Genomic DNA, 56,387 nt, shown 5'->3' on the forward strand with positions numbered 1-56,387 from the left:
TCCTTGTAGTTGACCCCGTAAACCCGCACGCCCTGCTGGGCGAGCTTGTTCAGCACCGGGTGTTCAACCCGGCAGGAAATGCACCAGGTGGCCCAGACGTTGAGCAGCGCCGGTTTGCCCAGCAGGTCGGCGCGGGTCAGGGTCTTGCCGCCATCAACCGCAGGCAGCGAGAACTCCGGCACCGGCTTTCCGATCAGGGCCGATGGCAGCTCGGAGGGATCGAGGAACAGACCGCGGTAGAGAAACACCGCGCCCACCAGAAAGACCGCCAACGGTAACAGCAACAACGCCCGCTTCATGCCTGTGCTCCACTCAGGCCCAAGGCTTCACGCACTCGGGTTTTGACTTTGACCCGGTAGCGCCGGTCCAGCGCTGCCAGAAGACCACCGAAGCCGGTGAGCAAACCGCCGAACCAGATCCAGCGCACGAAAGGTTTGACGTGAATGCGCACGGCCCAGGCGCCGTTATCCAGCGGCTCGCCGAGGGCGATGTAGATGTCGCGGGTGAAACCGGCGTCGATGCCGGCTTCGGTCATCACCGATTGCTGCACGCTGTACAGGCGTTTTTCCGGGTGCAACACGGCCACTTCCTGGCCGTCTTCGATTACCCGTACGGTGCCGCGGTCGGAGGTGAAGTTGGGGCCCTGGAAGTGCTCGGCGCCATCGAAGATAAAGTGGTAGCCGCCGAGGTCGGTGGACTCGCCACGCTCCATGCGCATGTCGCGCTGGGCGCTGTTCTGGCTCGACAACACCACGCCCAAGGCGCACACGGCGATACCGAAGTGAGCGAGTTGCATGCCCCAGTAGCTGCGGGTCAGTTTGCCCAGGCCCTTGAGCAGGCCGGTGTTGCGGGTTTTATCCAGCAGATCGCGCACCCCGGCCAGCAGCACCCAGGCGGCCAGCAGGCAGACGGCGAGCACCGCCCAGTTGAAGTCGCCAAGCACCATCGAGGCCACGCCACCGAGCACCACGCTGGCGATCAGCACCGGACCGAGCATGCCCAGCAGCCATTTCACCGGGGTGTCTTTCCAGCGCACCAGCACACCGACCGCCATCACCACCATCAGCAGGCTCATCAGCGGCACGAACAACGCGTTGAAATAGGGAGGACCAACCGACAGCTTGGCGCCAGTCAGGGCATCCAGTACCAGCGGGTAGAGGGTGCCGAGCAAAATCATCGAGGCGGCAACCACCAGCACCAGGTTGTTACCCAGCAGAAGCATTTCCCGCGACCAGGGGGCAAAGCCCACCTGGCTTTTCACCACTGGCGCACGCAGGGCGAACAGGGTCAGCGAGCCACCGACCACCAGCAGCAGGAACGCCAGAATGAACACACCGCGCTCGGGGTCCGAGGCAAATGCGTGCACCGAGGTCAGCACCCCGGAACGAACCAGGAAGGTACCGAGCAAACTCAGGGAGAACGCCGCGATGGCCAGCAGCACGGTCCAGCTTTTGAACACGCCGCGTTTCTCCGTGACCGCCAGCGAGTGGATCAGCGCCGTGCCCACCAGCCAGGGCATGAACGAGGCGTTTTCCACCGGGTCCCAGAACCACCAGCCGCCCCAGCCGAGTTCGTAGTACGCCCACCAGGAACCGAGGGTGATGCCGATGCCGAGGAAGGCCCAGGCAACAATGGTCCAGGGCCGCGACCAGCGCGCCCAGGCGGCGTCCAGACGGCCACCGAGCAAGGCGGCGATGGCGAAGGAGAACGCCACGGAGAAACCGACATAGCCCATGTACAGCATCGGCGGGTGCACGATCAGGCCGATGTCCTGCAGCAGCGGGTTGAGGTCACGACCGTCCACCGGGCTTTGCGGCAGCAGGCGCTCGAAGGGGTTGGAGGTGATGATCAGAAACAGCAGAAAGCCGATGCTGATCATGCCCATCACGCCCAGCACACGGGCCAGCATCACCTGCGGCAACTGGCGGGAGAACACCGACACGGCGAAGGTCCAGCCACCGAGAATCAAGGCCCACAGCAGCAACGAACCTTCGTGGGCACCCCACACGGCGCTGAACTTGTAGTACCAGGGCAAAGCGCTGTTGGAGTTGTTGGCGACGTAGGCCACCGAGAAATCGTCGGTCATGAACGCCCAGGTCAGGCAACCGAAGGCCAGCAGCAGGAAGCTGAACTGGCCCCAGGCGGCGGGCTGGGCCAGCCCCATCCACTGACGATCACCGCGCCAGGCGCCAATCATTGGCAAGGTGGCCTGCACCAGCGCCATGCACAGGGCGAGGATCATCGCCAGATGGCCGATTTCCGGAACGATCAGAGCCGCCATCATGGTTGTTTCTCCGCGTTGGCCGGGGCATACGCCGCGCCATCCTGAGGCGCGGACTGGCCGCTGTCTTTGAGCGCCTTGGTGACTTCCGGCGGCATGTATTTTTCGTCGTGCTTGGCCAGCACTTCATCGGCGATCAGCACGCCGTCAGCATTCAATTTGCCAAGGGCGACGATGCCCTGCCCTTCGCGGAACAGGTCCGGGAGGATGCCGCGGTAGCGGATGGTCACGCTCTTGGCGAAATCGGTGACCACGAACTGCACGTCCAGTGAGTCGCCGCTGCGTACCAGCGAGCCCTTCTCGACCATGCCACCGGCGCGGATGCGGGTGTCGTGGGGTACTTCGCCATTGGCGATCTGGGTGGGGGTGTAGAACAGGTTGATGTTCTGCTGCAGGGCGCTGAGCGCCAGGCCGACGGCAATGCCCACCCCGGCGACGATGCCGAGGATGATCAACAGGCGCTTTTTACGCAGCGGATTCACTTCTGACTCTCCCGGCGCAAACGGCGCGCCTCTTCTTGCAGGTAACGACGGCGGGCCAGAATTGGCAGCGCGACGTTGAGGGCCAACACCGCCAGGCTGATGCCATAAGCGGTCCAGACGTACAGACCATGGTGACCCATGGCGAGGAAATCACTGAACGAGGCAAAGCTCATCGCACGCCCCCTTGCGCTATCTGCTGCGCCACTTCGTCCTTCACCCAACTGGCGCGGGCTTCGCGCTTGAGCACTTCCAGGCGCATGCGCATCAGCAGCACGGCGCCGAAGAAGCAGTAGAAACCCAGCACCATGAGCAGCAGCGGCAACCACATTTCCGCCGGCATGGCCGGGCGTTCGGTGATTTTGAAGGTGGCGCCCTGGTGCAGGGTGTTCCACCACTCCACCGAGTATTTGATGATCGGGATGTTCACCACGCCCACCAGCGCCAGCACTGCACAGGCTTTGGCCGCGCTGTCACGGTTGCTGATAGCGTTGCCCAGCGCAATAACACCGAAGTACAGAAACAACAGAATCAGCATCGACGTCAGGCGGGCATCCCACACCCACCACGAGCCCCAGGTCGGCTTGCCCCAGATGGCGCCGGTGAGCAGCGCGATGGCGGTCATCCAGGCACCGATGGGCGCGGCGGACTGCAAGGCGACGTCGGCGATTTTCATCTTCCACACCAGGCCCACCAGGCCGGCGATCGCCAACAGCACATAGCAGGACTGCGCCAGCATGGCCGCCGGCACGTGGATATAGATGATGCGAAAGCTATTGCCCTGCTGGTAATCCGGAGGCGCGAACGCCAGCCCCCAGACCAGGCCGGTGGCGATCAGCAGCACGGCCGCCACGCTCAACCAGGGCAGCCAGCGGCCGCTGATCTGGTAGAACCATTTGGGCGAGCCCCATTTGTGAAACCAAGTCCAATTCATCAGGGTAACCACGTATTTATTATTCGCCGACGCTAATGGCCAGGCCTGCGGCGGTCGCAAAAGGTGTCAGGGTAATGGCCAGGGCCGTAAGGCTGGCCATCCACAGCAAGTAACCGACCACTGGTAGCCCCTGCAACGAGGCTTGCAGCGCCCCGCTGCCGAGGATCAGCACGGGGATGTACAGCGGCAGAATCAGCAGCGCCAGCAACAGGCCACCGCGTTTCAGGCCGACGGTCAGTGCCGCCCCCACAGCGCCCAACAGGCTGAGCACCGGGGTTCCCAAAAGCAACGTCATCAACAAAACCGGAATGCACTGGCTCGGCAAACCGAGCATCAGCGCCAGCAAGGGCGCTAGCAAGACCAGGGCCAGGCCGGAAAACAGCCAGTGTGCCAGCACCTTGGCCAATACCAGAAGAGCCAGGGGGTGCGACGAAAGGACCCACTGCTCCAACGAACCGTCTTCGAAATCACTGCGAAACAGGCCGTCTAGCGAGAGCAATACAGCCAACAGTGCAGCGACCCAGATCAGCCCCGGCGACAAGGTTTGCAACAGTTGGCTTTCCGGCCCCACCGCTAGCGGGAACAAGGCGATGACGATGGCGAAGAACACCAGCGGATTGGCCAACTCGGCCGGGCGGCGGAACAACAGACGGGCTTCGCGGGCCACCAACAGGGTAAATACGTTACTCATGCGTGGCGTTGCCCCAGGTCCAGTTCGCGGTAGCCTGCGGGCATCTGCGCCAAGCTGTGGTGGGTGGTCAACACCACCATGCCGCCCTGTTCGCAATGCTGCGCCAGGTGCGCCTCTAATTGTGCGACACCTGTTTTATCCAACGCGGTAAACGGCTCATCCAGAATCCACAGCGGCGGCGGGGCCAGATACAAACGCGCCAACGCCACGCGGCGCTGCTGGCCTGCCGACAAGGTGTGGCAGGGAACATCTTCAAAACCGCGCAGGCCGACCTGCTCCAGCGCCTGCCAGATGGCGTCGCGGCTGGCGGGTTGGTGCAAGGCGCAGAGCCAGGTGAGGTTTTCTTCAGCGGTGAGCAGGCCCTTGATGCCCGCCGCGTGGCCGAGCCACAGCAGGTTGCGCGCCAGCTCATGGCGTTGCTTGGCCAGCGGCTGGCCATTGAGCAACACTTCACCAGCGGTGGGTTGCATCAGCCCGGCGAGCAAGCGCAGCAGGCTGGTCTTGCCGCTGCCGTTGGGGCCGCTGATCTGCAGCATTTCCCCGGCGGCCAGACGCAGCTCCAGGCGCTCGAAGAGCATGCGCCAGTCCCGCTCGCAGGCGAGCGCCACAGCTTCGAGTAAGGGGCTATTCAAGGATAGGCTGACCTTCGGGCTAGGGGCCGGAGATAAAATCCGGGTAGGCAGGTTTTGCCCTGCATTTCGCTATCAAGTCCAGGCAAGCTTGGCCGCTATACTCAGGCAAGCCAACAGCACGGCCGACCCGGACGGGGCGGCATTATACATGTCATGCCCGCCCCTCGAAGCTGGCTTTTTCGACAGGTTGTAAACCGCCGATGAGCGAAATCAGTAGCACTCGCCCACTCCCCCCGGTCACCCCGACCACGCGACCGAACACTTCGGTGGCCGACGCCGCAGTGAAACTGCTGCAACCGCTGGGCGACCTGCTGGCGGTAGGCGACAGCACCACGGCCGAAGTGGTCAGCGTCAAAGACCTCGCACAGAATTTCCAGCAGGTGCTGCTCAAGCTCAACCTGGCCACCGGCCAGCCTGCCACCGTACAAGCCACCACCAACCAGCCGCTGGTGCCGGGCAGCACTGTAGGCGTCACCGCCGTCACCGATACTCGCTTGTCGGTGGTGCTGCAAATTGCTGCCGGCGGCAACCCACTGACCAGCCTGGATGGCGACGCCATGCCGCCGGGCACGGTAATCCAGGGCAAGGTCGAATCCAGCCAGGCCTTTGTGCAACAGCACACCCAGCAGGTGCTGAACAAGGTGGTGATGAGTTTGCTGAATACCTCCATGGCGGGCAGCAAGCTGGCCTTGGAAACGCCGTTGAATCTGCCGGTCGGCAGCCTGCTCACCGCCCAGGTGCAGAGCAACCAATCGCTGGCCTTTCTGCCACTGAGCGGGCGCCTCGACCAGTTGGAACTGGGCCAACAGCTGGGTAGCCAACAGGCACGCCAGGGCTCGCTGGAAAACCTGCTGAAATCCCTGCAAGGCCTGAGCGGTAAAGAAGGCTTGCCCGAGGGGGTGCGTGCCAGCATCGACAAGTTGCTCGGCTCCTTGCCCGATGGCGCCCAGCTCAGCGACTCCAAAGGCCTGGCCCAGGCCCTGGAAAAAAGCGGCATGTTCCTCGAAGCCAAGCTGCTCAGCGGCAACACCGCCGGCCTGTCGCAAGACATGAAAGCCAACCTGCTGCGTCTGATCGCGCAGATTCTGCCGGCCTTGCCCAGTGGCACCGCGATCAACCCCAACACCATCGGCGCCAACCTCGGCCAGGCATTGCCGGTATTTCTACGGAACGCCCTGGGCGCCCTGGGGCAAACCGGGGTCAAGCAACCGGGCCTGAGCTTTCCCCTGCCGACCAAGCTGCAGCAGGAGCTAGAAAAGGAAGGCGACCTGGAAAGCCTGCTCAAGCTCGCCGCTGCCGCCGTCTCGCGACTGCAGACACACCAACTGTCCAGCCTGGCGCAAAGCCAACTGACACCGGAGGGCAACCTGCTCACCACCTGGCAAATGGAAGTGCCGATGCGTAACCAGCAGGACCTGGTGCCGCTGCAGCTGAAAATGCAGCGCGAGGACGTGCAGGAAGAAAAACAGAACGGCAAAGGCGGCAAGAAAGGTCAGCAGCAAGAACCAGTGTGGCGCATCGAACTGGCCTTCGACCTCGCCCCGCTCGGCCCGCTACAAGTGCAGGCGCAGATTGCCCGTGGCAGCCTCACCAGTCAGCTGTGGGCCGAGAAGATCAGCACCGTGCAGTTGATCGACAAGGAACTGGGCACGTTGCGCGACCGCCTCACCGCGGCCGGCCTGAATGTCGGCGAACTGGAGTGTCAGCAAGGTTTCCCCCCGCAAGGCCCGCGGACCACCCTCGAACAACGCTGGATCGACGACAAAGCATGAAACGCGAAGCCCCCCGCCAGGCGATTGCCCTCACCTACGATGGCAAGAGCGCGCCAAACCTCAGCGCCAAAGGCGACGACGAACTGGCCGAAGCGATTCTGGCGATTGCCCGTGAATACGAAGTGCCGATCTACGAAAACGCCGAGCTGGTGCGTTTGCTGGCGCGTATGGAACTGGGCGATGCGATTCCCGAAGAGCTGTACAAAAGCATCGCCGAGATCATTGCGTTTGCCTGGTACTTGAAAGGCAAAAGCCCTGAAGGGTTTGTGCCGGATGACGGCGGCGAGAAAGACGTAACCCCGCATACGCCGCAGCCATTGCTGGATTAAACGGCCGTTCCCGTAGGAGCGGCTTCAGCCGCGATGCTTTTACAATCCACAGCATCGCGGCTAAAGCCGCTCCTACAGGGATTTTCGATGTAATCAGAACTCAGCGCTTGGCTTGATGCAGTTTGCTGACCAGTTCGGCTTCGGCGCGGCTGAGGCCGCACGATTGGGTCAGGTCATCGACGCTGGCGCCCAGGCCGACCAACCGCGCAGCCTGGGTGAAGGAGAGGTTGCTCGGGTCGCGCTGCTCAATCTGGCTGAGCTTGTCCGGAATCGGCGCCACGGTTCGGCGCAGTTCGTAGAGCTCTTCGCCCATGCGGATGCTACCGGTGAGGTAGGTATCCAGGCGTTTCTTCAGCTCTTTGATCGCCTGGTCGCGCAGCGCATCGCGCTGCGCCTGGTGCTCGAACTGCCGCACGAATTCGCGCTGTCGCCCGGCTAGCCAGATGCAGGTGCCGCCCAGCGTGACGCAGGCCAGGGCCAGCACCAACAGCGCGATGTCGAGCATGGGTCAGATGCTCTCCAGTTCGGACCATTCTTCTTCGGACATCATTTTGTCCAGCTCAACCAGAATCAGCAGCTCGCCGTTCTTGTTGCATACGCCCTGGATGAACTTGGCCGACTCGTCGTTGCCGACGTTAGGCGCGGTCTCTACTTCCGATTGGCGCAGGTAAACCACTTCGGCGACGCTGTCGACCATGATGCCAACCACTTGCTTGTCGGCTTCGATGATGACGATACGGGTGTTGTCGGTAACCGAACCGGAGTCCAGGCCGAAACGCTGGCGGGTGTCGATCACCGTCACCACGTTGCCGCGCAGGTTGATGATCCCCAGCACGTAGCTAGGGGCACCTGGCACCGGCGCGATCTCGGTGTAGCGCAGGACTTCCTGCACCTGCATCACATTGATGCCGTAGGTTTCGTTATCCAGGCGGAACGTCACCCACTGCAGAATGGGATCTTCGGAACCTTGTGCGGAATTTTTCTTCATATCCCTAGCCTCATCAATGCCGCTCGCGCGGCGTACGGGTGTGACCCGCCGTTTACGGTAAAGCCCCGCACTGGCAGGGCTGTTCAATCATCAATGCACGCGCCCGTCGCTGCTCAAGCGTTTGGCGGCGCCGCTGGCGATCAGCTCAGCCAGCACGGCGACATCCACCAGCGCGCACATGTGTTCAATTACGGTTCCGGCCAACCACGGCCGCTGGCTGCGTTGGCTGCGCCACTTGACCTCTTTGGGGTCCAGGCGGATCGAGCGGCTGACTTGGTGAACGGCCAGCCCCCATTCGTAGCCTTGCACGGAAATCACATACTGCAAGCCCTGGCGGAAATCATCGCGGTAGCGATCAGGCATCACCCAGCGCGCGGTGTCCAGCACCCGCAGGTTACCGGCCTGGCACGGCAGGATACCGAGGAACCAGTCCGGTTGGCCAAACAGCGGCGTCAGTTCCTGACCGACCAAGGGGTAGATCGAACCCAGGCACACCAGCGGCACGGCCAATGTCAGGCCGGCCACATCGAATAACAGGCACTCGAACGGCTCTTCGCCCCAGCTCGGCTGGCCGTCCAGTTGCAGCGGTGGCGGCGTGGGCGCCATATCCGTTTGAATCTGCTTGGCCACCACCGACTCGGCCACGGGTGGCGCGAGCACTACCGGTTTTGCCACCGGTTTTTCAGCCACCGGCGCCGGCTGCTCGACCAACAAGGTCGGCATCAACAGCGGCTTGGCCATTTCCAAAGTCGGCAGAACCAGGGTTGGGCGTTCGACGTTGACCGCCGCCGGTTTGGCGGCAACCGGTGGCGCTTGCAGACGCGCATCGCGCACCTGCTCTTCCAGCACGGCGGCTTCGAATTCATCGAGGGAAATCGCATCGGATTCAACCGGCGCCGCTACCGCAACGGCCTTGGCCACTGGCGCAGGCGCGACCGGCAACGGGCGCACCGGCGCGGTTACGGGAGCCGCTACTGTGGCTTGCACCACGGCCAGGCTGATCGGCTCAACCGGCTGAGCGTCGGCCAATTCGGCAGCCGCTTCCTGCAGCAGGCCGTCCAGGTAGGACTGCAAAGCCAGCTGCGGGCGCGTAGCGGTTGCGATAGGACGACTCATAGACAAAATCCGAATGAATGAACTGACTCATATATCGGCAGCAGGGGCGCGCGACTTGAGCCAGCCTTGATAGCAAAAATCGCCATGGTTACGCGACCTGCGCCGCCAGTTCATTGCTAAGCAAATGCTTGAGCAGCGCGCGATACGCCAACACACCGCGGCTTTTGTCATCGAACTGCGATGGCGTCTGCCCTGCCCGGCTGGCATCACGCAAGCGCGTGTCGACCGGAATGTAGGCCGGCCACAGGTGATCGGGGTAGGAGTTGCGCAAGGTCCGCAGGGTGCTTAGGGATGCCTGGGTACGGCGGTCGAACAGGGTCGGCACGATGGTGTACGGCAGCGCCTGTTTGCGTGAGCGGTTGATCATTGCCAGGGTGCTGACCATGCGCTCCAGGCCTTTTACCGCAAGGAACTCGGTCTGTACCGGAATCGCCAACTGCTGGCTGGCGGCCAGGGCGTTGACCATCAGCACGCCGAGCAATGGCGGGCTGTCGATAATGGCGTGGTCGAAATCGTCCCACAGCTGCGCCAGGCTTTTTGCGATCACCAAGCCCAGGCCACTCTGCCCCGGCGACTGACGCTCAAGGGTGGCCAGCGCGGTGCTGGACGGCATCAGGGAAATCGAGGGATGGCTGGTGGGCAGCAGCAATTGCCCCGGCAGCCCTTGCGGCACATTGCCGCCGTGCTGGAACAGGTCGAACGCGCTGTGCTCCAGGGAATCGGGGTCATGCCCGAAATAGCTCGTCATGGAGCCATGTGGATCAAGATCGACCACAACCACACGCTTGCCGGCGTCGGCCAACAGGCCCGCCAGTGCGATGCTTGTGGTGGTCTTGCCTACCCCACCTTTTTGATTGGCTACTGCCCAGACTCTCATGTTCGTTATCCTCCCGGCGCACCAAGGGCTTACCGAGAACAAGCGCCAACCTAAGGGGTCGGCGACGGGGAATTGACAGTACCGCCCGCGGGCGGCTGCACCGCTGGCGATGGTGCAGGTTGTGTGCCAGCCCGCTCTAACGCGGCGTCGGGCTGCGCATGACCACTTCCTACACCGCTTACACTGCGTCGCACATCCAAGTTGCGTGACACCACCAGCACGACCCGGCGATTGCGCGCTCTTCCCTCTGCCGTAGCGTTATCCGCAATCGGCTGAAACTCACCATAACCGACCGCTGCCAGGCGTCCGGCGTTTACACCATCCATGGCCATCATTCTTACAATGCTAGCTGCCCGCGCCGTCGACAGCTCCCAGTTAGTAGGAAACTGCGCGGTTTTGATCGGAAGATTATCTGTGAACCCTTCCACATGGATGGGATTCTCATAAGGTGCCAGAATTTTGGCAACCTTTTCGATAATGGTGAACGCCGTATCGTTGGGAATCGCATCGCCGCTGGGGAACAACAGGCTGGAATTGAGCTCGATTTCAATCCACAGCTCGTTGCCCCGCACGGTCAACTGGTCACTCTTGATCAGGTCGCCAAACGCTTCTTTCACCGCGTCGCTGATTTCCTGCAGGGCCTTGCTCGGGTCTTCACCGGCTGGTGTGTCCTGATCCAGCGGCCGCTCGGGCTCGGTGGTCAGCGGCCGCTCCTCGCCCACCGGAATCGGCTTGATGGCACGGTCCGGCTGGTTGAAGGCACCGACCAGGCTGTCGGAAAGAATCTTGTACTTGCCTTCGTTGATCGATGAGATCGAGTACATCACCACAAAAAACGCGAACAGCAAGGTAATGAAGTCCGCGTATGACACCAGCCAACGTTCGTGGTTTTCGTGTTCTTCCTGATGCCGCCGACGGGCCATATGCAGCCGAACCTTTTAGTCCATGAAGCCTTGCAGCTTGAGCTCGATCGAACGCGGATTTTCCCCTTCGGCAATGGAGAGAATTCCTTCCAGGAGCATTTCCCGGTACCGCGATTGGCGCAAGGCAATGGCTTTGAGCTTGTTGCCCATGGGCAACAGCAACAGGTTGGCGAACGCCACACCGTAAATGGTGGCGACAAAGGCAACGGCGATGCCACTGCCGAGCATGCTCGGATCGGCCAGGTTGCCCATTACATGGATCAAGCCCATCACGGCGCCGATGATGCCGATGGTGGGCGAGTAACCGCCCATGCTGTCGAACACCTTGGCCGCCTGAATATCACGGCCTTCCTGGGTATACAGGTCAACCTCCAGAATGCTGCGGATAGCCTCTGGTTCGGCGCCATCCACCAGCAGTTGCAGACCTTTGCGGGCGTAGGGGTCAGCCTCGACATCTGCGACCGCCTCCAGCCCCAGCAAACCTTCTTTACGTGCCGTCATGCTCCAGCCGACCACGCGATCGATGCCGCCAACCAGGTCGATGCGCGGCGGAAAGATGATCCAGCGCACAGTCACCAGCGAACGCTTGAACACTGTCATCGGCGTCTGCAGGAACGCTGCTCCCAGCGTGCCGCCCACCACAATCAGAAAAGCCGGGCCATTGATCAGCGCGCCGACGTGGCCGCCTTCCAGGTAGTTGCCCCCCAGAATGGCAACGAACGCCAGGATCACCCCGATAAGGCTGAGTACATCCATCAGACACAGGCCTCCACCAGGTGTCGACCGATGTCATCAAGGCTGTAAACCGCGTCCGCCAGGTTGGCTTTGACGATGGCCATGGGCATGCCGTAGATCACGCAACTGGCTTCATCCTGCGCCCACACCTGGCTGCCACCCTGCTTGAGCAGGCGCGCGCCTTCGCGGCCGTCGGCGCCCATGCCGGTAAGCACTACGGCCAACACCTTGTCGCCGTAGGCTTTGGAGGCGGAGCCGAAGGTGATGTCCACGCACGGGCGATAGTTCAAACGCTCATCGCCCGGCAGAATTTTCACTGTGCCGCGGCCGTCGACCATCATCTGCTTGCCGCCAGGGGCCAGCAGGGCCAGGCCAGGGCGCAATTGATCGCCGTCTTCAGCCTCTTTGACGCTGATTTTGCACAGCTTGTCCAAACGCTCGGCAAAGGCTTTGGTGAAGGCCGCCGGCATGTGCTGGATCAGCACGATGGGCGCCGGAAAATTAGCCGGTAGCTGGGTCAACACGCGTTGCAGAGCGACCGGGCCGCCGGTGGACGTGCCAATGGCGAGCAGCTTGTAGGCCTTACGCTTGGGCGCGGCGCTGGAAGCAGGGGCATTCCCGGCGGCTGGAGCGGGGGCGGCTGGCCGCGGTGCGGCAGGTGCCGGACGTGCCGCCGCGCTGCTGGTGCTCGGCGCATGCGCCGGTGCAGGGGTCGCAGCAGGTGCTGCCGGGGCGCTGGGCAGACTGCTGTAACGGCGGTTACTGCGGGCGATGCTATGCACCTTCTCGCACAGCAACTGCTTGACCTTCTCGGGGTTGCGCGAGATGTCTTCGAAATTCTTCGGCAGGAAATCCACCGCACCAGCGTCCAGCGCATCGAGCGTTACGCGCGCGCCTTCGTGGGTAAGCGAGGAGAACATCAGTACCGGAGTTGGGCAACGCTGCATGATATGACGCACGGCAGTGATGCCATCCATCATCGGCATTTCGTAGTCCATGGTGATCACGTCAGGCTTGAGCGCCAGGGCCTGATCGATAGCCTCCCGGCCATTGGTAGCAGTGCCGACGACCTGAATATTCGGGTCGGCGGAGAGAATCTCCGAGACACGCCGGCGGAAAAAGCCGGAATCGTCCACCACCAGAACCTTAACTGCCATAACCGCTCCTTTGAACCCGCCCGAGGCCCCTGTGGGCCACCGCGCTTGGTGCTGCGTGGGCAGGCGAAGCGCTTATTTACACCGAGTAAATGCCACGCTCCCTGCTGTCTTCACGCGTAGTCTCGAACACGCCGTAATCAGATACGGCGCGCGTAACGCTTGAGCATGCTTGGCACATCCAGAATCAGGGCAATGCGCCCGTCACCGGTGATAGTGGCCCCGGACATCCCCGGCGTACCCTGCAGCATTTTGCCCAGCGGCTTGATTACCACTTCTTCCTGGCCCACCAGTTGATCGACGACAAAGCCGATGCGCTGAGTGCCCACGGACAGAATCACCACGTGACCTTCGTGCTGTTCCTCATGCTGCGCACTGCTGATCAGCCAGCGCTTGAGGTAGAACAGCGGCAACGCCTTGTCGCGCACGATCACCACTTCCTGGCCATCGACCACGTTGGTACGCGACAGGTCGAGGTGGAAGATCTCGTTGACGTTGACCAGCGGGAAGGCGAAGGCCTGGTTGCCAAGCATCACCATCAGGGTCGGCATGATCGCCAGAGTCAGCGGCACCTTGATGACGATCTTGGTGCCCTGGCCCTTGGCCGAGTAGATGTTGATGATGCCGTTGAGCTGGGAAATCTTGGTTTTCACCACGTCCATGCCGACACCGCGGCCGGACACATCGGAGATCTCGGTTTTGGTCGAGAAGCCCGGGGCAAAAATCAGGTTGTAGCATTCGGCTTCGCTGAGGCGGTCGGCGGCGTCTTTGTCCAGCACGCCCTTCTCCACCGCTTTGGCGCGCAGCACGTCGGGGTCCATACCGTTGCCGTCGTCAGAGATCGACAGCAGGATGTGGTCACCCTCTTGCTGCGCCGACAGCACGATCTTGCCGCCACGGCTCTTGCCGGCAGCTTCGCGTTTTTCCGGCGACTCGATACCGTGGTCCACCGAGTTGCGCACCAAGTGCACCAACGGGTCGGCCAGCGCCTCCACTAGGTTCTTGTCGAGGTCGGTTTCTTCCCCCACCAGTTCCAGGTTGATCTCTTTTTTCAGGCTGCGCGCCAGGTCACGAACCAGGCGCGGGAAGCGGCCGAAGACTTTCTTGATCGGCTGCATGCGGGTTTTCATCACCGCGGTCTGCAGGTCGGCCGTCACCACATCGAGGTTGGAGACGGCCTTGGACATGTTCTCGTCGCCGCTGTTGAGCCCCAGGCGCACCAGACGGTTACGCACCAGCACCAACTCGCCGACCATGTTCATGATCTCGTCCAAGCGCGCGGTGTCGACCCGAACAGTGGTCTCAGCTTCGGTGGCTGGCGAGGCTTTATCGGCAGCTGCAGCAGCCGGTGCCGGCGCTGGAGCAGCGGCGGCCGGTTTGGCAGCAGCCGGTTTTGCAGGCTCCGCTTTCGCGGCGGGCTTGGCCGCCGGTGCAGCAGGCTTGGCTGGCGCAGCAGCAGCTGGCAACGGCGCCTGGGCAGTCGGCTCGACGAACTTGCCTTGACCATGCAACTGGTCGAGCAAGGCTTCAAACTCGTCATCCGTGATGTTGTCGCCAGCGCCACTGGCAGCCGGCGTAGCCGCCGCTACCGGTGCCGGAGCAGCGGGTGCCGCCGGCGCAGTAGGCTCAACGAACTTGCCTTTGCCGTGCAGTTGATCCAGCAGGGCTTCAAATTCGTCGTCGGTGATTTCATCGCCACTACCGGCAGCCGCCGGGGCTTCGCTGGCTGGCGCTGCGCTGACCGGCGCGGCTGGCGCGGCGGGTGCCGCTGCGGCAGCGAACTGCCCTTTGCCATGCAACTGGTCGAGCAAGGATTCAAATTCGTCGTCAGTGATTTCGTCGCCACTGGCAGCAGCGGCCGGTGCTTTGGGTTCGTCGTGCAGCGCATCGAGCAACTGCTCGAATTCGCTGTCGGTGATATCACCGGACGCCGCAGCAGGCGCTTCATCCACTTCAGCTTCGGGTTCAGCAGCCACGGGCTCGGCGGTCGCACCGGCGAGTTCGGCGGCGGTCTGTGGCTCGGCCAGACGCGACAGCGCGGCCAGCAGTTCAGGCGTCGCTGGCGTTGGCGTGGTGCGCTCACGCACTTCGGAAAACATGCCGTTCACGGCATCCAGTGCTTCGAGGACAACGTCCATCAGCTCCGAGTCAACGCGCCGTTCACCCTTACGCAGGATGTCGAACACGTTTTCGGCGATATGGCAGCACTCCACCAGCTCATTGAGCTGGAGGAACCCGGCGCCACCTTTGACGGTATGGAAACCGCGGAAAATAGCGTTGAGCAGATTGGAATCATCCGGGCGGCTTTCCAGCTCGACCAGTTGCTCCGATAACTGCTCAAGAATTTCGCCGGCCTCTACCAGGAAGTCCTGGAGGATTTCTTCATCGGCGCCGAAGCTCATTGGTGTGCTCCCTAGAACCCTAGACTGGATAGCAGATCGTCAACGTCATCCTGATTAGAGGCGACGTCTTCACGCTTATCGGCATGAATCTGCGGACCTTCACCATGAGAAGGCTCTTTTTGTTTTTCTTGCTCGGCGCGCAGCACGGCATGGTCGTGCTCGATACCCGCAAAACGGTCTACCTGACTGGCCATCAGCACCAGTTTCAGCAGGTTGCTTTCCACCTCGGTAACCAGCTGCGTAACGCGTTTGATCACCTGACCGGTAAGGTCCTGGTAGTCCTGCGCCAACAGAATGTCATTGAGGTGGGCGGACAACTTGCTGCTGTCACGCTCACTACGGGCCAGGAACAATTCGATGCGCTTGGCCAATTCACGGAACGCTTCAGCGCCTAACTCGCGACGCATGAAGCGTCCCCAGTCAGCACTCAAGTTGGTGGCTTCGTCATGCAGGTCGTTGACCAGCGGCGCACTCTGCTCCACCAGATCCATGGTGCGATTGGCCGCTTTCTCGGTCATGGTCACAACATAGTTAAGGCGTTCAGTCGCATCGGTGATTTGCGACACTTCTTTGGCGTGTGGCACGCGCGGGTCGAGCTGGAAGTTGACGATGGCGTTGTGCAGCTCACGCGTCAGTTTTCCCACTTCGTGATAAAGCCCGCGATCACGAACTTTATTGAGCTCATGGATGAGCTGCACCGCGTCGCCAAAATTACCTTTCTCAAGGCTCTCAACGAGCTCGCGGGCATTGGATTTTAAGGACGACTCAAGGTCGCCCATGGGTAGATCGTCGTGCGCCATAATGCCCCCACGGCTGGTATCAGCCGTTAACACGCTCGAAGATTTTTTCGATCTTCTCTTTCAGGACCTGGGCTGTGAACGGCTTGACTACATAGCCATTCACCCCGGCTTGCGCCGCTTCAATAATCTGGTCGCGCTTGGCTTCGGCGGTCACCATCAGCACCGGCAGGTGCTTGAGACGGTCATCGGCGCGCACTGCGCGGAGCAGGTCGATACCGGTCATACCCGGCATGTTCCAGTCAGTCACGAGAAAGTCGAAGCTGCCGCTATGCAGCATGGGTAGAGCCGTGGTCCCGTCATCTGCCTCAGCGGTGTTGGTGAATCCCAAGTCGCGCAAGAGGTTCTTGATGATCCGTCGCATCGTTGAGAAGTCGTCAACGATGAGGATTTTCATGTTTTTGTCCAAGTCGACCTCCGTACAGTCCTAAACGCACCCAGCACCTGGATGCGCGTTGAATCGAGAAACTGGCAGTACCGCTCAGCTAGCGCGCCACTCGCTCAAGCGTGCACGCAAACGAGCGGCACACTGGCTATGCAACTGGCTGACCCGCGATTCGCTGACCCCCAGCACTTCGCCAATTTCCTTGAGATTCAGTTCTTCGTCGTAATACAGCGACAACACCAACTGTTCGCGCTCCGGCAGCCCGGAAATGGCCGCTGCCAATGCCGATTGGAAACGTTCATCTTCCAGATCGCGCGAAGGCTCGAAGTGGGTAACGCCAGCGTCTTCACGCAGCCCCGTGTGTTCGCCGTCCTGAAGAAGGTCGTCGAAACTGAACAAGCGGCTGCCCAAAGTGTCGCCAAGAATGCCGTAGTAATCCTCGAGACTCAATTGGAGTTCGGCCGCAACTTCTTGATCTTTAGCGTCTCTGCCTGTTCTGGCTTCAATTTTTCGGATTGCGTCACTCACCATCCGACTGTTGCGGTGCACCGAACGGGGTGCCCAATCGCCTTTGCGTACTTCATCCAGCATAGATCCGCGTATGCGAATGCCGGCGAAAGTTTCAAAACTGGCGCCTTTGGTGGAGTCGTATTTTTTCGAGGCTTCGAGCAGGCCGATCATGCCGGCCTGGATCAGATCTTCCACCTGCACACTGGCCGGCAAGCGTGCCAGCAAGTGGTAGGCGATACGTTTGACCAGTGGGGCGTAACGCTCGATCAACTGGTGCTGGGAGTCCTGCGCCTGTGCCTTGCTATACATACGGAGCCCATTGCCTGATGTCATACGGCCGTGTCAGCAAGGGGTTGCTGGACCAGACGCTCCACGAAGAACTCCAGGTGCCCGCGTGGATTCGCTGGTAACGGCCAGGTGTCGACCTTCTGCGCAATGGCTTTGAAGGCCAGGGCGCACTTGGAGCGAGGGAAGGCCTCATAAACTGCACGTTGCTTCTGCACCGCCTTGCGTACCGATTCGTCGTAAGGCACTGCACCGACGTACTGCAAAGCGACATCGAGAAAACGGTCAGTCACTTTGGTCAGCTTAGCAAACAGGTTGCGACCCTCTTGCGGGCTGTGGGCCATGTTGGCCAGCACGCGGAAACGGCTCATGCCGTGGTCGCGGTTAAGCAGTTTGATCAGCGCGTAGGCGTCGGTGATCGAGGTCGGCTCATCGCACACCACCACAATCACTTCCTGAGCCGCCCGCACGAAGCTCACCACCGCATCGCCGATACCGGCCGCGGTGTCGATCACCAATACATCGAGGTTGTCACTGATATCGCTGAACGCCTGGATCAGGCCAGCGTGTTGCATGGGCGTGAGTTGCACCATGCTTTGCGTGCCGGAGGCTGCCGGCACGATGCGGATACCGCCCGGACCTTGCAGGAGCACATCACGCAGTTCGCATTCGCCACTGATGACATCCGCCAGCGTGCGCTTGGCCGACAGGCCGAGCAGCACGTCGACGTTGGCCAGGCCCAGGTCGGCGTCCATCAGCATCACCCGCCGACCCAGGTCAGCCAGGGCCAGCGATAGATTGACCGAGACATTGGTCTTGCCGACGCCACCTTTGCCGCCGGTCACCGCGATCACCTGTACGGGATGCATACCCATGTTATCCACACACCTTGTCTAGCTTCGACTGGGGCCACTTGGCTGATTGCGTTCAGGTTGCCCTTAGAGGGCGACCCAAACGGTTGAAAACTTTACTGCTATCTCGCCAAACCGACTGATCAGCCGGCGCGACGAGCCGGGTTCTGATACAGCCCGGTGAACATATCGGCCATCGCATCCTCGCTTGGCTCCTGAGGGGCCTGCAGGCTTACCGCACGGCTCACCAACTGGTGGCTACGGGCAACATGCAGATCATCCGGAATCCGCGGACCGTCTGCCAGATAGGCTACCGGTAGATGCTGGCTTATAGCCAGACTTAAAACTTCACCGAGGCTGGTCGCTTCATCGGCCTTGGTCAGGATACAGCCAGTCAGACCGCAACGCTTATAGCTATGGTAGGCGGCCTTGAGCACTTGGCTCTGGCTGGTAGCAGCCAAAACCAGATAATTTCTCGATTTGACCCCACGACCGGCCAAGGTTTCCAACTGCATGTGCAGCGCCGGGTCATTGCCTGGCAGGCCAGCGGTGTCGATCAACACCACACGCTTGCGTGCCAGCGGCTCCAGCGCCTGGGTCAACGATTGGCCCGGGTCCACCTGAGTCACCGATACATTGAGAATGCGGCCCAGGGTTTTCAGTTGTTCCTGTGCGCCAATGCGGTAGCTGTCCATGCTCACCAACGCCACGTGCTGGGCGCCGTATTTCAGAACATAACGCGCGGCCATTTTTGCCAGTGTAGTGGTTTTGCCCATACCAGCCGGGCCAACCAAGGCAATCACTCCGCCCTCCTCCAATGGCTCGACCTTCGGCGTTTTGATCGCGTGCGCCAGGTGAGCGAGGATCATGCGCCAGGCTTGACGCTGCTCTGGCACTTTCGACACCCGCTCCAACAGCACACGCGCCAGCTCAGCCGGCAGGCCCATGCGTTGCAGACGACGCCACAGCGCCGCTTGTTGCGGGCGCCGGCTTTGCATCTGCCCCCAGGCCATGGAGCCCAGTTGCACTTCAATCAGCTCACGCAGGCCATTCAATTCGAAACGCATGGCATCCAGGCTGCGTTGGTCGGTTGCCACCGCCATTGCAGGTGCTGGAGCCGGTGCCGGCGCAGCGGCAGGTTTTGGCCGCTCAGGGCGGACAAACGAAGCCGGCAGCTCAGGCGCAACGATCGACTCGTTGGCGAACAACTGGCCGTCTTTCATCTTCTCGCCAGACACGCGGGTGGCCAGGTCAGCATGGGCCGACACCAACATCGACTGGGTACGACGCAGCTCGACTTCCAACTCAGGGTTAGGCTGACGGGCAGGCATCATCGGTGCCTGGTAGTCCAGGGCGGCGGTCAGTTCCACGCCTCCGGCAACCCGGCGCGTGCCGATGATGGACGCATCAGCGCCCAGCTCATCGCGAACCAATTTCATGACTTGACGCATATCGGCGGCGAAAAAGCGTTTAACTTGCATGACCTAAGCCTCAGTTCAGTTCTGACCCACCGTGGCAACGATGGTGACCTGCTTGTTGTCTGGGATTTCCTGGTACGCCAACACGTGCATGGTCGGTACTGCCAACCGTGCGAACCGCGAGAGCATCGCCCGAACCGGACCGGCTACCAGCAGGATGGCTGGCTTGCCGAGCATTTCCTGGCGTTGCGCAGCGTCCACCAGAGAACGCTGCAGCTTCTCGGCCATACTCGGCTCCAGGAGAATGCCATCCTCGGAGCCTTGACCGGCCTTCTGTAGGCTATTGAGCAATATCTGTTCCAACCTTGGTTCGAGGGTGATCACAGGCAGCTCCGGCTCTAGTCCCACAATGCTTTGCACGATTGAGCGGGACAACGCGACACGTACCGCAGCGACCATAGCGGCGGGATCTTGACTCTTCACGTTGGTGATTGCTTCGGCGATGGAACGGATATCCCGCACCGGTACCTGCTCTTGCAGCAGAGACTGCAGAACCTTCAGCAGGGTCGACAGCGAGACCACACCCGGGACCAATTCTTCCGCCAGTTTTGGCGAGGCTTTGGCCAGCAATTGCAGGAGTTGCTGGACCTCTTCATGGCCCAACAGCTCATGGGCATGTTTGTGCAGCACCTGGTTAAGGTGCGTGGCAACCACGGTGCTGGCATCCACCACCGTGTAACCAAGCGACTGCGCCTGATCGCGCTGGAACTGGTCGATCCATACCGCGTCCAGCCCGAACGCCGGATCTTTGGCGGCCACCCCGTTGAGGGGGCCGAACACCTGGCCGGGGTTGATTGCCAGCTCGCGGTCCGGGTAGATCTCGGCTTCGGCCAGGCTGACACCCATCAGGGTCAGACGGTAGGCATTGGGCTGCAGATCGAGGTTGTCGCGGATGTGTACCGAGGGCATCAGAAAGCCCATCTCCTGCGACAGCTTTTTGCGCACGCCTTTGATCCGCGCCAGCAATTGCCCCCCCTGATTGCGGTCCACCAGCGGAATCAGGCGATAGCCCACTTCCAGGCCGACCATGTCCACCGGGGTCACGTCATCCCAACCCAGCTCTTTGACTTCCTGGGCGCGTTGCGCCGGCAGCAGTTCCTGCTGACGCTGCACCTCGGCCACTTCGGCGACCTTGACCTTGCGTTGTTTGTTGGCGATCCAGTAGGCGCCACCCGCGGCCACCAGGCCCAGGCTGAGGAAGGAAAAATGCGGCATGCCGGGCACCAGGCCCATGGCGATGATCAAGGCCGCTGCCACACCCAAGGCTTTGGGCGAGGCAAACATCTGCCGGGTAACCTGCTGGCCCATGTCCTCGGAGCTGGAAACACGGGTCACCATGATCGCCGCAGCGGTCGACAGCAGCAGCGACGGGATCTGCGCCACCAGACCGTCACCGATGGTCAGCAAGGTGTAGATGCGGCCCGCATCGCCAAAGCTCAGGTCGTGCTGGACGATACCGATGGCCATACCACCGATCAGGTTGATGAACAGAATCAGCAGGCCGGCGACGGCGTCACCGCGGACGAACTTGCTCGCACCGTCCATGGAGCCATAGAAGTCGGCTTCCTGCGCCACTTCGCTGCGGCGCAGCTTGGCTTGCACCTGGTCGATCAGGCCGGCGTTGAGGTCGGCGTCAATGGCCATCTGCTTACCGGGCATGGCGTCGAGGGTGAAGCGCGCGCTTACCTCGGAAATCCGCCCGGCACCCTTGGTGACCACCACGAAGTTGATGATCATCAAGATCGCGAACACCACAATACCGACCACATAGTTACCGCCGATCACCACCTCACCGAAGGCCTGGATCACCTTACCGGCAGCGTCGTGGCCTTCCTGGCCGTGGAGCAAGACCACCCGTGTGGAGGCTACGTTCAAGCCCAGGCGCAGCAAGGTGGCAGCCAGCAGAATGGTCGGGAAGACGGCGAAGTCCAGCGGTCGCAAGGCGTAGATCGCTACCAGCAGGACGACGATGGACAAGGCCAGGCTGAAGGTGAACAGCACGTCGAGAATGAACGGCGGCACCGGCAGCATGACCATGCCAAGCATGACCAGCAGCAACAGCGGAATACCGATATTGCCGTGACGCAAGCCCGCCAGGTTACTGCGTACATCACCGACCAGTTGTGCGCGATCTATTGCCACAAGCCCTTTCCTCGCCATTCAAACTTTTGACGCAAACGCGTCGATAGCGGGGCTTTTGCAAGAAGTCGTCCAACTTGCTGAATGCAGGAGCGTGTTTTTGTAGGTATGCGAAACGACGGCTATTCGTCGCGACGAAGATCTGGCGGAATGGGCAGATCTTTCAGCGGGTCAGGACGCTTGCCTTTGCCGGAGCGGAATTGGCGCAATTGGTAGACGTAAGCCAGTACCTGGGCGACCGCGAGGTACAACCCGGCCGGAATCTCCCGATCCAGATCGGTGGAGTGGAAAATAGCCCGCGCCAGGCCGGGCGATTCGAGCACCATTACCTTGTGCTCATTGGCGATCTCACGGATTTTCAGGGCGAGGAAGTCGCCGCCCTTGGCCAGCAAGATCGGTGCGCCGCCCTTGACCGGGTCGTACTTGAGCGCCACCGCGAAGTGAGTCGGGTTGGTAATCACCACGTCGGCTTGCGGCACCGCCGCCATCATCCGCCGCTCGGCCATCTCGCGCTGCATCTGGCGAATGCGCTGTTTGACCTCGGGCTTGCCCTCGCTGTCCTTGTACTCGTCGCGCACTTCCTGCTTGGTCATGAGCATTTTTTGCCGGTTGTCGTAGAGCTGGAACGGCACATCCACGGCGACGATGAAGATCAGCCCCCAGGCCATCCACATGGCGCTGCGCCCGACCACCGTAATGCTGTGCATGATCGCCGCTTCCAGCGGCTCATTGGCCAACGCCAGAAGGTCTTGGGTATCGGCCTTGAGCACCACCAGCGCCACGATCAGGACCAGGGCGAATTTGGCCAGAGCCTTGAGCAGCTCCAGCCCGGCCTTGGCCGAGAACATGCGTTTGATCCCCGGCAATGGGTTCATGCGGCCGAAGTTCGGCGCCATCGATTGCGGCGAAAACAGCCAGCCACCCAGGGCGATAGGGCCAAGAATCGAGGCCACCAGCAATACGATAAACAGCGGAACCAATGCCATCAGGGCGATGTAAATGGCGTTTTCGAACTGCAGCGCCATGCTGCCGTCATTCATCAGCAGCTCACGGCTGAGGGTGAAATTGTCTTTCATGATGCTGATCATCGCGTCGCCAATGGCGCCGCCATAGCTCATCAACCCACCAACCCCGGCAATCAGCACGGCAAAGGTATTGAGCTCGCGTGAACGCGCAATCTGGCCCTTTTCTCGCGACTCGCGAAGTCGCTTTTCCGTGGGCTCTTCACTCTTCTCCGCGCCATTCTCGTTCTCGGCCATGCGCTATTTCGCCTGTACCAGTTCACGTAGCAGCTGCAGACAGTCAGTGACCATCGCCTGATAGTGAGAGAGAAAGTCCGACAGGCTGATCCAGATGATCACAAAGCCCATCACCAGCGTCAGCGGGAAGCCGATGGAAAAGATGTTCAGCTGCGGGGCGGCACGGGTCATTACCCCGAATGCGATGTTGACCACCAGCAGCGCGGTGATCGCCGGTAGCACCAGCAGCAAACCGGCGGCCAATACCCAGCCCAGGCCGGTGGCGATATTCCAGAAGTGATTGGTACTCAGGCCGGTGCCGATCGGCAAGGTGACAAAGCTTTCAGCCATGATCTCGAACACTACAAGATGCCCGTTCATGGCCAGAAACAGCAAGGTCACCATCATGGTGTAGAACTGCCCGATCACCGCCACCGACACGCCGTTGGTAGGGTCGACCATCGAGGCAAAACCAAAGCCCATCTGCGTGGCCAGAATTTGCCCGGCAATCACGAAGGCATGGAAAAACAACTGCAGGACAAACCCGAGCATCACCCCCACCAGCACTTCCTTGGCGATCAGAAACACCGCCGCCAGGTTCAGCGCATCCAGTTGTGGTGCTGGCGGCAGACTGGGGTAAATCACCAGGGTGAATCCCAACGCCAGGTAGATCCGCACACGCATCGGCACGAGTTGGGTACCAATGATCGGCATGGTCATCAGCAAGCCAGCAATGCGGAAGAACGGCAGCATGAAGCCGCCCACCCAGCCGCCGATCTGTGCACTGCTGAGCTCGAACATGGCTTAGCCGATCACGTACGGAATGTTGGTGTAGAGGTTGGTGATGTATTCCATGAACGAGCGGATCAGCCAAGGGCCCGCCCAGATCAGGGTAACCAGCATCACCAGCAGACGGGGCAGAAAGCTCAGGGTCTGTTCGTTGATCTGCGTGGCCGCCTGGAACATGGCCACGATCAGGCCCACCACCAGGCTTGGCACCACCAGGATCGCCACCATCACGGCGGTGAGCCACAGGGCTTCGCGAAACAGGTCTACCGCTACTTCTGGGGTCATGTGCGTTCTCCCGGCCCGGCGTGGCGCTTACGTGCCGCCGAAGCTGCTGGCCAAGGTGCCAATAATGAGGGCCCAACCATCGATCAAAACAAACAGCATGATCTTGAACGGCAGGGAAATGATCAGCGGTGACAGCATCATCATGCCCATCGCCATAAGGATACTGGCGACCACCAGGTCGATGATCAGGAACGGGATGAAGATCATGAAACCGATCTGGAACGCGGTCTTCAGCTCCGAGGTCACGAACGCCGGCACCAGAATGGTCAGCGGTGCCTGGTCGGCCGAGGGAATATCGGTGCGCTTGGACAGGCGGATGAACAGTTCAAGGTCCGAAGAGCGGGTCTGCGCCAGCATGAAGTTCTTCACCGGCACTTCGGCCTTGGCGATGGCGTCCGGCGCAGTCATCTGCTCGTTCAGGTAAGGCTGCAAGGCATCGCGGTTCACCTGGTCGAACACCGGCGCCATGATGAACATGGTCAGAAACAACGCCATACCGGTGAGGATCTGGTTCGACGGTGTCTGCTGCAGGCCCAGGGCCTGACGCAGAATGGAAAACACGATGATGATGCGGGTGAAGCTGGTCATCAGCATGACGAACGCTGGAATAAAGGTCAGCGCCGTCATGATCAGCAGAATCTGCAGGCTGACCGAATACTCCTGCTGCCCTGCCGGGTTGGTGGTCATGGTAATGGCCGGCATGCTCAGCGGGTCGGCCGCCAGAACCATCGGTGCCGCCAGGCTCAAGCCAATTGCCAGCAGCAGGCGCAACGCAGTCATCACGGTTTGTCCTTCTGATCCTTGCCCAACAGCTCCATCAGGCGCTGGGCGAACTCCGGTGTGGCAGGCTCGGCATCGGCCAATTGCACCGGCTCTTTCAAGGTGTGCAACGGCGTGATGCGCCCGGCACTGATGCCCAGCAGAATCTGCTCATTACCAACCTGTACCAGCACCAGACGGTCCCGCGGCCCCAGCGCCTGGCTGGCCACCAGTTTGATCACCTGGCCACCGCGCGGGGTGATCTGCTGCACCCGGCGCAGCAGCCAGGCCAGCACGAAAATCATGCCGATCACCAGCAACAGGCCAAGTAGGACCTGCACCAGTTGGCCGCCCATGCCACCCTCGGCCATCGGTGTGGCAATGGTTTTACCGGGCTCGGCAGCCTGTGCCGCGAAGGCCCAGCCTGCCGTGACAAGCGCCGCCACGCGGCGCAAAAACGGAGTGGTCATGGTTTAGCGCAGCTTCTTGATTCGTTCGCTTGGGCTGATCACGTCAGTCAGGCGGATGCCGAACTTCTCGTTCACCACCACCACTTCGCCGTGGGCGATCAGGGTGCCGTTTACCAGCACGTCGAGCGGCTCACCGGCCAGGCGGTCGAGTTCGATCACCGAACCCTGGTTGAGCTGCAGCAGGTTGCGAATGGTGATTTCGGTGTTGCCCACTTCCATGGAAATGGACACCGGAATATCCAGAATCACATCCAGGTTCGGCCCTTCCATGCTCACCGGCAGGTTGTTTTTCGGCGAACTGCCGAACTCCTCCATCGGTGCCCGTGGCGCGCTGTTTTCACTGGCGCTCTGGTTGAGCATCGCGTCAATGTCGTCCTGGCTCGCATCGCCAGCCTCGGAGAGCGCCGCAGCCCATTCGTCCGCCAGTGCCTGCTCTTCGGGGGAGGTTTCTTCTTCGTCTGCCATGTGTTCCTCGCCTTGCGTTATCCGGTGTAGTGCATGTGTGGGTGAGCTGATGGCTGTGGGCTGATGCGCCCGCTATCAGCGTTCAATCGGTTCCAGCACCTGGAAGGCCAGGTTGCCTTTGTGCGCGCCGAGCTTGACCTTGAAGGCCGGTACGCCGCTGGCGCGCATGATCATTTCTTCGGGCATGTCCACCGGGATCACATCGCCGGGCTGCATGTGCAGGATGTCGCGCAGCTTCAGTTGGCGACGGGCAATGGTCGCGCCCAACGGTACGCTGACATCCAGAATGTCTTCGCGCAGGGCCTTGACCCAACGCTCGTCCTGGTCGTCGACATCGGACTGGAAACCGGCGTCGAGCATGTCGCGGATCGGCTCGATCATCGAATACGGCATGGTTACGTGCAGGTCGCCGCCACCGCCGTCCAACTCGATGTGGAAGGTCGACACCACGACTACTTCGCTTGGGCTGACGATGTTGGCCAGGGCCGGGTTCACTTCCGAGTTCATGTACTCGAAGTTCACATCCAGCACCGCGTGCCAGGCTTCCTTGAGGTCGACGAACGCCTGGTCCAGCACCATGCGCACGACGCGCAGTTCGGTGGGGGTGAATTCGCGGCCTTCGATCTTGGCGTGACGGCCATCGCCGCCGAAGAAGTTGTCCACCAGCTTGAACACCAGCTTGGCGTCGAGAATGAACAGACCGGTGCCGCGCAGCGGTTTCATCTTCACCAGGTTGAGGCTGGTGGGCACGTACAGCGAGTGCACGTATTCGCCGAACTTCATCACCTGCACACCGCCCACGGCCACGTCGGCGGAGCGGCGCAACAGGTTGAACATGCTGATACGGGTGTAGCGGGCAAACCGCTCGTTGATCATTTCCAGGGTGGGCATGCGCCCGCGCACGATGCGGTCCTGGCTGGACAGGTCGTAACTCTTGACGCTGCCGGGAATGGCGGCGTCTTCGGTTTCCACCGCGCCGTCGTCGACACCATGCAACAGGGCATCGATTTCATCCTGGGACAACAGGTCTTGGACGGCCATCTGCGTTACCTACTGAGAGCTGAAAACGGGGTTATTGAAGAACAATGTTGGTGAACAGCACTTGTTCGATGGTGGTATCACCCACCTCTTTCTTGGCCAGTTCCTGCACGCTGGCGGTGGCCAGCTGACGCAGCATTTCCTTGCCCACCGGGGTAGCCAGGTTGTCAAAATTCTGCCCGGAGAACAGCAACACCAGATTGTTGCGCAACACCGGCATATGCACCTTGAGGGCGTCGATCTTCGCCTGGTCGCGGCCCATCAGGGCGACGCTGACCTGCATGTAGCGCTGGCGACCGTTAACGTTGAAATTGACGATAAAGGCCGGCGCCAGCACTTCGTAAATCGCTTCTTTCTTCAGCGGTTTGCCGTCCGGGCCTTTGCCCTCTTCGGCAGCGCCGTGCTCACCTTCTTTGGCCGCTTCGGCCGCAGGGGCACTCTTGTGCAGGAAGAACCAGGTGGCGCCGACCGAGCCGCCGACCGCAATCAGCAGACCGACCACGATCAGAATGATCAGCTTCAGCTTGCCCTTGCCAGGAGCCGGAGCGGCGCCATCGGCCGGGGGTGCTGCTTTTTCTTTCTTAGCCATGCCAATAATCCGTCACTGATCGGAATTCTATCCGTGTTCAAAGGGTTAGGAGCAAGTGTTATGCCAGCTTGCCAGGCACAAGTGCTAACAAGCTGTTTGCACGGCAGTTGCTCACTAATGGATGCAGCAAACATAGCGGAGGATGCGCCGGGAATATACCAGCAAGTGCGCCCCGCGCCGGCTCCCCTGTTTTTCTGAAGCCAATCTGCGCCGTTGGTTCTAAGCCAACGGGGCGCAGCGATATACCAGCCGGGCTAAGCCCTGTCACTGAAAATTGCCCCGCAGACACAACAACGCCCGCGTACCAGAGCGGTACGCGGGCGTTGTCAGTCTAGATCACCGGCGCCTGGCGATCAGCTCGCCGTGCGCGGGCGCGGTCACATTACGCGTAGTAATCCACCAGGCCGCGGCCACCCGCTACTGAGCCGCTGCTGCGGATCTCGCTGGTACTGACGCTGATCTCTTCATCACCGCCACCAAAGCCATTGTTGCTGGAACCACCACGGTTCTGCTGACCGTCATTGCCGTTCTGCCCGGCCCACCCGCGGTTCAGCGACTGGTCGGAAACGTTGACGTCCATGCTCATGCCCTGCTGGGTGAACATCTCCCGCAGGCGATGCATCGACTCTGTCACCGCATCACGCACGCCCATGTGCGGGCTGGCGAAGGTCACCTGAGTGGCCTGATCCTGGCCCATGTTGATGCGCACTTCGAGGCGGCCCAGGTCTGGCGGATCGAGTTGGATATCGGCCGACTTGAGGTTCTGGCTGGACATCCACATCACCTTGTCCACCACCTCGTCGGTCCACACACCCTGCTGCATGGACACCGGTGCACCCGGAACCAATGGCGTGCGTTGTGCCTGAGTAACCTGCTGGTTGACCGCCTGGTTCAGCGCGCTGAGCTTGTTGGCAAAGGCGTCGCTGTGCAGGTCGGTGTTGCTGTCTTTCAGCGCCTCGATGCCGTCTTTGCCTTTGTCCAACAACGCCAGTTCGTCGGTCACCTGGCTCTCACCCCCTTCGGGCTTGGCGGTGAGCTGAGCCATGGCGGCGGCAAAGTCCTGGCCACCGGTCTGCCCGGCCTGGGCAGCGGATGGGTTAGTACCGCCCTTCTGCGTCGCCGCTTGGGCCTTGGCCGCCAGATCGAGGACCAGGTCAACGCCCGGCAATTCACTCATGGCATCCACTTGCGGATCGTGGCCGTCGTCTTCGGCTTGGGTGATCTGTGGGGTCACCAGGCCGGTCAGCGACAACGGGATCTCCAGGGTGTCGTCACCCTCACCCGTGGTCGGCAAGGCGCTGTCTTCGGTAGCCGCCGGCTGCAGATTCTGGCCGGCCAAGGCCAGCAGAATCATCGGATCGAGCACCGGCTCGGCGTCGGCGCTCTCGGCGTCGGTCGGCAACGGTTTGCCGCTATCGGCAACTTCCGGCTCGGCTGTGGTTGCCGTTGCCGGCGCGTCGGCGGCCATCTCCTTGTCGTCAGCCTTGTCATTGGCCTTGGCATGCTTGGCTTTTGCCGCCGCTTCGTTGCGGTCGACAGCCTTGTCCTGGCGCTCCTTGGCGTACACCTTGGCGAAGCTGGAAGCATCGTCGTTGCTGGGCTCGGCCTGTTTCGGCTGAGGCTTTGCAGACGCCGCTTGCGGCTTGGCCACGGGGGCGGAATTCAGGAGTGGATCTGAGGCAACGGACATTTAGCACTCTCTCCGTGCGGATGGGTCGTGCCAGGGATATAGCAAGGTGTGGGCCAAGTTTGTATCGGCAATGAAAACTACTGCGCTCGGCCATGCGGCGTTAAAAACAGACTCGCAATGCTCATTGGCTACAGCCAACTCCGCTTGCTCGCCTGTTTTTGCCTTGCCTGGCCTTCGCTCGCTACGTTTTCTAATTGGTGTAAGGAGACAAGTCAGAGCAAGGAAAACCGCTGGCGTTCGGACTTGAGCAGAATGCGCACGATGGCGAACTCACGTTCGATCTGTTCCAGCACCTCGGGGGCATCGTCGAGGACGGTGTCGCTGCGCGAGTCGTCCTCCAGTTGCTTGCACAGCTGCGCCAGCAAAGGCGCGCCCATGTTGCTGCAACTGCCTTTGAAGCTGTGGGCGGCCAGGCGCAGCTCATGGCCGTCGCCATTGCGCAAGGCTTCGTGCAGCAGGCGCAGGCGCTCTTCGGAATCAGCCACGAAGGTATCCAGCAACAACGGATACTCGGCTTCCATGATGTCCTGCAGACCAGCCAGCACGGCACTGTCGAGATGAATATCAGCCACCTAACCTCTCCCTGAGCGCAACGCCAGCGATTATGCCTGATCGGTCCACGAGAACTCCACGCTCACCCCGCGGCCGTCGTCTGCCCAGGTTGAGCGTTCGGTCAGCCGCTGAATCAGACTCAGGCCACGCCCGGACAAGCTCTGCGCTGTGCGTTGACGCTCCAGTACACCCGATACATCGAAGCCCGGGCCGCTGTCTTCGACCTTGACCACCAAGCGCCCACCCGCCACCTCAGGCAACAGCTGCAGGTGAAAGCGCACATAGCCCTGATCCAGTTCGGCGAGCAACCGACTGCGCTCGCGGTAGTACTGGGCAAAACCCGCGGCATCACACTTGAGCTGCGAGTCGAGGCCCAGCACGCCGTGCTCGAGGGCATTGGAATACAACTCCGCCAATACGCTGTACAGCGCCCCGCCCTGCAGGCGCAGGCCCTGCACTTCCAGCAGGAGCTGCAACAGGAACGGCAGTGGGTTGAAGCGTTTGAGTGTCTGCGCGCGGAATTCGAAGCTGGCAGCCCAATCCTGCGGGCTGCTCTGCCCGCTGTCGGCAAACGCCAGCGGCGGACGCGGCAGCGAGTCAGCCTCGACCAGACAGACCTCGACCATGCTTACATCGTCCTGCGCCTCGCCGCGGAAGGCGGTGAGCGCCATCTGGATTTCATCAAACAGCAGGTCGGGCTGACGGTTGGCGGCGAAAACATTGAGCAAGCGCGACTCGCCAAACAGTTGGTCGGCAGGGTTGCGGGTTTCCAACACACCGTCGGAGAGCAGGAACAGACGGTCGCCCAGTTCCATCGGGTAGATCTCGCAGGCGTCGCGAAAATCTGCCGGCTCCAGCACACCAAGCGGCAAGTGCCGCGACACCAGCGGCAAGCGCTCGCCGGTGGCGATGCGGTGCAGGTAACCGTCGGGCAACCCGCCGTTCCACACCTCGACCACCCGACGCTGGAAACTCAGGTTGAGCAGAGTGGCGCAGCAGAACACCCCGACCGGCAAAATGCGCTTGAGCTTGGCGTTCACCTCGCGAAGGATTTCCGACAGCGAATACCCCTTGGCGGTCATCCCGTAAAACACTTCGGCCAGCGGCATAGCGCCAATCGCGGCCGGCAACCCATGGCCGGTGAAATCGCCGAGCAGCACATGCATGCCACCCGAGGGCTTGAACGCGGCCAGCAGCAAGTCGCCGTTGAACACGGCAAAGGGTGATTGCAGGTAACGAATGTTTGGCGCGTCGAGGCAGCCCGAATGCGCCACCTTGTCGAACACTGCCTTGGCCACCCGCTGCTCGGTGAGCAGGTGTTCGTTGTGCCGGGCGATCAGGTCGCGCTGCTCCATTACCGTGGCCTGCAAGCGGCGCAGGCGGTCCATGGCCTTGATCTTGGCGTCGAGAATCACCCGGTTATAGGGCTTGGCAAGAAAGTCGTCACCACCCGCTTCCAGGCAGCGCACTAAGGCTTCGCCCTCGGTCAGTGAGGTGAGAAAAATGATCGGCACCAGCGCTTCGCCGGCCTTGAGCTTGATGCGCCGGGCCGCCTCGAAGCCATCCATTACCGGCATCAAGGCGTCCATCAACACCAGGTCGGGACGCTCCTGCTCGAACATCGCCACCGCCTCCAGGCCATTGGCGGCGGTAAGCACCCGGTGGCCCTGACGGCTGATGATGCTCGACAGCAGCATGCGGTCGGCGGCGTTATCTTCCGCGATGAGGATGGACAGGCGCGCGTCCATCACTGGCAACCTTAAATGATCTTGAACAGTTGTTCGAAGTTGGAAATCGCGAGGATCTTGCGCACGTCCGCGTTGCAGTTCACCAGGCTGATCTGCGCATGGTCGCCGCCGGCGTGATCACGCAATAGCAGCAGCATGCCGAGCGCAGAGCTGTCGAGGTAGGTGGTGTGGTCGAGGTCAACCACATAACGCTTGGGCGTGAAATTGACGCGCTCGTAGGAGTCGCGAAAGGCTTGGTGGGCGCCGAAATCAAAACGTCCCTGAATACGGATGGTCAGCTCTTGCCCGTCGCTCGACGGCAATGAAGTGATGGCCATGGAAAGCTCCCCTACCCCAAATAAACCTGATTATTGAAAAACTGGAAAAAAGCCTGGCAACACAAACGCTTGTAGCTTCAACCACTCTAGCAGCAGAAATCAATTGCGCTCACGTTGCAACAGCCGCTGCGACAACTCGTCGAGCAACTTCTGCTCGCGCTTGTCGGCGGCCACCCGCGCCTCATCCATGTACTTCTGCACCAGTTTGCGCAGCCCTTCCAGCCGCGCGTACTTCTGTTGCCAGAGCTCGCGGGCCTTGTCGAGGTTGTTACGGTGCCAATCCACGCTCTGGTTCTGCTGCTTGATCGCCGTTTCCAGCTGCGACAGAAAGCGCTGGTAGTTCATCATCCATTGCCCGGACACGCCGTTGCGGCCCTCGGTAATCCACTGCTGCTGGTAGTCGCCCAGGTAGCGGTGCAGATCCTTGAGTTTGCCTTCGGCCTGGTTCATCAGCGTCTGGCATTGGCCCAGGCTGCGCGCCGCTTCACGCTCTTCGCGCTCGGCCATGTCCACCACCGGGGCCAGGCGTGACGCTCGGCTTTGTACCGCCATTTACTTGGTCTTCCTTAGCGGCCCGTCAACGCGGCGGGGCCGGTGCGAACACCGCGGCGAGTGCTTCTTTGCTTTGCTGCAGGCTTTCATTGTCGTTGAGCCCCTGGCGCAAGTAGTTGACCATCGCGCCGTGGCGGGAAATGGCCAGATCGGTTTCCGGATCACCGCCTGGCACATAGGCACCGACACTGATCAGATCGCGGCTTTGTTGGTAGCGCGACCACAGCTGTTTGAAGCGTTGCGCATTGCGCATGTGGTCAGCGTCGACCACCGCCGGCATCACCCGACTGATCGAGGCTTCAATATCGATGGCCGGGTAATGGCCCTCCTCCGCCAGGCGCCGCGACAGCACAAAGTGGCCATCGAGCACGCCCCGCGCGGAGTCGGCGATCGGGTCCTGCTGGTCATCGCCTTCTGACAACACAGTGTAGAAGGCGGTGATCGAGCCACCACCAGCTTCGGCGTTACCGGCGCGCTCCACCAGTTTGGGCAACTTGGCGAACACCGATGGCGGGTAACCTTTGGTGGCTGGCGGCTCGCCGATGGCCAGGGCGATTTCCCGCTGCGCCTGAGCGAAACGGGTGAGCGAGTCCATCAGCAACAGCACGTTCTTGCCCTTGTCGCGGAAATACTCGGCGATACGGGTGCAGTACATCGCGGCGCGCAGGCGCATCAGCGGCGCATCGTCCGCCGGTGAGGCCACCACCACCGAGCGCTTGATGCCTTCTTCGCCGAGGATGTGCTCGATGAATTCCTTTACCTCGCGGCCCCGCTCACCAATCAGCCCGACCACGATGATGTCGGCGTTGGTGAAGCGGGTCATCATGCCCAACAGCACGCTCTTACCCACGCCGGTACCGGCGAACAGGCCAAGGCGCTGGCCGCGGCCGACGGTGAGCAACCCATTGATGCTGCGGATGCCGACGTCCAGCGGCGTGTCAATCGGGTGGCGGTTAAGCGGGTTGATGGTCGGGCCGTCCAGCGGCACCCAGTCTTCGGCCTTCATCCCGCCCTTGCCGTCCAAGGCGCGACCGGTGCCGTCAAGCACCCGGCCAAGCATGGTCATGCCCATCGGCAAACGGCCGCTGTCGGGCAATGGCACCACACGGGCGCCCGGGGCGATGCCAGCCAGGCTGCCAACTGGCATCAAAAAGATTTTGCCGTCGCCAAAACCCATCACCTCGGCCTCAACCTGTACCGGGTGGTAGCTGCCGTTGTTGATCACCAGGCAGCGGCTGCCCAATGCGGCGCGCAGCCCTTCGGCTTCGAGGGTAAGGCCGACCATGCGCAGCAGTCGTCCTTCAACAATCGGCTGCGCCGGCAACTCGACAGCTTCGCTGTAGCCCGCCATGCGTTTGGCGAAGCTCAGGCGCTCAAGTCGCATGGATGGCCTCAGGGTTGTCCAGGTCGATCTGGATGTCCGGCTCGGCCGGCGAGGTGGCTTGTTCGCGCTGCTGCTCGAAGAGTTGCTTGAGCATCTGCGCCAGACGCGTTTCGATGGTGGCGTCGATCTGCGATTGCTCGGACTCCACGCGGCAGCCGCCGGGCTGCAAGGTTTCGTCTTCGAGAATGCGCCAGGTTTCTTCGTGGCGGTCGCGCAGCGCCTTGATCAGTTCGAAGTCCTGCGGGTGGATATGAATGCGCACATTGGCGGCGCCCATGGGCAGCAGCTTGAGGGCTTCACGCAGTACCTGGCGGATCTGCGTGGAATCGGTGGTCAGCTCGCGCTGCACCACCTGTTTGGTCATGTGGCTGACCAGTTGCACCAGCGCCACTTCCAGTTGCTGATCCTGCTCGGCGATGGGCTCCAGCAGTTGGGTCATCACCTGTTCCAGGCTGGCAAGCTTGATGGCCAGGGCGGCATCGGCTTCCTGCTTGGCCTTGACCTGGCCGGAGCGCAGTCCGTCTTTCTCGCCGGTGGAGAAACCTTCGTTATAGGCCTCCTGGCGGATCACCTCCAACTCATCGAGCGTCAAGGGTTTGACATCCTCGATCTGCACCTCTTCACCCTGGGCATTCACCTCGGGTTCGGGCGCAGCATGCGCGCTGTGTTCGTTGGCCGTGGGCGCCAACTCTTCGGCGGGCTGTTCGCCCTCGGGGTCGAAGCTCGGCAAGGCCCAGCGGGCCAGGCCGCTGACATCCTTGGCGCGAATCAGCTCGCTGGGACCTTCCTTGTTGCTCATGCTGTGCCTTAAACCATTTCTTCGCCGCCTTTACCACCAAGGACGATTTCCCCGGCTTCGGCCATGCGGCGGGCGATGGTGAGAATTTCTTTTTGCGCGCCTTCGACGTCGCTGACACGAACCGGGCCGCGGGCCTCGAGGTCGTCGCGCAGCAGTTCGGCGGCACGTTTGGACATGTTCTTGAAGACCTTCTCCTTGATCGCTTCGTCAGCACCTTTGAGCGCCAACACCAGCACATCGGAAGATACCTCACGCAGCAGCGCCTGGATGCCACGGTCGTCGACATCGGCAAGGTTGTCGAACACGAACATGAGGTCCTCGATCTGCGAGGACAGGTCTTCGTCGACTTCGCGGATCGAGTCCATCAGCTGGCCTTCTACCGAGCTGTCGAGGAAGTTCATGATGTCGGCGGCACGTTTCACCCCGCCCATGGTGGCGCGCGAGGTGTTGGCGCTGCCGGAGAACTGCTTCTCGAGAATCAGGTTGAGTTCTTTCAGGGCCGCCGGCTGCACGGTGTTCAGCGAGGACACGCGCAGGACGATATCCAGGCGCACCTTGTGGTCGAAGTGGCCGAGCACTTCACCGGCCTGGTCGGGGTCGAGGTAGGCGACCACGATGGCTTGGATCTGCGGGTGTTCGTAGCGGATCACGTCGGCAACCGCGCGCGGTTCCATCCACTTCAGGCTGTCCAGGCCGCTGGTGCTGCCACCGAGCAGAATACGGTCGATGAGGCTGCCGGCTTTGTCCTCGCCGAGGGCCTGGGTGAGCATCTTGCGGATGTAGCTGTCGGCGCCGACGCCAACGCTGGTCTGGTCGCCGACAGTTTCGACGAACTCGCCCATCACCTGCTCGACCTGCTCTTTCTGCACATTGCGCATATGCGCCATGGCCACGCCGACCTTCTGCACCTCTTTCGGCCCGAGGTGACGCAATACCTGCGCCGCATCGGTCTCGCCAAGGGACAGCAGCAGAATCGCGGCTTTATCGACCTTGGTCAGTTTGGCAGGTGTGCGGTTCTCACTCATCGGCGTTAATCCACTCTTTAACCACTTGTGCTACTCGACCCGGGTCTTCGGCTACCAGACCCTTGATCGCATTAAGTTGCGCATCATACCCCTCGGACGGGCTTGGCAGCATGATGCTGGCCGGGCCACCCAAGCTCACACGATCAGCGGACAGCTCGCCATCCAGACCGCCCATGGCACCCAGCTCGACATCGCTGCCATCGTGGCCCAGGGCGTTGCTGCCTTTACCGCCACCGGTGATGTTGTTCAGCACCGGACGCAGCACACCAAATACCAGCACCAGGATGAACAACACGCCCAGGACCTGTTTAACCACATCCCAGAACCACGGCTGGGTGTAGAACGGAATCGACTCGATCTCTTCGCCCTGAGTGGCAGTGAACGCCGAGTTGATCACGCTGACACTGTCGCCACGCGCCGCGTCAAAACCGACCGAGTCCTGCACCAGGCGGGTGAAGCGGGCCAGGTCGGCGGCGCTCCACGGCACGTGGGTAACTTCGCCAGTCTGGGCGTTGATCTTGGCCTGGTCATCCACCACCACCGCGACCGACAGGCGACGCAGACGGCCCTGCTGTTGCTTGGTGTGGCTGATGGAGCGGTCCAGCTCATAGTTACGGGTAGCTTGTTCGCGTTTGTCGGCCGGGTATGGCGCGAGTTTAGGCTGGCCAGTGACCGGGTCGACGATCTGCGTGCCATTGGCATCCAGCAGCGGCTGACCTGCGGCAATCGGCCCGGCTGGCGCAGGAGCGCCAGCAGCGGCTTGCTGCGGCGCACTGGCCGGGCCAGGCGGCTGGTTGCTGACCGCGCCAGGAATGCCTTGCGAGCCGGCGGCGCTGGAACGCTCTTCATTAACCTTTTGTTCGCTGCGCAGTGCCGGTTGGTCAGGGTTGAACATTTCCGAGGTCGACTCGACCGCGCTGAAGTCCACGTCTGCCGACACTTCGGCCTTGTAACGGCCATTGCCCAGCACCGGCGCCAGAATGCTGTCCACGCGCTGGCTGAACATGCTTTCCATGCGGCGGCTGTAATCGAACTGCTTGCCGGCCATGGTCAGCTCGGAGAGCTCTTGCTGGTCAGACAGCAGGTTGCCTTTCTGATCGACCACAGTAATTTGCGATTTGCTCAGTTCCGGCACGCTGGTGGCGATCAGATTGACGATCGCCATCACCTGGCTCGGCTCCAGCGCACGGCCCGGATACAGCTCAACCAGCACCGAGGCGCTGGGCTTGCGGTCATCACGGACGAACACCGAGCTCTTCGGAATGGCCAGGTGCACACGGGCACCCTTGACGTTGTTGAGGCTCGACACGGTGCGCGCCAGCTCGCCTTCCAGGCCGCGGCGATAGCGGGTGGCTTCCATGAACTGGCTGGTGCCCAGCCCCTGCTCGCCATCGAGAATCTCGAAACCGATGTTGGCGTCACGCGGCGACACACCGGCCTGGGCCAGCTGCAGACGGGCACGGGCAACGTCGCTGGCCTTGACCAGCAGCGCACCGGAAGTGGGTTCCATGGTGTACGGAATATTGGCGGCAGCCAGCGTCTCCGTCACTTGTTTGGCGTCCATCCCTTCCAGACTGCCGTAAAGCGGACGGTAATCGGGCTGTTGCGACCACAGCACCACAGCAAAACCGATGGCCACGCTGGCCGCCAGACCGACCAACAGGCCGACCTGCCGAAGCATGGTCATCTGCGACAGGTTTTCCAGGAACGTCAGGCCGAACAGCGGCTTCTTCGGCTCGTTGGAATCTGCCTTGGCGGGTACGTTACTGATCGCTGCTTCTGCCATTTCTTAACTCACTATCTTTTTTCTTACACAACCCTAGAACGGGGCGCTGAGTTTCTGGACAAGGCCAGGAACTCAAACCGGCATTTGCATGATGTCTTGGTATGCCTGGACGAGCTTATTTCGCACCTGGGTCACGGCCTGGAAGGACACGCTGGCCTTCTGCGAAGCGATCATCACGTCAGTGATGTCGACGCCGCTCTTGCCAATTTCGAAGGCTTCGGCCAGTTGGCTGGAGGCTTGCTGGGTTTCGTTGACCTTGTTGACGGCCTGGCCAAGCATGTCGGAAAAGCTCGGCGCGCCGACTTCTGCCGGTGCTGCCGCGACTTTCGGACGGGCCATGGCCTCCATTTGCATGGAGCGCATTTCCAACATTAGGCGATTGAACTCGACACCCTGACTCATGACCATCTCCAGTGACCGCAGTTTTTTTGACGCTGTGCGGTAGGTAATGGGGTGATTGCAACAAGGGTGCCAAGAAGAGAAAGGTCCTACGCACTTAGTGGAATCGCCGCAGGAGAGCCCGTAGGAGCGGCTGGGCGGCATTCCGATCAGCCGCGATGCTGTTGACCCGCGCGTTACTGTCGACCTGCGCGTTACAACCCCATCTGCTTACTGATGATCTCGTTCATCACCTCACGGGTGCCACCACCAATGGAGAGAATTCGATTGTCGCGGTACAGGCGCTCCACCAGGCTTTCCCGCATATAGCCCATACCACCCGCCACCTGCACCGCGTCGTAAACGATACGGTCGGCGATATCGGTGGCGAAATTCTTGGCCATCGAGATCTCTTTGATCACCGATTTTCCCGCCGCCATCTTCGCCGCCTGGCGGTAGGTGAACTCGCGCGACACTTCCAACTGCGTGGCCATTTCGGCCAAGCGGTGCTTGAGCACCTGGAACTTGCCGATCGGCTTGCCAAAGGCTTCGCGCTGGCGGGCCCAGCTCAGCGATTCTTCCAGCGCCAGCTCGGCGGTCATATTGGCCATGATCGCCAGCGCCAATCGCTCGGACTGGAAGTTGGCCATGATTCCGGCAAAACCCATGTTCTCGGCGCCGATGAGGTTGCCCACCGGCACCTTGCAGTCATCGAAAAACAGCTCGGCGGTGTCCGACGCCCACCAGCCCATCTTTTTCAGCTGGCGGCCGACGGTGAAACCGGGGGTGCCCTTCTCGATCAGCAACAGGCTAACGCCACCAAAGCCATCGCCACCGGTGCGCACCGCCACGGTGTAGTAATCGGCGCGCACACCACTGGTGATAAAGGTTTTGCTGCCGGTCACCCGGTAGAAATCGCCATCGCGAACCGCGCGGGTTTTCAGGCTGGCAACATCCGAGCCGCCGCTCGGCTCGGTTACCGCCAGGGCGCAGATCTTCTCGCCGCTGAGCACCTCGGGCACCACCCGGTCACGCAGCGCCGGCTGCGCCCACTTGAGAATCGGCGGCAGGCCGATATCCAGTGAACCGAGCCCCGCCACCAACCCACCGGAACCACAACGCATCAGCTCTTCACTGGCGGCCACCTTGGCAAACAGATCGCCCTCATGGCTGCCGCCGAAGCGCTCCGGATAACCGATACCGAGAATCCCGGCAGCGCCGGCCTTCAGGTACAGCTCGCGAGGAAAGCTCTCGGCCTCCTCCCAATCGGCGACATGGGGCAGGATCTCGCGCTCGACAAAACGGCGGACCGAATCCCGAATCAACTGGTGCGATTCGTCGAAGTATTCCTGAAAGGCAGACATGGCGGGCTCCCGCAAAGGTTTGGCCGACCATACCGAGCGCTTGCTTGGTTTTCAACAAACTTTCAGGCAGTGACCCCGATTTCGTAGCAGCGGCTGGGCGTCACTCCGATTAGCCGCGATGCTTTGAGAAAATCAAAAACATCGCGGCTAATCGGAGCGCCGGACCGGCCGCTCCTGCACGGATCATCTGCTCGAGACTTAAAAGCGCTGAGTAACCGTCGCCACTACTGTGCGCTCCTCACCTAAATAGCAGGAGTTTGCCGAGTAACAGCTGGCCACATAGTACTCATCGGTGAGGTTGTTGGCGTTCAGGCGTACCGACGTGCCTTTGAGGCCAACTTGACTCAGGTCGTAGCTGACCGATGCATCAAACAGCGTGTAAGACGGCACCTTGAAGTCGTTGAGATCGCTGCCATAGCTGGAGCCGGTGTAACGGGCACCCGCACCAATGGACAAGCCGGCCAACAGGTCGCCGGCAAAGGTGTAGTCAGCCCAGACATTGGCCATGTGCTCCGGGGTCTGGTACGGCGTGTTGCCCTTGGCATCTTCCACCCCGCCCAGCGCGTCGAAGACGAAGTACGACTTGCTGTACTCGACCTTGTTGTAGGTGTAGCTGCCCATCAGTTGCAGTTGCGGAGTCAGGTGCACACGGGCTTCCAGCTCGATGCCCTTGGAGTCGATACCGCCGACGCCCTTGTATTCGTAGTCGAGGCTGAAGTCGTTTTCCTTGGCGAACAGGTTTTCCATCTCGATGGTGAAGAACGAGAGGGTGTACAGATCGTCTGTACCGGGCGGCTGGAACTTCAGGCCGGCTTCCCACTGCTTGCCGGTGGTGGGCTTGAGAATCTGCGCGCCGTCGGAATAGTTGGAGGTCGGGTTGAACGAGGTGGAATAGCTGATATAGGGCGACAAGCCATTCTCAAAGGCATAGAGCACGCCAGCATGGCCGCTGAAGTTGTCGCCCCGGTTGGCGTCCTTGGTGCTCTGTGCATCGTCGTCGATGGACACGTCATACCAATCCTGGCGCACGCCCAGCGAGAAATTCCAGCCACCCAGTTCCATCAGGTCTTGCAGGTACAGACCGGTTTGTTTCTGCCGGCGCAAGGCATCGCTGGCGGTGGTCAGAGCGGACAGGCCGTTGGGCGTGTAAACCGGGTTGAACACATCGACCGAGTTCACCGAGGTGTAGTCCTGCTGGTAAACCACATGGTTTTTCGAGTACTGGTAATCCAGGCCGGTGAGCACGGTGTGCTGCATGGCACCGGTGAAGAATTCGGCCTGCAGCATGTTGTCGACGATCCAGGCATGCAGGCTCTCATCGCCGCCACTGTATCCGCGGTACAGAGCGTTGCTGGTCGGGCTCAGATAACCACTGCCCCACACCTGGTTGTTTTCTACCTCGGCATCCAGATAACGGAAATTCTGCCGCGCGCTCCACACGTCGTCGAAACGGTGTTCCAGCTCATAACCGAGCATCTGCTGAGTGCGATTGAAATTCTCCACGCTCGGATCACCCTCGAAAAAGCTCGAGGAAATCCGCTGGCCGTTGCGCGTGTGCAGGGTGCCCGACGCCGGCACACTGCCGTGGTAGCCGCCGTTGGGGTCGTGTTGCAGATAGGCATAGAGATTCAGGTAGGTGTCTTCGTCGAGGTTCAGCGCCAGGCTTGGCATCAGCGCGTAACGGGTTTCATCGACGTGGTCGACCTGGGTATCGGTGTCCTTGGCCATACCCACCAGGCGGTAGGCAATGTTCTCGTTGAGCGGGCCAGTGACATCAAAGCCGGTGCTCTTGTAGTCGTTGTTGCCTACCGACAGATCGAAGCGCCCCGACTGGGTAAATTCCGGGCGTTTGGTGGTCAACGAGGCCAGACCGCCGGGGTTGCTGCGACCGTAAAGCACCGAGGACGGACCTTTGAGCACGTCGATGCGCTCGATGAAGTAAGGGTCGATTTGCAGGCTGGAATACGAGCCTGGGTCGCCCATGGATTTCAGGCCATCGATGATGATGTTGTCCACCGAACCATCGTTGATGCCGCGCATGGCCAAGTAGTCGTAACGGTGGGTACTGCCATAGGGATTGGTCAGCACACCGGGGGTATAACGTATCGCTTCGGAGACCGTAACCGAACCCTGCTTGGCGATTTGCTCGTTGGTTACCACGGACACGCTCTGGGTAGTCTTCACCAGTGCCTTGCTGGTTTTGGTCGCCACGCTGCTGTGGGTAGCGTTGTAGCCTTCCATGCTGCCCAGCGCGTTGCCCAGGGCGAAGGCTTTTACCGACGCGGCGGGCAACTCCAGCGCCGAGCCATCGCCGCTGGCACTCAGGGTGTAACCGCCCTGCCCGTCACGGCCTGCGCTCAGGCCGCTGCCGGACAGCAGTTGGGCAAAACCTTCATCGACACCGTAGGCACCCTGCAGGCCCTGGGTGGTTTTGCCTTCGGTCAGACGGCCATCCACCGACAGCAACACCCCTGCCTCCCCGGCGAAACGGCTCAGGGCCGAGGACAGCGGGCCAGCCGGAATCTGGTAGCCACGAACCGCCTGTTGTGCGGCAACCGGGTCAGAGGCCTGGGCCAGCAGCGGTTGCACAGCGGCCAGCGGCAGCGCCAGCAATGCAATGCGCACGGCCGGGCGCAGACGGCAGGCAGGGGTGGACATCAGGAAGGAATTCGACGCCATGGAGGTTTCCGTTTGGTGGGTGGCTGCACGCGCTGCGCATGCCCTATGCACCAGAGGCCAAGCGAACGGCAAAAAGGGGAACCACGATGGCAAAAATATTTTTCGCCTTACGACGGCTATGTGGGAGGGGCTTTAGCCGCGACGCTTCTGACCTCAAGAGCTTGCGGCTAAAGCCCCTCCCACAAGGAGACGCGAACGCCATAGGTTAGGCGTCGTTGCCGTTAATTCGGCTCCACTGTGATCCACCACGGGGTACGGCGGCTCACGCGCACCGGCAGGCTGCTTTGCAGGGCGGCAAAAATCTTTTCTCGGTCGGCCAGCGGGTAGGCGCCGACCAGACGCAAATCGGCAATGCGCGGGTCGCAGCCGAGGTAGCCGGGGGTGTAATCGGCCAGCTCGGCAATAAAGTCTTCCAGGCGCATGTTGTCGGCCAGCAGCACGCCTTTGCTCCAGGCCTGGCGCCCCGGCTCGGCGGCGTGCACGGCAGCCACGCCGTCGGCGCTGAAACGCACTTGCTGGCCGGCGTTGATCACGTGCGGCGCCAAGGCCGGCGCCTGGGTGATTTCCACCGCGCCTTCAAACACGCTGAGCTGGGTGTAGCCGTCGCCCTGGCGCACGCTGAAACGGGTACCGAGCGCACGCATGCGCCCTTGCTGGCTGTCGACCACCAGCGGCCGCGCCGGCACAAGGGTGTCGTGGGCACTCTCGATCAACACTTCACCGCGGAACAGCTGCACGCGGCGCAGGTTGGCGGTGTAGTCGATATCGGCGGCGCTATTGCTGTTCAGCCACAGCTGGGTGCCATCTGCCAGACGGGTTTCACGCACCTCGCCGATGGCCGTGCGTTCACTGGCAACCCAGGCTTGCAGGCTACTGCGCCGCGCCGTGGCAAGGGCGAGCAGACCGCCGCCGCAAAGCAGCGCCAACATGCCAATGGCGCGCCGTCGGCTGCTGCCCGCCGCGCTCAGGGCCTGCCCCGCCGCCCGACGGCGCTCACTCGGCAGCCGTTCGAACTGGCCACTGATGGCCTCCACCCGCTGCCAGGCCGCTGCATGTTCGGGGCTGGCGGCCAGCCACAGACGCCAAGCCTGCCGCTGCGGCTCACTGACCGCGCCCCCGCTCAAGGTGGCAAACCAGTCGGCCGCTTGTTGCAGCACGGCAAAATCCAGAGCCGGCGCTTTCATCCAGCTTGCTCCAGCAGCAGGCAGTGCAGCATGGCTTGGGCCATGTACTTCTTCACCATGCGCTCGGACACCAGCAGGCGCTCGGCAATCACCGCGTAGGTCAGGCCATCCAGCTGCGACAGTAAAAATGCCTGGCGCACCTTACCCGGCAGGCGCAGCAGCATGGCGTCGATGGCCAACAGGGTTTCCATGATCAGCTCGCGCTCCTCCGGCGAGGGCGCGTATTGCTCGGGTTGCAAGGCCAGGGCGTCGAGGTAGGCGCGCTCAATCGCTTGGCGGCGCCAGAAATTGACCATCAGGGAGTGGGCAATGGTCGACAGGTAGGCGCGCGGCTCGCGAATGGCTGGCAGTTCGCTGTCCTTGGCCAGCACCCGCATAAAGGTGTCCTGGGCCAGATCGGCGGCGTTGTGCGCGCAGCCCAAACGCTTGCGCAGCCAGGCGTTCAGCCAGCCGTGATGCTCGCTGTACAACTGCTGCAGGGATTGCTCAGCCGCCGAAGAATGCACCAGAAAGACCATCGCCCAGGAAAAGTGCGCAAATGGTAATTCCTCTCAAGTGCGAATTACTAGCTCCACGTAGTGGATACCAGCGAAATTCTACAGATTGATCGGTCGACGCCCCGCCAAAGCATGGGCCAAGGTGCCGCCGTCCACCAACTCCAGCTCGCCACCCAGCGGCATGCCATGGGCAATACGCGAAGCGATCAGGCCTTTGTTGCTGAGCAACTGGGCGATGTAGTGCGCTGTGGCTTCGCCTTCCACCGTGGGGTTGGTGGCCAGAATCACCTCGGCAAAATTGCCCGCCTCGATGCGCGCCAGCAGCTCCGGTACACCAATGGCTTCCGGGCCCAGGCCATCGAGCGGCGACAGGTGGCCCTTGAGCACAAAGTAGCGCCCACGGAAACCGGTTTGCTCTACCGCATTCACATCCATCGGCCCTTCCACCACACACAGCACGCTGTCGTCGCGGCGCGGGTCGAGGCAGGTCTGGCACACCGCATCCTCACTAAGGGTGCGGCATTGCTGGCAATGGCCGACGCCTTCCATCGCCTGGGTCAGCGCCTGGGCCAGACGCAACGCACCGCTACGGTCACGCTCGAGCATCTGCAACGCCATGCGCTGGGCAGTCTTCTGCCCTACCCCGGGCAAAATGCGCAGGGAATCGATCAACTGGCGAATCAGCGGGCTGAAGCTCATGGCGCAAGGTCCGGTGTGAAGATAAACAGAAGATCAGCCTCGATTCCTGCAAACATCAGTTCGCAGATATCGGCACCCGACGCGTTCAGGCGATGTACAGGGCAAGGCGCTGGTGGACGAGGAACCGCAGTGGGCTGTAGCCCATGAGGATTCCGAGTTCATCGGCAACGCCGCCATGTGCATCGACTGGGCGCGCCGAACAATCAGAAGGGCATTTTGAAACCAGGTGGGAGCTGCATACCGGCAGTCATGCCGCCCATTTTTTCCTGGCTGCTGGCTTCGACCTTACGCACTGCATCGTTAACGGCGGCAGCGATCAGGTCTTCCAGTACTTCTTTGTCTTCTTGCATCAGGCTGTCATCCAGGGTGATGCGCTTGACGTCGTGACGTCCGGTCATCACCACGCTGACCAGGCCGGCGCCGGATTGGCCGGTCACTTCGGCGTTGGCCAGTTCTTCCTGCATCTTGGCCATTTTTTCCTGCATCTGCTGCGCCTGCTTCATCAGGCCGGCCATGCCACCTTTCATCATGGGAATCACCTCAAGTTAGTAAATGGGTCAAGACGCTACGGGGGCGTCGACGGGCTCAATGGTGCCGTCGCGAATGATCGCGGCGAACTGCTGAATCATTTCTTTCACCAGCGGGTCGTCATGGATCGACGCCTCGGCCGAGCGCTGGCGGTTGGCCCGTTTGCGCGCGGCGGCCTGGGCCGGGGTTTCCTGCTCCGGCGTACGCAACTCGATTTCAAGCTTGATCGGGCGCTGGTGGTAAGCATCCAGGGCATCGTTCAGACGGCGCTGCTGGGTCGCATTAAAGAGCGCGCTCTGGCCGGGGTCCAGGTGCAGGGTCCAGGTGTCGCCCTCCACCGCCACCAGGCTGCAGTTGGCGGCAATGCTACCGGTCAGGCCGGTAATGCCCAGGCGCGGGAACAGCTCCAGCCATTCAGCCGCCAGGCCAGTGGCCGGTTTGGCGGCGGGCAATGGCGCGAGGTCGGCCGGCGCAGGCGCTTCGATGCCCATGGAATCCAGGGCGTCGAGGTAGGCGTCGGTTTCGCCTTCGGCCACGTAGTAATCGTCATCGCCCAGCGGCGGCTCGTCGTCATCGTCGTCGCTGACACCGGCCGGGGTGTTGATGACCACGGCCGCTTCGGTTTGCACGGCCACCGGAGCGGGTGCAGGGACCAGTGGCGCTGGCGCAATTTCGGCGGGTACGTTGATCAGTTCGGGGACCGGCACAACAGCGACCGGCTTTTGCTCTTCCCAGGGCAAATCAATCGGGGCTGCAGCAACGGGTTCGGCGACGGCAGCAACAGGCTCGGGCTCTGCTACAGCCACGACAGGCGCAGGCGTAACAACCGGGGCTGCAACCACAGGCTCCGCCACCACGACAGGCGCAGGCGCAACCGGTTCAGGCTCTGGAGCTGGAGCTGGAGCCGGAGCAGCAACAATAGCCGCAACCGGCGCAGCCATAGCCGCGCCGGCCACTGGGTTGGGTCGGGGATCAGCAGTGGCCTGGCTAATCCCGAGTGGCTTTAGTGCCACCCTCGGCGCATCGCCCGTATCCGCCGGGCGGAAGGCCAACATGCGCAGCAGCACCATCTCGAAGCCACCGCGCGGGTCCGGCGCCAGCGGCAAATCGCGGCGGCCGATCAGGCCCATCTGGTAATAGAACTGCACGTCTTCGGCCGGCAAGGCTTGCGCCAGTGCCAGCACGCGATCACGGTCGCCCTGGCCGTTGTCCACCGCCTCAGGCAAGGCCTGGGCAATGGCGACGCGGTGCAATACGTTAAGAATTTCAGCCAATACGCCGGCCCAGTCCGGGCCTTGTTCGGCGAGGTGGCGCACCGCTTCGATCAAGCCGCGCGCATCGCCTTCCAGCAACGCATGCAGCACGCCGTAAACCTGGCCGTGGTCGAGGGTACCGAGCATGGCGCGCACATCGGCGGCCATTACCTTGCCTTCACCAAAGGCGATGGCCTGGTCGGTGAGGCTCATGGCATCGCGCATCGAACCATCGGCGGCGCGGCCGAGCAGCCACAGGGCGTCGTCTTCGAATGGCACTTGCTCCACACCCAGCACGTGGGTGAGGTGCTCGACCACCCGCTCCGGCGGCATGTTCTTCAGCGAGAACTGCAGGCAACGGGAGAGGATGGTGACCGGCAGCTTCTGCGGGTCGGTGGTGGCCAGCAGAAACTTGACGTGGGGTGGCGGCTCTTCGAGGGTTTTCAGCAAGGCGTTGAACGAGTGAGACGAGAGCATGTGCACTTCGTCGATCAGGTAAACCTTGAAGCGCCCACGGCTCGGTGCGTACTGCACGTTATCGAGCAACTCGCGGGTGTCTTCTACCTTGGTGCGGCTGGCGGCGTCGACTTCGATCAGGTCGACAAAACGCCCTTCATCGATCTCTTTGCACACCGAACAGGTGCCGCAGGGGGTAGAGCTGATGCCGGTTTCGCAGTTCAGGCACTTGGCGATGATCCGCGCGATGGTGGTCTTGCCCACGCCGCGGGTACCGGTGAACAGGTAGGCGTGATGCAGGCGCTGGCTGTCGAGGGCGTTGATCAGAGCCTTGAGCACATGGGTCTGGCCGACCATTTCGCGGAACGAGCGCGGACGCCATTTACGTGCAAGAACCTGATAACTCATCGAAAACCGTCGCAACTGGGGGGCAAGAAGTGGGGCTAATCCTAGCGGAGCACGGGGCAAAATGCATCCGGCTTGGCACACAGCCCGGCAGGCCGGGTTTACGCCTACCCTGAGGGCAAGGCTTTTCGCGCAGGCGCGTGGTAAAAACCCGTCAGGCGGTCACTGAACTCGGCCGTTGCCACCCGCTCTAACCGCCGCACCACCGCCATTCGGCACACCCTGACTCCAGCTGCTGGCCACCCTCCTCCCTGCTACGGACACCTTCGCTATGGCTGCCACGAAAAAAACCCTGGACCACCTGGCTACCCGTTTTCTCGGCAAGGATGGCGCCGACCTCGAACCCGAAGAGGTCAACGTGCTGGAGCACATGACCGACCACCGCCCGGTCAGCCGTGACGCTGCCGACGTGGCCGACGACGCCTCCACCTACGGCCAGCGCCTGTCCGACCGGGTCGCCGAAATTGGCGGCTCGTGGAGTTTCATCATCGGTTTCTCGGTGATTCTGCTCGGCTGGATGCTGCTCAACACCGACGTGCTCGCGCACTTCGGCATGGCCTTCGACCCCTACCCCTACATTTTCCTCAACCTGATGCTCTCCACCGTCGCCGCCATTCAGGCGCCGATCATCATGATGAGCCAGAACCGCCAGGCCTCCAAAGACCGCCTGGCCGCCAGCCTGGACTTCGAAGTGAACCTGCGCGCAGAACTGGAGATCATGCGCCTGCACGAGAAAATCGACCTGGCGATCACCGAACGGCTGGACCGCATTCTGAGCAAGCTGGAGAGCGGCGAACGGCTGGCCGAAAAAGCCGCGGACTAACGCAGCGGCTCAACCACCTTACCGCTGCGATCAATCACGCCCCACTTACCGCCCTCCATCGCCCAATGCCCATCGCCATCGGATGGGCCACGGCTGCAGCCTTGGCACACCTCGGCCCGGCCATCCGCGAAGGGGGTGCCCCAGTCGTAGATCGGTGCGATCACCTGATTGAAGTCTTTGTCGTAGTACGCCACTTTGCCGTTGACCCAGGCGCGGGTCAGGCCTTCTTCGAAGTAGTCGGCGCCGTTGTCGAAGGTCAGCACTTTGAGGGTGGCGCCGCTTGCTTTGATGTAGAACATCGCGCCGTCGATGGCGGCGCTGGCCAGGCCGTTATCGTCGAAGCTCAGGCGTTGCAAGTGCTCGGGGGCCAGGCGATAGGTGTCGCCGTCGCGGCGCGCGCAGTGCGGGTAGCTGGCCAGGCCTTCGTCGTTGTCGGCGGCGCTGTAGAAGCAGGCCAGGTCAAAGGTTTCGGCCCACGCCGGGCACGTGAGCAGGCACAGCAGTAATGCTATTGACGTCTTCATTGCGCACCTGCCAGTAACGCCGGGTTGGCGTTGAGCAATTCAGCCTGCAGTAGGCCGCTGTAGGACAGCACGGTGCCGAGCAGCGGCAAGGAAAAGCCCACGTAAAACCGGTAGGCGCCGCCTTCCACTTCTTTATAAGCACGGGTGCGTGGCGCCAACCACAAAGGCAACGGCACGCCATGCAGGTGCATGCCGACGCAGCGCCAGTGCCAGCCGCCGTCCTGGATATCCACCTGCAAGTGCAGTTCGGTAGCGCCGGTGACCTCCCTCCAGTAACCGCTGGCATGGCTGCCGACTGGCTCGAACACCGAGAGCATGGCGTGGCTCTGGGCGAAGAGCCGTGACCAGAGCAACTGGCCTTGGCGATGTTCGATGTGAACCTCGAAGGGATAACTCCCCGACTCGCTCGGAATGCCCAGTTTGGCCGCCAACCGCCGCCCCACCCAGCCGGCGAAACCGGCTGCTAAATCCAGTTCGACAGTGCCGCTGAGCGTGCCGCCATCCAGGTGCAGTTGCTGCAGCAGCGGGTGCAGTTGGGTGAAGTCCTGGCCAAACCAGGAGGAAACAGCAGTAGCAGGCATATAAACGGAACCCCATTCGCTGGACGCCGCTCTTTATCCCAGATGCCAGCGAGCCCCGGCAATGGTCCGCAGCGTTTTTGCTGCACAAGCTGTGAAACCGTCACAACCCGGTCTACCTTTCTGCCAAGGCCGCGCACTCGCGCCGGCCATTCCCCTCTTCAACAGGCGCCCTGCATGAAATCACACGCCCTGCTCGCGTTTTGCTTTGGCCTGGCGTTCGCCGTGGTGGCCCGGGCCGAGGTCAAGGTGGAACCGCTGGAGGCTGAAGCCATCGCCAAGGAGGCCTACATCTATGGCTACCCGATGCTGGAGATGTACAAAACCCTCTATATCCAGGCCATTGATACCGAGAGCACGGCCTACCAGGCGCCACTCAATCGCATTGCCCACAACACCGACGTCTACAACGGCAAGACCACTGCCGTGCAGTCGCCGATTCCGGACACCCGTTACTCCTTCGCCTGGCTCGACCTGCGTGCCGAGCCGATCATCCTGACCCTGCCGGCGGTGGACAGCGAACGGTATTTCTCGGTGCAACTGAGCGATATCTTCACCCAGAATTTCGCCTACCTCGGCAGCCGTACCACCGGCAGCAAGGGCGGCCGCTACCTGATTGCCGGCCCGGACTGGCAAGGCCCCACGCCAGAGAACGTCGACGAAGTCGTGCGCAGCGAAAGCAGCCTCGTTTATGCCCTGTACCGCACCCAATTGTTCGACGCCCGCGACATGGCCAAGATGCGCCAGGTGCAACAGGGCTACACCCTGCAAACCCTGAGCCGCTACCTGAAACTGGAAGCGCGGCCGACCGCGGCCAAGCTCGACTGGCCGGTGCCCAGCCCCGACCCAAGCCCCACGCCCGACGTGTTCCGGCTGATAGATTTCCTTTTGCAGTTCGCCCCGCCGCACCCCACCGAAGTGGCCTTGCGCCGGCGCCTGGCGCGCATCGGCATCAACAGCGACCAGCCGTTCTACCCGGACCGCCTGACCGCTAACCAATACAACGCCCTGCAAGCCGGCATCAACGACGCGCGCGCGGAGTTCGCCACCTTCAAAAGTGCCGAAGTGGACAGCGGGCAGATCCCCACCACCGAGCTGTTCGGCGACCGCGAACACCTGGCCAACAACTACCTGGCGCGTTATGCCGGTGCCGCCGTGGGCCTGTTCGCCGCCTCGGCCGAGGAAGCCAACTTCATTGGCTATTTCAACGACGAATACCAGCGCCCACTCAACGGCATTCGCACCCGCTACAGCCTGCACTTTGGCAAAGACCAATTGCCGCCGGTGGACGCCTTCTGGTCGCTGACCCTGTACGACGCCAACACTCAACTGCTGATCGACAACCGCCTCAACCGCTACCTGGTCAACTCGCGCATGCTCGACCGCCTGCAACGCGACCCCGACGGCGGCCTGACCCTGCACCTGCAACGCCTGTCTCCCGGCATCGCCATGGAAAGCAACTGGCTGCCGGTGCCACCGGGGCCGTTCTACGGCGTGCTGCGCTTGTATGAGCCGAAACCTGAAGTCGCCAATGGCCAATGGAAGCCGCCTGCGATTACAGTGCTGCCCTGAAGCGGGCCCAAGCGGGCTGAAGTCTTCAGCATTTATCGTTTGCAGGAATCGAGGCTTCAGCCTCGAGCTTTTGATCTTCTTATTTGAGTAATCCCATGCTGGTCGCCTTCGCCATCTTTGCTTTCACCATGCTCCTCGTTATCTGGCAACCCAAAGGTCTCGGCGTCGGCTGGTCGGCTAGTGTCGGGGCGCTGCTCGCCCTGGCGTTCGGCGTGGTCGGCTGGCACGACATTCCCACCGTGTGGGCGATTGTGTGGAATGCCACGGCAACCTTTATCGCCCTGATCGTGATCAGCCTGATCCTCGATGAAGCCGGCTTTTTCGAATGGGCGGCGCTGCATGTGGCGCGCTGGGCACGGGGCAACGGCCGGCGTTTATTTGCCTTTACCGTGTTGCTCGGCGCGGCGGTATCCGGGCTGTTTGCCAACGACGGCGCGGCGCTGATCCTCACGCCCATCGTGATTTCCCTGTTGCTGGCGCTGCGTTTTTCCCCGGCCGCCACCCTGGCCTTCGTCATGGCGGCTGGCTTCATCGCGGATACCGCCAGCCTGCCGCTGGTGGTGTCGAACCTGGTGAACATCGTCTCGGCCGACTACTTCAAACTGAGTTTCAACGACTACGCCGCAGTGATGGTGCCGGTGAACGTGGTCAGCGTTGCCGCAACCCTGGCGGTGCTCTACCTGTTTTTCCGCCGCGACATTCCGCTGAGCTATGCCACCGCTGACCTCAAGCTACCGGCCGACGCCATTCGCGACCGGCCGACCTTCGCCGTCGGCGTCGGTGTGCTGGTGGTATTGCTGGTCGGCCTGTTCGCCCTGGAGCCACTCGGCGTGCCGGTGTGCGTGATCGCCGGCATTTGCGCAGCAGCACTGTATGCGGTGGCTGCCCACGGTCATGTGATTTCCACCCGCCGCGTGCTGCGCGATGCGCCGTGGCAAATCGTGGTGTTTTCCTTGGGCATGTACCTGGTGGTGTACGGCCTGAAAAACGCCGGCCTCACCGCCTACCTCACGCAATTGCTCGACTATTTTGCCGGCCATGGTCTGTGGGCCGCCGCCATTGGCACCGGGCTGAGCACCGCACTGCTGTCATCGGTGATGAATAACCTGCCCAGCGTGCTGATTGGCGCCCTGTCGATTCAGGACTCCGCCGCCACCGGCGTGGTGCGTGAAGCGATGATCTACGCCAACGTGATCGGCTGCGACCTGGGCCCGAAAATCACCCCCATCGGCAGCCTGGCCACCCTGCTGTGGCTGCACGTGCTGGCGCGCAAAGGTATTCGCATCACCTGGGGTTACTACTTCAAAGTCGGCATTGTGCTGACCTTGCCGGTGCTGCTGATCACCCTCGCGGCCCTGGCGTGGCGGCTCAGTTGGTAAGCCCTTCAGAGTGAATAATGGATGACGGACAAGCCCCCACAACCCGTCAGCCTGGCGCAGGCCTTCTGGTTCTGGCTGAAACTGGGTTTGGTCAGCTTTGGCGGCCCAGCCGGGCAAATCGCCCTGATGCACCAGGAGTTGGTGGAGCGCCGGCGCTGGATTTCCGAGCGGCGTTTTCTCCATGCCCTGAACTACTGCATGCTGCTGCCCGGCCCGGAAGCCCAGCAGTTGGCCACCTACATCGGCTGGCTGATGCACCGCACCTGGGGCGGGGTGATTGCCGGCGGTTTGTTCGTGTTGCCGTCGTTGCTGCTACTCATCGCGCTGTCGTGGCTGTACATGAGTGTTGGCGAAACACCGGCAGTGGCTGGCCTGCTCTACGGCATCAAGCCGGCAGTCACCGCCATCGTCGTGCACGCCGCTCACCGCATCGGCTCGCGCACCCTGAAAAATCCCTGGCTGTTGGCCGTGGCGGCCGGCGCCTTTGTGGCGATATTTGCCCTGCAGGTGCCCTTTCCGCTGATCGTACTCGGCGCCGGTCTGCTTGGTTGGCTGGGCGGGCGCTGGCGGCCGGAACTGTTCAGCCTTGGCGGCCACAGCGGCGGCAACCCGCACAGCTATGGTCCGGCGCTGGTCGACGATCACACGCCCACGCCGTCCCACGCCCGCTTCAAGCTGCACCGCTTGTTGGTTTTGTTGGTCATCGCAGCCGTACTCTGGTGTGTTCCGATGGCAACGCTAACCGCGCTGTTCGGCTGGCACGGCACCCTCACGCAAATGGCCTGGTTCTTCACCAAAGCCGCCCTGCTCACCTTCGGCGGCGCTTATGCAGTGCTGCCTTATATCTACCAGGGCGCGGTGAACCACTACGGCTGGTTGAACCCGGGGCAGATGATCGATGGCTTGGCCTTGGGTGAATCCACCCCCGGCCCGCTGATCATGGTGGTGGCCTTTGTCGCCTTCGTCGGCGGCTACGGCAAACAGGTATTCGGCCCGGACGCGCTGTTTCTCGCCGGCGCCGTGGCGGCCTGCCTGGTCACTTGGTTCACCTTTCTGCCGTCGTTTCTGTTCATTCTCATCGGCGGCCCGTTGGTGGAGTCCACCCACGGCCAGGTGCGCTTCACCGCCCCACTCACCGCTATCAGCGCAGCGGTGGTGGGAGTAATCGTCAACCTGGCGCTGTTCTTCGCCTACCACGTGTTGTGGCCAGAGGGCTTTGCCGGGCAGTTCGACTGGGCCTCGGCGCTGATTGCCCTGTGGGCCTTCATTGCGCTGTTCCCGCTCAAACGCGGCGTGATTGAGGTGCTGGCCAGCTGCGCCTTGCTCGGGCTGGCCGTGCACCTGTGGTGAGCAGTTTCAGCGGCAGGCTTTGAGGTCGACCTTGCCGACATAGGGGTTGCCGCGGCCCATCACGCACGCCACTTTCTGATTGCGCGCCAGCTCCCAGGGTTTCACCGGGTACTGCTTGTTCCACGCCGCGTACATCTGCTTGTCCTGCTTGGACAGGCGCAGGCCGTAACGCTCGCTCATATAAAAATAGGTACGCGCCACCATGCCGCGCACCTGCGGACGGGGCATGGCTTTTTTCGCCTTGAAATCCACCACCATCGGGCAGGCGCCGTACTGCGTGGGCTTCTGCGGCAACCAGCCGTAGCCGAAGTTACTGCGGTCACCGTTGACCTCGCCAATGCTCGGCACCAGGTTGTGCAAATCGGCTTCGGCCAGGCGATAGGTCTGGTCCGAACGCGAGCAATTGGAACGCCCGCCCTTCTGCCAGCACTGCCGCTGATGGCCAATCACCCAGGCCGGCACAATGTGCTCCCACTCGATACGCGAAGCCCGCTGGGCATTTTTGCGCGGCACATACCCGCAGCTTTTCAGATCCACCTTGTTGCCGGTGAAACGGCAGCCGCAATAGAACTCCACCGGATTGGCGGCATACAGCTTCCAACCAGCTTTCTTGGCTTCGGCAAAGGTGCGGGGGGCAGCGGCGTGGGCGGTGGTGGTGAGAGTAAAGGTGGTGGTGAACAGCAGGCAGAGCAGGAACAAACAACGCGACATCGGGGCGTGTCCTTGGCAGCGAGGAAGACGGCGAAACCTGTATACGCATACAGGTGTTTCGTAATCTTCCTACAAAGCTGTAGGACTATTCAATGGTGGCAGATTAGCTATGTCTCGCGGCGGCCCGAACGTCACAAGCATCGCGGCTAAAGCCGCTCCTACGGGTTGTGCGATCTGTAGGAGCGGCTTTAGCCGCGATGCTTATTACCAGGCGAGCGCTTTGCTGAACTAAAGCCGCCCGGCTAGGATGCTTGTGCCGTAGGAAACGTCGTAACGCTCTGGTTGCTGGTTGTGGGTCTGTCGAGCGCGCTTTTATAGTCCCGCTGTCGCTGAATCAACTCTGCGACCGGGTTTAGCAGCTCGGATTTAGTAGCAACCAAGCGACCTCCTACCGACTCAGCAAATGCGCTTATTGTGTTTGCTGTTTCGTCTTATGGCGGTCGTACGTGGGGCACCCTCGGGTGCGCCGGGTGACTACTAACCGGTCTGCTAACCCGCGTACGGCTGCCACCCTCTTCGTTTAGCAGCGATGGGTGATAGCTCCCAAATTAGTAGTGGAGTTAAACCTATGAACTACGTTCATCCCGTACTCGTCCCCTCACCTCCCCTCGCCCAACTGCCTGTGGAGGTGCCCCATGATTAAAACCGTCCGCGTTCCCTACCACCTCTGCGGTGACGACCGCCAAGCACTCTTCGCGGTTCAACCTGGCATTCCCATCACCGAAGCCCTGGACTCAGCCCACAGCCTGCTCGACGTTGCCGAAACCCTGGTGTTGCACGGCAACGGCGCCAAAGGGCCGCGCCAAGCGCAACTCAACCACGCGTGTCACTTTCTGATCAGCGCTGCCAAAGCCACCTTGCAAGCCTGCATCGAAGGTGAAGGCCCCAGCGAGGAAGCCGCCTAAACGCAACGAGGCCGCCCTTAACGCCTAAGAGCGGCCTCGACGGTTACGGCAAATTACTTCGGCGCTTTAGCGGTGCGCAAATACGGCAACTTGATATCCAGCGCCCCATACTTCTCACGCGCCTGCTCATCATTGAGCGCCAGGGCGACAATCACATCCTGCCCCACCGCCCAGTTGGCCGGCGTCGCCAGCGGCACGTTATAGGTCAGCTGCAACGCATCCAGCGCACGCAGCACCTCAGCAAAATTGCGCCCCACCGACATCGGATAGGTCATCGACAGCTTGAGCTTTTTGTCCGGGCCGATGATGAACACCGAGCGCACGGTGGCGGTATCGGCCGGGGTGCGGCCATCGGGCAGATAGGCCTCGGCCGGCAACATATCGAACGCCTTGGACACCGTCAGGCTTTCATCGGCAATGATCGGAAACGACGCCTGCGCGCCGCACACTGCCTCGATATCGCCCTTCCATTTTTTGTGCGACTCGGCGCCGTCCACCGACACACCAATCACCTGGGTGCCGCGCTTGGCCCACTCGACCGCCAACTGAGCGACCGCGCCGAATTCGGTGGTGCACACCGGGGTAAAGTCTTTGGGGTGGGAAAACAGAATGGTCCAGCTGGAACCGATGAAGTCATGAAAAGTGATCGGACCTTGGTCAGTGTCGGCACTGAAGTCCGGGACCAGGTCGTTGATGCGCAAAGCCATGGCAACTGCTCCTTGGAGGGGTTAGACGGAAACTCGAACAAGGGTAGTCGGGATTTATCTGCGTGTTGCCCGGCCATCACAACAACCTATTTCCGTACCCCGAGGCAGCCACGGCGCCCACTATCGAGAGCCCATCGGACCCGACAAGGACAACAACAATGGTCTTGCACACTCGACGTCTGCCGCTGTTCGCCGCCGGCGCACTGGCCCTGATCAGCGGCTGCTCACAACTGGACAGCACCGCGCCCAGCACCATCGCCCAAGGCCCAGCCGGCGACGCCTTCTACACCCCGCCCGCACTGACTCCGGGCCAGCATGGCGACCTGATCTAGGCCCGCCCCGTAACCAATCAAAGCGCCTTGCCCAGCGCCGCCGAGAACTGGTTGCTGCTCTACCGCTCCACCGACGTCGCCGGCAAACCGCTGGCCGTTTCCGGCACCGTCGCCATCCCCAGCGGCACCCCGCCCGCCGGCGGCTGGCCGGTGATTAGTTGGACCCACGGCACCACTGGCATCGCCGACATCTGCGCGCCGTCGCGCAACGGCCCCGACTACCCGGCGCGCGACTACATCAACCTGATGAGCGCCAGCCTCGACCAATGGCTGCAACGCGGTTATGCCGTGGTGCAAACCGACTACCAGGGCCTCGGCACACCCGGCACTCACCCGTACCTGGTCGGCGACTCGGAAGCGCGCGGCGCCATCGACATGGTCTTTGCTGCCCGCCAACTGAACCCCAGCCTGAGCAACAACTGGCTGGTCATGGGCCACTCCCAGGGCGGCCAGGCGGCCATCTACACCGCCGCCCGCGCCCCCGACTATGGCCAGGGCCTGAACCTCAAAGGCGCCATCGCCATCGCCCCGGCCTCGCACCTGAGCGCCCTGGTGGCCTACAGCCAAGCCCACCCCGACAGCAACGCCAACGGCTTTGGCGCCCTGATGACCGTCGGCATCGGCGCCGCCGCACCTGGGCTGGACACCAACGCCATGCTCACTGCCGAAGGTAAAAAGCGTATTCGCCTGGTAGAAGAACGTTGCGTAGGCGGCCTCTCTGCCCCGGACGCCTGGAGCCTGAAAACCAGCGAACTGGTAAACGCCAACGCCGACTACGCCGCCTTCAACGGCGCACTGGCCAGCCTGGCCGACACGGAA

At 61.8% G+C, this 56,387-nt stretch carries 59 protein-coding genes (2 of these 59 cut by a window edge); 9 read left to right on the forward strand and 50 right to left on the reverse strand.

The annotated features are described in order from the left end of the window. The 7 genes in view from C8K61_RS14665 to ccmA are tightly spaced (at most 16 nt apart) and all read right to left on the reverse strand, a layout consistent with a single transcriptional unit that may run on beyond the window. A protein-coding gene (locus tag C8K61_RS14665) for a DsbE family thiol:disulfide interchange protein (protein WP_108097010.1) crosses the window boundary here: on the reverse strand, positions 1–299 show its 5' portion. The gene continues 238 nt to the left of window position 1, outside the view; only the first 299 of its 537 coding nucleotides appear in the window; it begins with the start codon at positions 297–299; the stop codon falls past the left edge of the window. Continuing rightward, positions 296–2,269 (reverse strand): heme lyase CcmF/NrfE family subunit, encoded by a 1,974-nt coding sequence (locus tag C8K61_RS14670; RefSeq protein ID WP_178086459.1) that lies wholly within the window; start codon positions 2,267–2,269, stop codon positions 296–298. Before C8K61_RS14670 ends, C8K61_RS14665 begins: the two co-directional genes overlap by 4 nt. 11 nt (positions 2,270–2,280) lie before the next feature. After that, the gene (ccmE, locus tag C8K61_RS14675; RefSeq protein ID WP_108097012.1) at positions 2,281–2,763 is read right to left on the reverse strand and encodes a cytochrome c maturation protein CcmE; all 483 of its coding nucleotides are present in this window, start codon (positions 2,761–2,763) and stop codon (positions 2,281–2,283) included. Next, positions 2,760–2,936: a heme exporter protein CcmD gene (ccmD, locus tag C8K61_RS14680; protein ID WP_108097013.1), complete on the reverse strand. Its 177-nt coding sequence runs from the start codon at positions 2,934–2,936 to the stop codon at positions 2,760–2,762. Before ccmD ends, ccmE begins: the two co-directional genes overlap by 4 nt. Beyond that, positions 2,933–3,697, reverse strand: a complete 765-nt coding sequence (locus C8K61_RS14685; protein ID WP_178086460.1) for a heme ABC transporter permease — start codon at positions 3,695–3,697, stop codon at positions 2,933–2,935. The genes ccmD and C8K61_RS14685 overlap by 4 nt, the downstream gene beginning before the upstream one ends. 16 nt (positions 3,698–3,713) lie before the next feature. After that, positions 3,714–4,385: a heme exporter protein CcmB gene (ccmB, locus tag C8K61_RS14690; protein ID WP_108097015.1), complete on the reverse strand. Its 672-nt coding sequence runs from the start codon at positions 4,383–4,385 to the stop codon at positions 3,714–3,716. Then, complete coding sequence (gene ccmA / locus C8K61_RS14695; RefSeq protein ID WP_108097016.1) at positions 4,382–5,017, reverse strand: cytochrome c biogenesis heme-transporting ATPase CcmA; 636 nt, start codon at positions 5,015–5,017, stop codon at positions 4,382–4,384. Before ccmA ends, ccmB begins: the two co-directional genes overlap by 4 nt. Positions 5,018–5,217: 200 nt before the next feature. Here ccmA and C8K61_RS14700 point away from each other — a divergent pair, with 200 nt between their 5' ends. Together C8K61_RS14700 and C8K61_RS14705 are read left to right on the forward strand one after the other, a co-directional pair. Continuing rightward, positions 5,218–6,789, forward strand: coding sequence for a flagellar hook-length control protein FliK (locus tag C8K61_RS14700; protein ID WP_108097017.1), 1,572 nt, complete (start codon positions 5,218–5,220; stop codon positions 6,787–6,789). Continuing rightward, positions 6,786–7,118: an EscU/YscU/HrcU family type III secretion system export apparatus switch protein gene (locus C8K61_RS14705; RefSeq protein WP_371919996.1), complete on the forward strand. Its 333-nt coding sequence runs from the start codon at positions 6,786–6,788 to the stop codon at positions 7,116–7,118. The genes C8K61_RS14700 and C8K61_RS14705 overlap by 4 nt, the downstream gene beginning before the upstream one ends. 100 nt (positions 7,119–7,218) lie before the next feature. On the opposite strand, the gene C8K61_RS14710 is transcribed toward C8K61_RS14705, so the two are convergent. The 39 genes from C8K61_RS14710 to dnaX form a co-directional block, all read right to left on the reverse strand. After that, complete coding sequence (locus C8K61_RS14710; protein ID WP_108097018.1) at positions 7,219–7,623, reverse strand: DUF2802 domain-containing protein; 405 nt, start codon at positions 7,621–7,623, stop codon at positions 7,219–7,221. 3 nt (positions 7,624–7,626) lie between these two features. Further along, positions 7,627–8,106, reverse strand: coding sequence for a chemotaxis protein CheW (locus tag C8K61_RS14715; protein WP_108097019.1), 480 nt, complete (start codon positions 8,104–8,106; stop codon positions 7,627–7,629). Between the two features lie 90 nt (positions 8,107–8,196). Further along, positions 8,197–9,222, reverse strand: a complete 1,026-nt coding sequence (locus tag C8K61_RS14720) for a CheW domain-containing protein (protein ID WP_108097020.1) — start codon at positions 9,220–9,222, stop codon at positions 8,197–8,199. An 88-nt stretch (positions 9,223–9,310) separates the two neighbouring features. After that, positions 9,311–10,099, reverse strand: a complete 789-nt coding sequence (locus C8K61_RS14725) for a ParA family protein (protein WP_108097021.1) — start codon at positions 10,097–10,099, stop codon at positions 9,311–9,313. Between the two features lie 50 nt (positions 10,100–10,149). Beyond that, a complete protein-coding gene (gene motD, locus C8K61_RS14730; RefSeq protein ID WP_108097022.1) occupies positions 10,150–11,022 on the reverse strand; it encodes a flagellar motor protein MotD in 873 nt (290 codons plus the stop codon). 15 nt (positions 11,023–11,037) lie between these two features. Next, on the reverse strand, positions 11,038–11,778 hold the full coding sequence (locus C8K61_RS14735) for a flagellar motor protein (protein ID WP_108097023.1): 741 nt from the start codon (positions 11,776–11,778) through the stop codon (positions 11,038–11,040). Further along, positions 11,778–12,914 (reverse strand): chemotaxis response regulator protein-glutamate methylesterase, encoded by a 1,137-nt coding sequence (locus C8K61_RS14740; protein WP_108097024.1) that lies wholly within the window; start codon positions 12,912–12,914, stop codon positions 11,778–11,780. The genes C8K61_RS14735 and C8K61_RS14740 overlap by 1 nt, the downstream gene beginning before the upstream one ends. Positions 12,915–13,051: 137 nt before the next feature. Beyond that, positions 13,052–15,313 (reverse strand): chemotaxis protein CheA, encoded by a 2,262-nt coding sequence (locus C8K61_RS14745; protein ID WP_108097025.1) that lies wholly within the window; start codon positions 15,311–15,313, stop codon positions 13,052–13,054. Between the two features lie 11 nt (positions 15,314–15,324). After that, a complete protein-coding gene (locus C8K61_RS14750; RefSeq protein WP_108097026.1) occupies positions 15,325–16,113 on the reverse strand; it encodes a protein phosphatase CheZ in 789 nt (262 codons plus the stop codon). Between the two features lie 19 nt (positions 16,114–16,132). Then, positions 16,133–16,507 (reverse strand): chemotaxis response regulator CheY, encoded by a 375-nt coding sequence (locus C8K61_RS14755; RefSeq protein WP_172147048.1) that lies wholly within the window; start codon positions 16,505–16,507, stop codon positions 16,133–16,135. A gap of 84 nt (positions 16,508–16,591) precedes the next feature. Continuing rightward, positions 16,592–17,338, reverse strand: a complete 747-nt coding sequence (gene fliA, locus C8K61_RS14760) for an RNA polymerase sigma factor FliA (protein WP_178086455.1) — start codon at positions 17,336–17,338, stop codon at positions 16,592–16,594. Next, positions 17,335–18,174, reverse strand: coding sequence for a flagellar synthesis regulator FleN (gene fleN, locus C8K61_RS14765; RefSeq protein WP_178086456.1), 840 nt, complete (start codon positions 18,172–18,174; stop codon positions 17,335–17,337). The genes fliA and fleN overlap by 4 nt, the downstream gene beginning before the upstream one ends. Positions 18,175–18,284: 110 nt before the next feature. Continuing rightward, a complete protein-coding gene (gene flhF, locus C8K61_RS14770) occupies positions 18,285–19,622 on the reverse strand; it encodes a flagellar biosynthesis protein FlhF (protein WP_108097030.1) in 1,338 nt (445 codons plus the stop codon). A 15-nt stretch (positions 19,623–19,637) separates the two neighbouring features. Next, on the reverse strand, positions 19,638–21,755 hold the full coding sequence (flhA, locus tag C8K61_RS14775; protein ID WP_108097270.1) for a flagellar biosynthesis protein FlhA: 2,118 nt from the start codon (positions 21,753–21,755) through the stop codon (positions 19,638–19,640). Positions 21,756–21,880: 125 nt separating this feature from the next. Continuing rightward, on the reverse strand, positions 21,881–23,017 hold the full coding sequence (gene flhB, locus C8K61_RS14780) for a flagellar biosynthesis protein FlhB (RefSeq protein ID WP_108097031.1): 1,137 nt from the start codon (positions 23,015–23,017) through the stop codon (positions 21,881–21,883). 3 nt (positions 23,018–23,020) lie between these two features. Next, positions 23,021–23,797 carry a flagellar biosynthetic protein FliR gene (gene fliR, locus C8K61_RS14785; RefSeq protein ID WP_108097032.1) on the reverse strand — a complete coding sequence of 259 codons (777 nt, stop codon included), beginning with the start codon at positions 23,795–23,797 and terminating at the stop codon, positions 23,021–23,023. A 3-nt stretch (positions 23,798–23,800) separates the two neighbouring features. After that, on the reverse strand, positions 23,801–24,070 hold the full coding sequence (gene fliQ, locus C8K61_RS14790) for a flagellar biosynthesis protein FliQ (RefSeq protein WP_108097033.1): 270 nt from the start codon (positions 24,068–24,070) through the stop codon (positions 23,801–23,803). A 27-nt stretch (positions 24,071–24,097) separates the two neighbouring features. Then, positions 24,098–24,850, reverse strand: a complete 753-nt coding sequence (fliP, locus tag C8K61_RS14795) for a flagellar type III secretion system pore protein FliP (protein WP_108097034.1) — start codon at positions 24,848–24,850, stop codon at positions 24,098–24,100. Continuing rightward, on the reverse strand, positions 24,850–25,299 hold the full coding sequence (gene fliO, locus C8K61_RS14800; RefSeq protein ID WP_108097035.1) for a flagellar biosynthetic protein FliO: 450 nt from the start codon (positions 25,297–25,299) through the stop codon (positions 24,850–24,852). The genes fliP and fliO overlap by 1 nt, the downstream gene beginning before the upstream one ends. Before the next feature lie 3 nt (positions 25,300–25,302). Further along, positions 25,303–25,764: a flagellar motor switch protein FliN gene (gene fliN, locus C8K61_RS14805; protein ID WP_108097036.1), complete on the reverse strand. Its 462-nt coding sequence runs from the start codon at positions 25,762–25,764 to the stop codon at positions 25,303–25,305. Between the two features lie 75 nt (positions 25,765–25,839). Continuing rightward, on the reverse strand, positions 25,840–26,805 hold the full coding sequence (gene fliM, locus C8K61_RS14810; RefSeq protein WP_108097037.1) for a flagellar motor switch protein FliM: 966 nt from the start codon (positions 26,803–26,805) through the stop codon (positions 25,840–25,842). A 31-nt stretch (positions 26,806–26,836) separates the two neighbouring features. Beyond that, positions 26,837–27,391, reverse strand: a complete 555-nt coding sequence (fliL, locus tag C8K61_RS14815; protein WP_108097038.1) for a flagellar basal body-associated protein FliL — start codon at positions 27,389–27,391, stop codon at positions 26,837–26,839. 382 nt (positions 27,392–27,773) lie between these two features. Beyond that, positions 27,774–29,081 carry a flagellar hook-length control protein FliK gene (locus C8K61_RS14820; RefSeq protein WP_108097039.1) on the reverse strand — a complete coding sequence of 436 codons (1,308 nt, stop codon included), beginning with the start codon at positions 29,079–29,081 and terminating at the stop codon, positions 27,774–27,776. A 212-nt stretch (positions 29,082–29,293) separates the two neighbouring features. Further along, positions 29,294–29,653, reverse strand: coding sequence for an Hpt domain-containing protein (locus C8K61_RS14825; RefSeq protein ID WP_108097040.1), 360 nt, complete (start codon positions 29,651–29,653; stop codon positions 29,294–29,296). Positions 29,654–29,683: 30 nt separating this feature from the next. Further along, positions 29,684–31,381: a fused response regulator/phosphatase gene (locus C8K61_RS14830; protein WP_108097041.1), complete on the reverse strand. Its 1,698-nt coding sequence runs from the start codon at positions 31,379–31,381 to the stop codon at positions 29,684–29,686. Between the two features lie 11 nt (positions 31,382–31,392). Then, entirely contained in the window at positions 31,393–31,698 is a 306-nt protein-coding gene (locus C8K61_RS14835; RefSeq protein WP_108097042.1) for an STAS domain-containing protein, read from the reverse strand. A 99-nt stretch (positions 31,699–31,797) separates the two neighbouring features. After that, positions 31,798–32,250: a flagellar export protein FliJ gene (fliJ, locus tag C8K61_RS14840; RefSeq protein WP_108097043.1), complete on the reverse strand. Its 453-nt coding sequence runs from the start codon at positions 32,248–32,250 to the stop codon at positions 31,798–31,800. A 25-nt stretch (positions 32,251–32,275) separates the two neighbouring features. Further along, complete coding sequence (gene fliI, locus C8K61_RS14845) at positions 32,276–33,634, reverse strand: flagellar protein export ATPase FliI (RefSeq protein ID WP_108097044.1); 1,359 nt, start codon at positions 33,632–33,634, stop codon at positions 32,276–32,278. Further along, entirely contained in the window at positions 33,624–34,433 is an 810-nt protein-coding gene (gene fliH / locus C8K61_RS14850; protein WP_108097045.1) for a flagellar assembly protein FliH, read from the reverse strand. The genes fliI and fliH overlap by 11 nt, the downstream gene beginning before the upstream one ends. Before the next feature lie 8 nt (positions 34,434–34,441). Beyond that, positions 34,442–35,458, reverse strand: a complete 1,017-nt coding sequence (gene fliG, locus C8K61_RS14855; RefSeq protein ID WP_108097046.1) for a flagellar motor switch protein FliG — start codon at positions 35,456–35,458, stop codon at positions 34,442–34,444. Continuing rightward, positions 35,451–37,244: a flagellar basal-body MS-ring/collar protein FliF gene (fliF, locus tag C8K61_RS14860; protein ID WP_108097047.1), complete on the reverse strand. Its 1,794-nt coding sequence runs from the start codon at positions 37,242–37,244 to the stop codon at positions 35,451–35,453. The genes fliG and fliF overlap by 8 nt, the downstream gene beginning before the upstream one ends. Before the next feature lie 72 nt (positions 37,245–37,316). Further along, a complete protein-coding gene (gene fliE / locus C8K61_RS14865) occupies positions 37,317–37,646 on the reverse strand; it encodes a flagellar hook-basal body complex protein FliE (RefSeq protein ID WP_108097048.1) in 330 nt (109 codons plus the stop codon). Positions 37,647–37,837: 191 nt separating this feature from the next. After that, complete coding sequence (locus tag C8K61_RS14870; RefSeq protein WP_108097049.1) at positions 37,838–38,986, reverse strand: acyl-CoA dehydrogenase family protein; 1,149 nt, start codon at positions 38,984–38,986, stop codon at positions 37,838–37,840. Positions 38,987–39,184: 198 nt separating this feature from the next. After that, positions 39,185–41,665, reverse strand: coding sequence for a TonB-dependent siderophore receptor (locus C8K61_RS14875; RefSeq protein ID WP_108097050.1), 2,481 nt, complete (start codon positions 41,663–41,665; stop codon positions 39,185–39,187). 221 nt (positions 41,666–41,886) lie between these two features. Next, positions 41,887–42,849 (reverse strand): FecR domain-containing protein, encoded by a 963-nt coding sequence (locus C8K61_RS14880; RefSeq protein WP_108097051.1) that lies wholly within the window; start codon positions 42,847–42,849, stop codon positions 41,887–41,889. Beyond that, positions 42,846–43,367, reverse strand: a complete 522-nt coding sequence (locus C8K61_RS14885; RefSeq protein ID WP_108097052.1) for a sigma-70 family RNA polymerase sigma factor — start codon at positions 43,365–43,367, stop codon at positions 42,846–42,848. The genes C8K61_RS14880 and C8K61_RS14885 overlap by 4 nt, the downstream gene beginning before the upstream one ends. Before the next feature lie 78 nt (positions 43,368–43,445). Further along, a complete protein-coding gene (recR, locus tag C8K61_RS14890) occupies positions 43,446–44,045 on the reverse strand; it encodes a recombination mediator RecR (protein ID WP_108097053.1) in 600 nt (199 codons plus the stop codon). A 203-nt stretch (positions 44,046–44,248) separates the two neighbouring features. Continuing rightward, positions 44,249–44,575 (reverse strand): YbaB/EbfC family nucleoid-associated protein, encoded by a 327-nt coding sequence (locus C8K61_RS14895; protein ID WP_108097054.1) that lies wholly within the window; start codon positions 44,573–44,575, stop codon positions 44,249–44,251. Positions 44,576–44,602: 27 nt separating this feature from the next. Next, positions 44,603–46,690, reverse strand: a complete 2,088-nt coding sequence (dnaX, locus tag C8K61_RS14900; RefSeq protein WP_108097055.1) for a DNA polymerase III subunit gamma/tau — start codon at positions 46,688–46,690, stop codon at positions 44,603–44,605. Between the two features lie 268 nt (positions 46,691–46,958). Between dnaX and C8K61_RS14905 the strand changes: the two genes are divergently transcribed. Further along, positions 46,959–47,510, forward strand: coding sequence for a DUF1003 domain-containing protein (locus C8K61_RS14905; protein ID WP_108097056.1), 552 nt, complete (start codon positions 46,959–46,961; stop codon positions 47,508–47,510). Here the strand turns inward: C8K61_RS14905 and C8K61_RS14910 are convergent. Both C8K61_RS14910 and C8K61_RS14915 read right to left on the reverse strand, forming a co-directional pair. Next, complete coding sequence (locus C8K61_RS14910) at positions 47,507–48,034, reverse strand: WG repeat-containing protein (protein ID WP_108097057.1); 528 nt, start codon at positions 48,032–48,034, stop codon at positions 47,507–47,509. The two genes, C8K61_RS14905 and C8K61_RS14910, sit on opposite strands and share 4 nt — an antisense overlap. Next, the gene (locus tag C8K61_RS14915) at positions 48,031–48,615 is read right to left on the reverse strand and encodes a DUF4166 domain-containing protein (RefSeq protein WP_108097058.1); all 585 of its coding nucleotides are present in this window, start codon (positions 48,613–48,615) and stop codon (positions 48,031–48,033) included. Before C8K61_RS14915 ends, C8K61_RS14910 begins: the two co-directional genes overlap by 4 nt. A 174-nt stretch (positions 48,616–48,789) precedes the next feature. Between C8K61_RS14915 and C8K61_RS14920 the strand changes: the two genes are divergently transcribed. From C8K61_RS14920 to chrA, 3 genes are all read left to right on the forward strand, one after another. Further along, a complete protein-coding gene (locus C8K61_RS14920; protein WP_158272514.1) occupies positions 48,790–50,184 on the forward strand; it encodes a DUF1254 domain-containing protein in 1,395 nt (464 codons plus the stop codon). 95 nt (positions 50,185–50,279) lie between these two features. Further along, entirely contained in the window at positions 50,280–51,563 is a 1,284-nt protein-coding gene (locus C8K61_RS14925) for an arsenic transporter (protein ID WP_108097060.1), read from the forward strand. 21 nt (positions 51,564–51,584) lie between these two features. After that, positions 51,585–52,913 (forward strand): chromate efflux transporter, encoded by a 1,329-nt coding sequence (chrA, locus tag C8K61_RS14930; protein ID WP_108097061.1) that lies wholly within the window; start codon positions 51,585–51,587, stop codon positions 52,911–52,913. 6 nt (positions 52,914–52,919) lie between these two features. Here the strand turns inward: chrA and C8K61_RS14935 are convergent, their stop codons facing one another. Beyond that, positions 52,920–53,624: an endonuclease gene (locus tag C8K61_RS14935; RefSeq protein ID WP_108097062.1), complete on the reverse strand. Its 705-nt coding sequence runs from the start codon at positions 53,622–53,624 to the stop codon at positions 52,920–52,922. A gap of 635 nt (positions 53,625–54,259) precedes the next feature. Between C8K61_RS14935 and C8K61_RS14940 the strand changes: the two genes are divergently transcribed. Next, positions 54,260–54,529 (forward strand): DUF3077 domain-containing protein, encoded by a 270-nt coding sequence (locus tag C8K61_RS14940; RefSeq protein WP_108097063.1) that lies wholly within the window; start codon positions 54,260–54,262, stop codon positions 54,527–54,529. Positions 54,530–54,582: 53 nt separating this feature from the next. Here the strand turns inward: C8K61_RS14940 and C8K61_RS14945 are convergent, their stop codons facing one another. Continuing rightward, positions 54,583–55,236 (reverse strand): peroxiredoxin, encoded by a 654-nt coding sequence (locus C8K61_RS14945; protein WP_108097064.1) that lies wholly within the window; start codon positions 55,234–55,236, stop codon positions 54,583–54,585. A gap of 158 nt (positions 55,237–55,394) precedes the next feature. Here C8K61_RS14945 and C8K61_RS26750 point away from each other — a divergent pair, with 158 nt between their 5' ends. Beyond that, positions 55,395–55,568, forward strand: a complete 174-nt coding sequence (locus tag C8K61_RS26750; RefSeq protein ID WP_156684110.1) for a hypothetical protein — start codon at positions 55,395–55,397, stop codon at positions 55,566–55,568. 27 nt (positions 55,569–55,595) lie between these two features. Then, on the forward strand, positions 55,596–56,387 hold the 5' portion of the coding sequence (locus tag C8K61_RS14950) for a S9 family peptidase (RefSeq protein WP_108097065.1). The gene runs 237 nt beyond the window's last position; the window shows 792 of its 1,029 coding nt (coding positions 1–792); the start codon lies at positions 55,596–55,598; the stop codon falls past the right edge of the window.

The organism is Pseudomonas sp. GV071 (genome assembly GCF_003050835.1).
Classification (GTDB): Bacteria; Pseudomonadota; Gammaproteobacteria; order Pseudomonadales; family Pseudomonadaceae; genus Aquipseudomonas.

Bases quoted from the DNA above. Each gene is read 5' to 3' on its own strand.
- C8K61_RS14705 (WP_371919996.1), top strand. From the start codon at position 6,786: ATGAAACGCGAAGCCCCCCGCCAGGCGATTGCCCTCACCTACGATGGC.
- flhB (WP_108097031.1), bottom strand. From the start codon at position 23,017: ATGGCCGAGAACGAGAATGGCGCGGAGAAGAGTGAAGAGCCCACGGAA.
- C8K61_RS14820 (WP_108097039.1), bottom strand. From the start codon at position 29,081: ATGTCCGTTGCCTCAGATCCACTCCTGAATTCCGCCCCCGTGGCCAAG.
- fliN (WP_108097036.1), bottom strand. From the start codon at position 25,764: ATGGCAGACGAAGAAGAAACCTCCCCCGAAGAGCAGGCACTGGCGGAC.
- fliF (WP_108097047.1), bottom strand. From the start codon at position 37,244: ATGGCAGAAGCAGCGATCAGTAACGTACCCGCCAAGGCAGATTCCAAC.
- C8K61_RS14715 (WP_108097019.1), bottom strand. From the start codon at position 8,106: ATGAAGAAAAATTCCGCACAAGGTTCCGAAGATCCCATTCTGCAGTGG.
- C8K61_RS14895 (WP_108097054.1), bottom strand. From the start codon at position 44,575: ATGATGAAAGGTGGCATGGCCGGCCTGATGAAGCAGGCGCAGCAGATG.
- C8K61_RS14735 (WP_108097023.1), bottom strand. From the start codon at position 11,778: ATGGATGTACTCAGCCTTATCGGGGTGATCCTGGCGTTCGTTGCCATT.
- fliI (WP_108097044.1), bottom strand. From the start codon at position 33,634: ATGCGACTTGAGCGCCTGAGCTTCGCCAAACGCATGGCGGGCTACAGC.
- C8K61_RS14745 (WP_108097025.1), bottom strand. From the start codon at position 15,313: ATGAGCTTCGGCGCCGATGAAGAAATCCTCCAGGACTTCCTGGTAGAG.
- C8K61_RS14870 (WP_108097049.1), bottom strand. From the start codon at position 38,986: ATGTCTGCCTTTCAGGAATACTTCGACGAATCGCACCAGTTGATTCGG.
- fliH (WP_108097045.1), bottom strand. From the start codon at position 34,433: ATGAGCAACAAGGAAGGTCCCAGCGAGCTGATTCGCGCCAAGGATGTC.
- C8K61_RS14935 (WP_108097062.1), bottom strand. From the start codon at position 53,624: ATGTCGCGTTGTTTGTTCCTGCTCTGCCTGCTGTTCACCACCACCTTT.
- recR (WP_108097053.1), bottom strand. From the start codon at position 44,045: ATGAGCTTCAGCCCGCTGATTCGCCAGTTGATCGATTCCCTGCGCATT.
- chrA (WP_108097061.1), top strand. From the start codon at position 51,585: ATGACGGACAAGCCCCCACAACCCGTCAGCCTGGCGCAGGCCTTCTGG.
- motD (WP_108097022.1), bottom strand. From the start codon at position 11,022: ATGGCCCGTCGGCGGCATCAGGAAGAACACGAAAACCACGAACGTTGG.
- C8K61_RS26750 (WP_156684110.1), top strand. From the start codon at position 55,395: ATGGTCTTGCACACTCGACGTCTGCCGCTGTTCGCCGCCGGCGCACTG.
- C8K61_RS14915 (WP_108097058.1), bottom strand. From the start codon at position 48,615: ATGCCTGCTACTGCTGTTTCCTCCTGGTTTGGCCAGGACTTCACCCAA.
- C8K61_RS14750 (WP_108097026.1), bottom strand. From the start codon at position 16,113: ATGGCGCACGACGATCTACCCATGGGCGACCTTGAGTCGTCCTTAAAA.
- ccmB (WP_108097015.1), bottom strand. From the start codon at position 4,385: ATGAGTAACGTATTTACCCTGTTGGTGGCCCGCGAAGCCCGTCTGTTG.
- C8K61_RS14940 (WP_108097063.1), top strand. From the start codon at position 54,260: ATGATTAAAACCGTCCGCGTTCCCTACCACCTCTGCGGTGACGACCGC.
- C8K61_RS14830 (WP_108097041.1), bottom strand. From the start codon at position 31,381: ATGGACGCGCGCCTGTCCATCCTCATCGCGGAAGATAACGCCGCCGAC.
- fliM (WP_108097037.1), bottom strand. From the start codon at position 26,805: ATGGCCGTCCAAGACCTGTTGTCCCAGGATGAAATCGATGCCCTGTTG.
- C8K61_RS14880 (WP_108097051.1), bottom strand. From the start codon at position 42,849: ATGAAAGCGCCGGCTCTGGATTTTGCCGTGCTGCAACAAGCGGCCGAC.
- fliP (WP_108097034.1), bottom strand. From the start codon at position 24,850: ATGACTGCGTTGCGCCTGCTGCTGGCAATTGGCTTGAGCCTGGCGGCA.
- fliO (WP_108097035.1), bottom strand. From the start codon at position 25,299: ATGACCACTCCGTTTTTGCGCCGCGTGGCGGCGCTTGTCACGGCAGGC.
- fliE (WP_108097048.1), bottom strand. From the start codon at position 37,646: ATGAGTCAGGGTGTCGAGTTCAATCGCCTAATGTTGGAAATGCGCTCC.
- dnaX (WP_108097055.1), bottom strand. From the start codon at position 46,690: ATGAGTTATCAGGTTCTTGCACGTAAATGGCGTCCGCGCTCGTTCCGC.
- fliJ (WP_108097043.1), bottom strand. From the start codon at position 32,250: ATGGCGGTACAAAGCCGAGCGTCACGCCTGGCCCCGGTGGTGGACATG.
- C8K61_RS14910 (WP_108097057.1), bottom strand. From the start codon at position 48,034: ATGAAGACGTCAATAGCATTACTGCTGTGCCTGCTCACGTGCCCGGCG.
- C8K61_RS14710 (WP_108097018.1), bottom strand. From the start codon at position 7,623: ATGCTCGACATCGCGCTGTTGGTGCTGGCCCTGGCCTGCGTCACGCTG.
- C8K61_RS14905 (WP_108097056.1), top strand. From the start codon at position 46,959: ATGGCTGCCACGAAAAAAACCCTGGACCACCTGGCTACCCGTTTTCTC.
- C8K61_RS14725 (WP_108097021.1), bottom strand. From the start codon at position 10,099: ATGAGAGTCTGGGCAGTAGCCAATCAAAAAGGTGGGGTAGGCAAGACC.
- ccmD (WP_108097013.1), bottom strand. From the start codon at position 2,936: ATGAGCTTTGCCTCGTTCAGTGATTTCCTCGCCATGGGTCACCATGGT.
- fliR (WP_108097032.1), bottom strand. From the start codon at position 23,797: ATGTTCGAGCTCAGCAGTGCACAGATCGGCGGCTGGGTGGGCGGCTTC.
- C8K61_RS14925 (WP_108097060.1), top strand. From the start codon at position 50,280: ATGCTGGTCGCCTTCGCCATCTTTGCTTTCACCATGCTCCTCGTTATC.
- C8K61_RS14835 (WP_108097042.1), bottom strand. From the start codon at position 31,698: ATGGCCATCACTTCATTGCCGTCGAGCGACGGGCAAGAGCTGACCATC.
- C8K61_RS14700 (WP_108097017.1), top strand. From the start codon at position 5,218: ATGAGCGAAATCAGTAGCACTCGCCCACTCCCCCCGGTCACCCCGACC.
- C8K61_RS14920 (WP_158272514.1), top strand. From the start codon at position 48,790: ATGAAATCACACGCCCTGCTCGCGTTTTGCTTTGGCCTGGCGTTCGCC.
- fliA (WP_178086455.1), bottom strand. From the start codon at position 17,338: ATGACATCAGGCAATGGGCTCCGTATGTATAGCAAGGCACAGGCGCAG.
- C8K61_RS14885 (WP_108097052.1), bottom strand. From the start codon at position 43,367: ATGGTCTTTCTGGTGCATTCTTCGGCGGCTGAGCAATCCCTGCAGCAG.
- fliG (WP_108097046.1), bottom strand. From the start codon at position 35,458: ATGAGTGAGAACCGCACACCTGCCAAACTGACCAAGGTCGATAAAGCC.
- fliQ (WP_108097033.1), bottom strand. From the start codon at position 24,070: ATGACCCCAGAAGTAGCGGTAGACCTGTTTCGCGAAGCCCTGTGGCTC.
- fliL (WP_108097038.1), bottom strand. From the start codon at position 27,391: ATGGCTAAGAAAGAAAAAGCAGCACCCCCGGCCGATGGCGCCGCTCCG.
- C8K61_RS14740 (WP_108097024.1), bottom strand. From the start codon at position 12,914: ATGGCAGTTAAGGTTCTGGTGGTGGACGATTCCGGCTTTTTCCGCCGG.
- C8K61_RS14875 (WP_108097050.1), bottom strand. From the start codon at position 41,665: ATGGCGTCGAATTCCTTCCTGATGTCCACCCCTGCCTGCCGTCTGCGC.
- C8K61_RS14945 (WP_108097064.1), bottom strand. From the start codon at position 55,236: ATGGCTTTGCGCATCAACGACCTGGTCCCGGACTTCAGTGCCGACACT.
- C8K61_RS14720 (WP_108097020.1), bottom strand. From the start codon at position 9,222: ATGAGTCGTCCTATCGCAACCGCTACGCGCCCGCAGCTGGCTTTGCAG.
- C8K61_RS14755 (WP_172147048.1), bottom strand. From the start codon at position 16,507: ATGAAAATCCTCATCGTTGACGACTTCTCAACGATGCGACGGATCATC.
- flhF (WP_108097030.1), bottom strand. From the start codon at position 19,622: ATGCAAGTTAAACGCTTTTTCGCCGCCGATATGCGTCAAGTCATGAAA.